Genomic DNA, 57,202 nt, shown 5'->3' on the forward strand with positions numbered 1-57,202 from the left:
GTGAAGAAACCCCTTTCTCTGATGAGGTCCAGAAGCAATACAACCCATCCAATGAACGGATTCAACACGCCAATTACAAGATGGATTTAGAGATCGCTAAATTGAAACGATCTCTATGAATCACACACATAAAAATATTGCCACCACGCTCATATTCCTGATTGTAATCCGGATTTTCTGGCGCTATACCCATCCGGTGCCAAAACTCCCTGACACCATGTCACCACTTATGCAGAAACTGGCTCATCTGGGTCATTTAGCCCTGTACTTTATGCTACTGACCTTGCCAATTACCGGCTGTCTATTCAGCTGGAGCGCCGGCCATCCGGCACCAGTACTTTATCTGTTTGAAATTTCACAGATGGTACAGGCCAATCCGGAGCTGTTAGCCATCGTCAAACCCTTACATATCTATTTATCCTGGGCAGCAGGCCTATTATTGATAGGTCATGTACTGGCGGCATTAAAACATCATTTTATTGACCGCGATCATGTCCTGAAAAGTATGATTTCGAGCGATAAATAAATATCGGTTTTAAATCAAAATAAATCAGGCAGTTTATCCACTTAAACTGTCTGATATAAATAGGACAAAACTGTCATAAATAAAATACCCTTGTATATAAATAAAACCCACACCTCTCTTTATTCTATTTAAAAGCATGTAACCGTTTAATACGACGTGAATATCTGCCGCTGATTTGTATCGCTTTTATTGCTTTTCATCTTTTGCGCGATAGCTTGCATTAGAGTGAAAAAAATCCTGTTCTTGAGGCAGCAGTATGGCCAAGTTTCGTCATCATGAACTGCAACAACATGCGGAGGTCTTTACCGCTAATGGCGTTCATCTGGGCCAAATTGAACAGTTTCTGGATTTAGATCGAATCCAACTAAGTCAGGATGCCGAAGGCAAAGCACATCTGATCCCGCTATCTTGGGTGGGTGATATTTGTGAGCAGCGTATAATCCTGATTAAAAACCTGCAAGAAGTACAAGAAACCTGGATTGAAATACCGCAATAAATTTTGATATCAACCGGACTTTATTCGAGGATCTGCTTATGAATCAGCTGCCGCATCTTTCATCCGTTCAACAATCTTCGCTTTCAATACAGGCCTGTCTGGAATGCATTGTTGCTTGTCAACGCTGCGCAGATGCCTGTTTACACGAAGAACATGTGCAGATGATGCGAACCTGTATCCAGCGCTGTCTGGACTGTGTTGAAACCTGCAAACTCTGTGTCGCCTTTGAAATTCGCAACTCGGAGCTGCATCATTTAGCCATGGATTTATGTGCCAAAGCCTGCGAACTGTGTGCCGAAGAATGTGGCCAGCATGAAGATGAGCATTGTCAAAACTGTGCCCGCGCCTGTCGTGCCTGCGCTGAAGCCTGTCAGATTGAAGGTTAATGGTTTACCCATTTCAATTGGCAAATAAAAACCACCCGAAGGTGGTTTTTATTTTTAAAAGAGCACGACTCTGGTTTGCCCTAATAAGTAAATCATACAGGTGATAATACATGAAGCACTCACCAGAACCGTAATATCTAAAGACCGTCGTGTATTCACTTTCATATCCATACTCCTTTCTTATTATTGTTCTGTTCTTATACCAAGAAATAGTGATATGACCAATTGCATTATATTACAAAAGCTCACCCATTTATAATATACATCCCCCACATGTATATAAATCTAGAATACTTGGTAATTTATATTAAATTTTTATCACCAAAATTAGCAAAAAATAACATTTACTTTTTTATCTATTTAAAAATACAGATTATTATTTTTCCACAAAACTTAATTCATACTCATCTTGGGTCACTTTTAGCTTGATTCCACGATAACGGCGCTTGTCCGGATCGAGTGCAGAATCTCGGACTTCCTTGGAAAAACGCATATCATGCATAAAATGCGCATACAATTTATAGCCCAAACGTAGTTTTTTCGGTTTCTTGCCCTCTTTTAGGCACTTATCAATAGCCTGATTTAAAAACTCCAAGCTGACATCGTTCATCTGCTTTAACCTCACTTTAACCTTTATTCATTAGTTTTAAATATAAGTAGCAAAAGTTTCATTTTTAAGAATATAGAAAAAATAATATATAGATATATAATATAAAAAATATCAGTTATTTAGCTTTGCTCGATTTTTACCATTGTTTAAAATATTTTAATAAATTACATTTCTATTAAAATCCAGGCAAAAAAAGAGTCCATACGAGGGATGTATGGACTCAAACTCATAAAGAGAAAAGTCAAGAGAAAATAAGAATTTACAGCGCATATTTCTTGATTAAAATTGTCCTATTTTCCTGGATTTCCAGCATTGGCAAAAGCTTCCATTTTTTATTTTTTTTAAACAACAAGTCATATTTTTCAAAGTAATTTCAAAACGTTACTTGCCACATTTTCTTGACTAAGGTGCTGGCGTTAGCTGATAACCCAAGCCTTGCGCCGCACCCAGTTGTGTTGCCGAAATGGTAAAGATGGCAGTCTGGCCGGTACTGGCACCACATACGGTAATATGTACCAGACCATCATGCCCGAGTGCTTCATTATAAACTTCTATCCCGGCCTGCTGCAGTTGCTCTTTCAGCTGCTGTAAACGCACTTTGGGATCATCCCCCTCACACTGCTTTAAACCTAAGGACTTGGTCACATCTACCTGTTGTGCTGGTGTAGAAGGTACGCTTTGACATGCCATCAGCGTACAACTGGCAAACATGCCAAATAATAAACCGATCTTCATCTTGCATCTCCTTGATCAAACTGCTGCGAGCTCTGCGCTATACTGATGCTTCCTGCCCTGCAACACGTTTGATTTAACTATGAGAAAAGGAGCTGATGGATAAACATCCCCCAGACTTAGCGCTGTACGGCGGTATCCTGTTTATCTCTTGGATGTTGTGGATGCGGATTCTTTTTATTTGGAATCACTTGTGAATCGGTCTTGGGTTGAGGTTGCTGTTGCTGGGTCTTTTCATTCGAGGTTTTTTCTGGTTTAGCCATCATCGACTCCTGTCTTTATTGTTGTGTTGAACTGTTTTTATTGTTCATGATTTAAGACAGCCGCGCTGTATGGCTTTGGTCAATATTTCAGCTTTCTTGTTAATTCAGGCTTTGTTATTGCAACAGTTTTTAAAAATAAGGCGTATAAAAAAGCCGCCCGCAGGCGACTTTCCGTATTATGCCACAGTCACGACTTTGACAATAATACGTTGCAGGTTTTCTGGCTCTGCTGCGTTCTGGACGCGTTTCAGTTCTTTACTAATCACTTTAAACTGATGGTTCTGATAAGAAATTACTGCAGGAATCTGGTCAAAATATAAAGCATCGGCCTGTAATTCCTCCTGGAAAAGTAAGGTTCCTAACTGATAGTCGAGGTCTTTTAAGACCATATATTTCACAATCGTTTTCATTGTATTAACCTACTTTCACTAAGCACTTTATTTTTAGTTTTACCATTCTTTTGCAGCAGAATAAACCGATAATTTCGAGTTTCGCCTAACTGCTATACAATTGAAATCGGAACGCGCGATCTTTAGCGCTAAATGCCTGAATCCGCAACAAGATTGAGACTGATCTTGCTTAAAATCGTTTGGAAAAGAAGAAGAAATGGAGATTCATCATGCTGAAACGCTGCTGTGATGCGCTAGAACAACGGCAACTGACCATTGCTTTTATTGAAAGTGCCAGCTCAGGCTATTTATGCAGCCAGTTTTCAATTTATAAGAATAGCGGCGCAGATATTTTACTCGGGGCGCTGGTCAGCTATGACCCGAGCATTAAAGCCAACCTGTTACAGATTGATCCGGCACTGATTGCGCATTACACGGCGGAATCTGCGGAAATTACCACGCAGATGGCCTTGCATGGCCAGGCTCTGTTTAAACAGGCCAATATTGTGGTGGCCTGTACCGGTTTGCTAAAACCCGGTGGCAGCGCCTGCGCAGAGAAACCTGAAGGCACTTTTTATATTGCCATTCACTATCAGCAGCAATTGCATAATTTTCATTATCTGCTGGATGGCAGCCCGATTGAACGGCTGGATCAGCTGACCCAATTGGTAGCACAGGAAGTATTGGCGCTTATTTTATCTTCACCCGCCTAGATACACTGTTTCTCATCTTTTCTCCATGATTTTGGCTTAAAGTAAAACCATATCCTGCAATGTGGAGTCGAAGTATGAAACTGGTTCAACCATTATTATTTTCTGCTTTGGCCTGTCTGCCCATCATCAGTTTTGCCACCGTCGGCGGCCAGCAACGGATTGAAGTGCTGGGTTATGACCAGAAAGATCAAAAAGTCTATCTGCTGCGCCATTATGAAGATGGCCGTGGCCGTTTGCCACAGCTGTATTATTACAACTTTAAATCTAAACAGCCGAATCAGCTGGTTCAGGTCAATTCGCTGTATATTAACCCCAAAACCAAAAAGATTGACTATGACCAGCAGCCTACCCGCTTTAATGCCGAGTTGGCCAAAATTAAAAACCGCCTAAACCCCTTAACCAAGCTTAGAACGCAACAGGCACAAATTAAGGTTTTGCACAGTAGCAAACGTCGTGCCGACTGGATTAATGGTACGGAACCAGTGCCGCAGTGGCAGTATTGCTATCGGGTTGATGCGGGGAACTTCCGCAGTACCGTCCAGCAATCCACCAGTTACAAGCAAGGCTTGAACATTCACCAGGCCTATAACATCCCGCAGCAGTCCAAAATGCTGGTGACTGTGAAATATTTAGGCATTCCGTTTGAAATGGGCTATCCGATTGAAGATCCGGTTCTGCTCAGCAATTCTCAATAACAGCAAAAATATAGCGGAAAAAATATAGCAACAAAAAATAAAGCCTCAAATGAGGCTTTATTCAATGACACGGCAGATTAAGCCGCCGAGGTACGCTCTGCAATTGGCACCACTTTACGCAGTTCTGGACCGGTATAATCCGCGCTTGGACGAATAATACGGTTATCTGCACGCTGTTCCATCACATGCGCCGCCCAGCCGGTCACACGCGACATCACAAAGATTGGCGTGAACAGCTTGGTCGGAATACCCATAAAGTGATAAGCCGAAGCATGGAAGAAGTCTGCGTTACAGAACAGTTTTTTCTCGCGCCACATCACTTCTTCACAGCGGACCGATACCGGATAAAGTACGGTATCACCTACATCTTTGGCCAGACGCTCTGACCAGACTTTAATAATGCCATTACGCGGGTCATTGTCCTTGTAAATAGCATGACCAAAGCCCATGATCTTTTCTTTACGCTCTAGCATGCCCAGCATTTCACGCTCAGCTTCTTCTGGAGAGGTCCAGTTTTCAATCATTTCCATGGCCGCTTCATTGGCGCCACCGTGCAGTGGACCACGCAGTGAACCAATCGCGCCGGTAATACATGAGTGCATATCAGACAAGGTTGATGCACACACGCGTGCAGTAAAGGTGGATGCGTTAAACTCATGCTCTGCATACAGAATTAACGACACGTTCATCACCTGTTCATGCAGCTCATTGGGTTTTTCACCACGTAACAGATGCAGGAATTGCGCGCCAATTGAATCATCATCGGTGTTTTCATCAACACGTACGCCGTCATGGCTAAAACGGTACCAGTAACAGATAATGCCCGGTAAAGCGGCCAGAATACGGTCGGCAACATCTTGCTGTACATCAAACGACTGTTCGGTTTCCAGATTGCCAAGCATCGACACGCCAGTACGCATCACATCCATTGGATGTGAATCGGCCGGAATACGCTCCAGTACTTCTTTTAGTGCATCTGGTAACTGACGTAAAGATTTCAGCTTGGCTTTATAGCTGGTTAGCTGTTCGGTGGTAGGTAATTCACCAAAGAAGATCAGATAAGCGACTTCCTCAAACTGGCAGTTTTCTGCCAGATCCTGCACGTCATAACCACGATAGGTCAGACCCGCACCGCTTTTTCCAACTGTCGATAATGCGGTTTTCCCTGCGACTTGTCCGCGCAATCCAGCGCCAGTCAGTACTTTTCCTTCAGCCATTGTTTTAATTCTCCTGCTTGAACAGTTTATCTAATGTGTTTTCAAAGGTGTGGTAATCTAAAAATTCATATAATTCTTTGCGTTGCTGCATTTTATCCAGCACATGGGTTTGTGTGCCATGCTCACGAATCGACTGCATCACTTCCAGTGCTGCTTTTTGCATTGCACGTGTTGCCGACAATGGATATAACACCATACGCACGCCCTGCTCAGCCAGTTCATCAGTGGTGTAATACGGTGTATCACCAAATTCGGTAATATTCGCCAGTACCGGTACACCGACTGCATCACAAACAGTTTTGTACATGGTAATGTCAGTCATGGCTTCTGCAAAAATTGCATCTGCACCCGCCTCGACACAGGCACAGGCCCGGTCAATCACCGCCTGCAAACCTTCTTTTTGCAAGGCATCGGTACGCGCCATCACCACAAAGTTGGAATCGGTCTTGGCATCGACTGCCGCTTTAATACGATCCACCATTTCCTGCTGGGTCACAATTTCCTTGTTCGGGCGATGGCCACAGCGTTTTTGCGCCACCTGATCTTCAATATGCACCGCAGCAGCACCTGCTGCAATCATTTGCTTGATGGTACGGCCAATATTAAATGCACCGCCCCAGCCGGTATCAATATCCACCAGCACAGGTGTATCGACACGTTCTGTAATACGGCGTACATCTTCCAGGACATTATCGAGGCTGGTCATGCCCAAATCCGGCAAACCGTAGGAATAATTGGCGACACCTGCACCCGATACATAAATGGCTTTATAGCCGACCTGTTTTGCCATCATGGCTGCATAGGCATTGACTGTACCGATAATTTGTAAGGGCTTTTCCGTGTCCAGCGCCTGTCTGAATCTTAAGCCCGCAGATGTTTGTTCTGTCATCGTCCTTTCCACAGTAGTTTCTAATTATTGAGGCTTGAGTATACTCAGAATCTTTGCCTAAACCATGACCAATTAGAATAAAGTCCCTAAAACTTTAGTCAAATATTCAAGTAAATCTGTAAGAAAAAAGTCAATACATTTCCGTCTACGCTATTCCATGCCAAGCGGTCATATATTTGCTACAATTATATTTATTCCTTACCAATTGGCGGCCTGCTCCCTGATTATGCATGATTTGGCTCAGTTAGAACCCTTTAGCAAAGATGTCCCTCCGACCAAGCGTGGGCATGAACGCTGTCTGGCTTTATTATTGAGCGCCAATGACCTGTTTCTGGAACATGGCTACGATGCTGTCTCGCTGGATGATATCGTGCATCATGCCGGTGGTTCCAAGGCCTTTATCTATAAATATTTTGGCAATAAAGAAGGCCTGTTTACCGCCATTTGTGATTATCGTGCGGAAAAGTTCTTTAAAGACATTTGCTTACCCTTTGAATCTTTTGAGGGTGATTTACGGGCTTATTTAATTCATACACTAGATAATTTTAAAAGCCATTTAAGTGTGCCGGCCAATTCTGCCTTTTTAAGGTTAATTTTGGAGCGCACCCAGCACAATGTGGAACTGGCGCGTTATATCTATGAACAAGGCCCCAAGCATTTGCAAACTTCCATTGCACATGCGCTGGATCATGCCGCCGCCCAGGGTCTGATTCGCTGTGAGAATTCACTTTATTCAGCGCAGCTGTTCTTTGGCATTCTGCGTAATCTGGAATGGCGGATTTTAATGGGCTTGCCTGTTCAGGATGACCCGCAAACCACAGATGACTATATTCATTACTGTGTCGATCACTTTCTGCAAGGTCACCAAATCGTCTAGTTTTTTGCAATTTCGATTCAATATAGTATATTAGCCGATTCCCTGTTTTATTTAACCAACCAACAACTAATTGTTGTTTTGATTTCAATTTCAGCAATTATTGTGGAGTAACGAATGGCTCTACGTCACTTTCTCACTTTACGCGACCTGTCGACTTTAGAACTTAACCAGATTTTGCAACGCGCAATTGAACTTAAACGCAAGCAGCATCAGCATGAAGTTTTCCAACCTTTTGTTGGTAAAGTTTTGGGCATGATTTTTGAGAAGTCGAGTACCCGTACCCGTGTATCGTTTGAAGCTGGTATGAATCAGTTTGGTGGTAGCGCAATTTTCTTATCTCCACGCGACACCCAGTTAGGTCGTGGTGAGCCTATTGAAGATTCAGCACGCGTGATTTCAAGCATGCTGGATATTGTCATGATTCGCACCTTTGGACATGACATTGTGGAGCGTTTTGCTTCTTATTCCAAAGTGCCGGTGATTAATGCCTTAACTGACGATCATCATCCATGTCAATTACTGGCCGATATGCAAACCTTCCTTGAGCATCGCGGTCCAATCGAAGGCAAAACCGTGGCCTGGATTGGTGATGGCAACAACATGTGTAACTCGTATATTGAAGCGGCACACATGTGGGGCTTCAAGCTGAAAGTGGCCGCACCTAAAGGTTATGAGCCACAAGAAAAATTCCTGTCTGAATTTGCTCACTGTGTTGAACTGGTCGATTCTGCTGAAGATGCCGCAGTCAATGCCGATTTAATCGTGACCGACGTGTGGGCCAGCATGGGTCAAGAAGAAGAACAGAAAATCCGTGAGCAGGCATTTGCCAACTATCAGGTTAATGAACGCCTCATGGATCTAGCGCATCCAGATTGTCTGTTCATGCACTGCCTGCCTGCACACCGCGGTGAAGAAATTTCAGAAAATATGCTGGATCATAAAAATTCTGTGGTTTGGGATGAAGCGGAAAACCGTCTACACGCACAAAAAGCCCTAATGGAATTCCTGATCAACGAGCATTTAAAATAATTGCTAACCGCATCAAGATAAAAAAGCACCGTTCATTCCCGGTGCTTTTTTCGTTTTGATCAAGTCATGAAATCCGGATTAATGATCATCTTTTAAATAGCGCGCTTCACGAGGAATTTGCAGACTATAGAAGAAACAGATCACCAGCATCACAATCACATAGATAAAGAAACTGTTTTCAATACCGGCTGATTTAAACTGTAAAGCCACTGAAGGGGCTGAGCCGCCAAATACTGCATTACCCACCGCATAAGAGAAACCAACACCGAGTGCACGCACATGCGGCGGGAACATTTCCGCTTTTACAATTCCACTGATCGAGGTATACAGACTTAACAGCATCATCAGGAAAATCAACAGCAAGGCCACCATCATGGGTGAATCACTAAAGGCACGCATCTCGATTGCCATAACAGGATAAATGGCAATCGCCATCAGACCACTAAACAGCAGCATCGAATTTCTGCGACCAATCCTGTCTGATAAAATCCCGAAGAATGGCTGCGCCACCATCAGAATAAAAATACAGCCCGTCATGATTAGCCCGACCGTCTGCGAATCAATGCCGATATTGGTCAGATAGGTTTTGGAATAAACCGTAATCACATAGAAACTAAGTGAACCCGCCGAGGTATAGCCCACCACCAGCAAGAAAGTTTTCCAGTGATTTTTAAACAGCTCTTTTAAGCTGCCCGACTCTTCTTTATCGCTGTCTTCATGTGACAACGTTTCTTCCAGACGGCTTCGTGCCAGCAGTGAGGCAATGGCAGCCAGACCACCAATCACAAACGGAATACGCCAGCCGCCATCCTGTAACTGCTGCTCGGTCATAAAACTCAGGAAAATTACACCCAGCAAGCTGGCCAGTAACTGTCCGCCGGTTAAAGTCACATATTAGAACGAGGCAAAAAAGCCGCGCTGACCTTTTAAACCCAGCTCACTCATATAGGTGGCAACCGCACCATATTCCCCGCCAACCGACAAGCCTTGTGACAAACGCACCAGCAACAGCAGGAACGGTGCCGCCATCCCGACTTGCTCATAAGTCGGCAATGCAGCAAACAGAAAGGAACTGAAGGCCATTAGGCAGATGGAAATCACCATGGACTTTTTACGGCCATGTTTATCGGCAATACGTCCAAACAGCCAGCTGCCAATCGGACGCATAAAGAAGCTTGCCGCAAATACCCCCAGACATAAATGGCCTGGGTAGAACTATCCATGTTCGGTGCAGTCAGCGCTTGGGTAAAGTAAACCGCAAATACAGCATAGATATAGAAATCGAACCATTCGACGAGGTTGCCCGAGGCCGCCCCGATAATTCCCTTAATTCGACTGGCTTTTTCCTGTTTGGTTTAAGCTTGGCTCAAGGTTTATCTTCCTCATTTTTAATTTATTGAAATTTCTCATGTAGAGGCGATAAGCTCTTGCCACATAAGGAGATATTTTTGCTTAGATACAGCATAAGCACGTTGCTAATATAACTTTTAATGGAAACTTCACACAAAAAATAAAATGTAATTTTTAATCAATTTTTTAGTTAAAAAGTCTTTAAACACAATAATTTATAGATAAATAGATTATATATTTCTTAAATTTATAGAGATGAAGCCAGATCGGATGGTTGCTTATCCGCCCTATTCATGTTGATATAAATGTCTAAAATACAGCTCATAATGTGTGACTCGAATGAACAATAAAATCTATTTGTCGACAGTTTTAGCCCTCGGACTCAGTGTCTTTTCATTCACCAGCCATGCCAGTGAACTGGACCAGTATCTGCAACAAAAACAGATCATTGATGCCGAGTACAAAATTAAAAACACGACCGGGCTCAATGAAATTCTGAATATTATTAGTGTGGAAGATTCACGCACCCTGCCGTATCAGGTCGATCAGAATACGATTATTGAACAGATGCAGCTATTTGCAGACCGAGTTGAAGTGGAAGGTTTGATTAGCAGCCCGGATTTTGAGCAGTTTGCTCAGGATGTTGGCCATAGCGAAGTGAAAAAAATCATGAAAAAGAATTTACTGCAGAATTGCGAGATGATTTTTGAGCATCAGTTCCAACGCGTCAATCCCTACCGGATTGAGCTGCAGTTAAGTTCGGCGCAGCAGCAATTTCAGTTACAGCTAAAAAATTCGGAATGTAAATTCTAAACCAACCCGATTTATCACTAACTGCGGTAGTAAATCCTGCCGCAGCAAATCCCTATTTTCAGCCTACGATGACAATAGAAAAATTAACGCACCAGTCCTTGTGGCTGCAAAATAATAATCAGCGCACCGCACATCACCACCAGACCGCCCAGCAGATCCCAACGGCTTAAACTGACCTGATCAACAAATTTCAGCCACATTAAAGCAGTGAAAATATAAATCCCACCATAAGCGGCGTAAATTCGCCCTGATGCTGCCGGATGCAAGGTTAACAGCCAGACAAATACCGCCAGAGCCACTACTGTAGGTAACCAGAGCCAATGTGATTTCCCCTGATTCAAAATTAAATAAGGAAAGTAACAGCCCAAAATTTCCGCCACCGCCGTCACCAAAAACAGGCAAACCGTGGTCAGAATTTTAGTGATAGAAAAATCCATAAAAACTCACAATATTAGTGACGCGCAGCTTGCCAATAGAAAGGTAAAAAGGTAAGCCTTAAGCAAACAAAAGCCCGTGCGTACACGGGCTTTCATATTCAAGTACAGGATTAAGCCGGTTCAGCGGTTTGATCTTCAAATACTTCGAGTTTCAAACCGGTAGCTTTGCCGTTTTCTTTCTTCACGGATACGGCTACATTGCCGCCGTGTTCAGCCAGCTCACCAAACAGGATCATCTCTGCCAGCGGTTTCTTCAGGTGTTCCTGAATTAAACGCTGCATTGGACGTGCACCCATTAAACGGTCATAGCCATGTTCGGCCATCCATTCACGTGCATCCTGATCTACTTCAAGAATGACTTTTTTCTCATCTAGCTGGGCTTGCAGTTCGGTCAGGAACTTGTCGACTACACTTTCAATCACGCTGGTCGGCAAGGCTTTAAACTGAATCACGCTGTCCAGACGGTTACGGAACTCAGGCGAGAAGGCCTTTTTCATTGCTTCCTGGTTGTCATTGCTGTTGTCCTGTTCCATAAAGCCAATGCTGACACGAGAAATACTTTCTGCACCAATATTGGTGGTCAGTACCAGCACCACATTACGGAAGTCTGACTTACGTCCGTTATTATCGGTCAATGAGCCATGATCCATAATTTGCAGCAACAGGTTAAACACATCCGGATGGGCTTTTTCAATTTCATCGAGTAGCAGCACACAATGCGGATTTTTATGAATCGCATCGGTAAGCAAACCACCCTGATCAAAACCGACATAGCCCGGCGGCGCACCAATTAAACGGGACACCGCGTGGCGTTCCATGTACTCAGACATATCAAAACGGACCAGCTCGACACCCAGCAATTTGGCCAGCTGCTTGGTGACTTCAGTTTTACCCACCCCGGTCGGGCCGGCAAATACAAAGCTACCAACAGGCTTATCTGGCGATTTCAAACCGGCGCGCGACAGTTTGATGGCAGACGCCAGTGCTTCAATCGCTTCATCCTGACCGAACACCACACGTTTCAGATCACGTTCCAGATGCTCAAGCACAGTCTTGTCATCTTTAGACACCGTTTTCGGTGGAATACGGGCAATTTTCGCCACAATATCTTCGATATTTTCCACGGTAATCAGACGATCTTCCTGTTCATCTTTCAGACGGCGCTGTGCACCGGCTTCATCAATCACGTCAATGGCCTTGTCTGGCAAGAAACGGTCATTAATGTATTTAGATGACAACTCAACCGCAGAAACCAGTGCTTTATCATCATATTGGACATGGTGGAAATCTTCAAATTTTGATTTCAGGCCACGTAAAATATCAATGGTTTCAGGAATTGATGGCTCATTGACATCAATTTTCTGGAAACGACGCGACAAGGCATGATCTTTCTCAAAGACCTGACGATATTCCTGGAACGTGGTCGAACCGATACAACGCAAAGTGCCGTTGGCTAGCGCCGGTTTAATCAGGTTCGAGGCATCCATGGTGCTGCCCATGCTGGAACCGGCACCAATAATCATGTGGATTTCATCAATAAATAAAATCGCTTCCGGCTTTTTCTTTAACGCATTTAACAGCTGTTTCAGGCGTTTTTCAAAATCACCGCGGTATTTGGTTCCGGCCACCAAGGCACCAATATCCAGACTGTAAATTTCTGAATTGAGCAGTGGTTTTGGCGCTTTACCATTTACGATTAACCAGGCCAGACCTTCGGCAATTGAGGTTTTACCCACCCCCGGATCACCGACCAGCAGCGGGTTGTTTTTACGACGGCGACATAAGATTTGCGCAGCGCGTTCAATTTCTTTTTCACGGCCAATCAGTGGGTCAGTTTTACCCTTCACCGCTTCATTGTTGAGGTTGGTGGTATACAGCTCCAGCGGACCGCTATTGGCCGAAGTTGAGCTTTCCCCATCGAGATCTTCAATTTCTTCTTCGGCTTGCGATTCTTCTTTGCGCGTACCGTGAGAAAGATACTGGGTTAAGGTTAAACGGTTAATTTGATGGCGTTTTAATAGATATACGGCAAAAGAATCCCGTTCCGAATACATCGCAACCAGAATATCTGCGCCTTCGACTGTGCGATCACCACCACTGGATTGCACATGGAAAATTGCTCGTTGCAAAATACGGTCAAAGCTTTCCGTTGGATGCGGCGCCTGATCGCTGTTTTCACCGAGTTTAGGGGTATGCTGTTCTACATATTCTTCAAGTTCTTTGCGCAGCACAATAATATCTGCCCCGCATGCTTTTAGCGCATTTACTGCAGAATCATTGTCGAGCAAAGCCAATAATAAATGTTCTACCGTCAGAAACTCATGTCTCTTTTGACGAGCCATGCTAACAGCCAAACGTAATGATACTTCTAATTGACGACTGAGCATGTAACCCCCTTAGTTTTTAGGCTCAATCTGACAAAGTAATGGATGACCTTGAGATCGAGCGTAATTATTGACTTGGTTTGCTTTGGTCTCTGCGATGTCTCGCGGATAAACCCCTGCAATACCTTTTCCTTCGTAATGTACAGTTAGCATTACTTGAGTCGCTTGGTCAAGATTCATTGCAAAGTATTGTTGTAAAATTTCAATTACAAAGTCCATTGGGGTATAGTCATCGTTCAATAAAACGACAGCGTATAACGGTGGACGCTTTAATTCAGGCGGCGCCGTCTGTACAGCAATGTCTCCGTCCTCATGCTCATTCGGCTCATCCGTACTTAAACGCGGATTAAAATGCCAGTCCACCATGCCGGACTGCTGAAAAGACTGTTTGATTTCGTTTAAACAAATTGGTCGTTTGTTACTTCGCATAAGAGATTTATTTCACAGTTATTGCGCAGTGGCTTCTGCTTGCGGTATTTCAGAGATAAAGGCAGAAGGCGCTTCCGTGGCTTTTCCACGTGCCCAGCTGAATCGTTTGGTCACAGGTGTACTACCAGTTAAACGCACTTCAATAAATTGCGGACTAAAGCCTTTTGGCATGGTCCAGCGGCCCGTCAGGCGCTCATAATTATCAAAATTGAAATTATTGTCTTCCATGGGCACCACCAGCACCTCGGTGCCCTGAATCAGACGCAGTTCAACATTGCCTGAAGCACGGCGCTTATTCGGGCTGATCTGCACCAGATCGAGCTGATATTCATAGGCATTATCGGGTAAAGGTTTAATCCCAATATTCTGGATGGTCAGACTTAAACCACCCCGATCACGCAGCACTTCACGGTATAAATTGCCCATACCATCGGCCTGGATTTTATCATTACGTGCCTGATTCAGGGCCGCATACAGGTCATTGGCATTGCTGACCGCCACATCACGCTCCTGAACCGCTGCATTCAGGGTTTTATTCAGGCTTTCCAGACGAACTTTCTGTTCCTGTACGACTTCAACCAGCTGCTCTGCATCGGCATCATAACCGACCACAGTCAAACCCTGACGATGCCCCACCGAATAGCCCAAAAAGCCGCTGCCTAACATTAATACAGCTGCACCGAGTACGAGAGGTAAATTGCTTTGCATAAAAGGTTTTTTCGGTGGCGTCGGTTGTGACGTGGTATTGGTATCCGTATTCTGCATCGTCATCTCTTGTTTTGATTGCATTCAAACCACACATTTAAATCGAAATCTAAATGTGTGTGAAGTCGAAAAGCGTTTCTTATGGTAATAGACCAATCACCTCTAGGCCAGCCTGCTCTGCAAAGCCAAACATCAGGTTCATGTTTTGTACCGCCTGACCGGCTGCACCTTTCACCAAATTGTCCTGCGCCACCAGCACCACCAGTTTCTTCGGTTGCGGCTTGTACAGGGCAATACGCAGCTGGTTCGCGCCGCGTACTGAACGCGTTTCCGGTGAGCTACCTACTGGCATTACATCTACAAACTGCTCTTGCGCATAAAACTGTTCATACAGCGCCTGTACATCTGCCGCATCCCCTGCATCGGTCAGGTCAATATACATGGTGCTGAGCATGCCACGAATCATCGGTACTAAATGCGGCACAAACACAATGTGGTTAAACACATCTTTTTGACCAGAAATGTTTTCCAATGCTTCCACAATTTCCGGATGATGACGGTGACCTGCCACCCCATAAGCCTTGAAGTTATCGGCATTTTCAGAGTAAATCATGCCCAGGCTGGCTTTACGGCCGGCGCCGGATACGCCCGATTTGGCATCAATAATAATACTTTGAGGTTTAATCAAGGTTTCAGCAGATTTTAATAATGGTGCCAAACCTAATTGCACGGTAGTTGGATAACAGCCCGGGTTGCCAATCACCTGTGCAGTTTTGATCTGCTCACGGTTCAGTTCAGATAAACCATAGACTGAATCTTTAAGAATCTCTGGGCAGGCATGTTCCATGCCGTACCATTTTTCGAATTGGGCCAAATCCTGTAAACGGAAATCTGCCGCCAGATCAATGACTTTGGTATTGGCCGCAACCAGATCGGCCGCGTGTTTCATGGCAACACCGTGCGGCGTGGCAAAGAACACCACATCACACTGTTTTAAATCTTCAATATTTAAATCTGAATAGCATAAATCGGTATGACCACGCAGACTTGGGAACATATCATCGACACGGCGACCAGCTTCAGTACGTGAGGTTAATACAGTGACCTGTACCTCTGGATGTCGTAGTAAAAGACGTAAAAGTTCAACGCCTGTATAACCTGTACCGCCGACAATACCTACTGAAATCACGTTCATACCTCAATCAAGTGTGCTATGTTCAATAAAGCAGTAGTATGACAGGAAGTTTGTGCTTTCTAAACCTTTTTACTCGGTATTGATGGTTTTTTGTCTTATGTATCTATTGGATCGATCAGAGTACTGATTTTTCAAGAAAATGAACGAGGAATGGGTGAGTTCAACAAGGATGACCCGGCACCCTCACCCCAACCACCAATACGGCAACTGAAAGCGTTTTAAAAATTGTCGATGCTGCTGAAACTCAGGATCATGCCGCGCCACCTCTGCCCAAAAGCGCGGGCTATGATCAAAATGGCGGGTATGCGCCAACTCATGCACACAGACATAACGACAAATCGCTTCTGGCATTAATACCAGCGCACTATTCAGCATAATATCGTGGCGGGCCGAGCAACTGCCCCAACGGGTTTTCGGCTGGCGGATATTACAGCCGTTAAAGTTCAGCCCGGTATCCAGACTTAACTGTTTTAAATACAGCGGCAAATGCTGCTTAGCATAGGCAATAATAAAAGTTTTTAAATAAGCTTCAGAATGACGATCACTAATCCAAAGCCGTAAAGCAGATTCATCCCAGATAAAATTCTGTTTCTGGCTCTGATAACTAATCTGAATAGGCGTATTGAGATTAAACAGTTGTAATTCAGCAGGCAGGCTCTGATCAACCCGCTGCAACTGGGCCTGCTGTGCTTGCCAGGTTTTTAACAGCCAGCCTTCGGCATCGGCAATAAATTTCTGGATTTGACGATTGCTACAAAAAACAGGCGCCGTGACTTTTATCTGCTGACCATCGACACGTAAGCGTAGTCGCGTCGCACGAACATTACGGGTGATTTGAATTTCAGGAAGGTCGGATAATGTCATTATTGTTCTTTTTAGAGAGTCCTCCCCGAGCCTCCCTTAATAAAAGAGGGGAAAAGCCCCTCTTTTTTAAAGAGGGGTTTGGGGAGATTAACTCTTAAAGGTGTTAAGTTTAAATTGCAGTACGCTCTTCAATACCGTTATTGGTTGCAACAATGGCAATATCAGCTTTGTTTAAAGCAAAAATACCATTACACACCACACCTGGAATATCATTGATGGTTTTTTCCAGTTCCAGTGCATTTAAGATGTTCAGGTTATAAACATCTAAAATCACATTGCCGTTATCGGTTACCACACCTTCACGGTACGCCGGATCACCCCCAAGTGCGACCAGCTTGCGTGCCACAGCAGAACGCGCCATTGGAATTACTTCAACCGGTAGCGGGAATTCACGGCCCAACTGTTCAACCCATTTTGAATCATCGACGATACAAACAAATTTTTTCGCAATCGACGCGACAATTTTTTCACGGGTTAACGCCGCACCGCCACCTTTAATCATGTGCATATGACGGTCAATTTCATCTGCGCCATCGACATAGGCATCTAAACCGCCCACGCTGTTCATATCCACGACTTCAATACCCAGCTTTTTCAGGCGCTCTGCCGTTGCTTCAGAACTGGCTACAGCCGCTTCCAATTGCAATTCAGGCAATAAATCGATGAGGAAATTGACGGTACTGCCTGTGCCTACACCCAGAATCCCGCCTTTAGGCAAATGTTTTAAGGCTGCTTTTGCCGCAGCTTGTTTCTTCTCATCTTGGGTTGCATACAGACTCATGACTTCGCTCAACTATTTTTTGACATTTGATGCTGATTTTACAGCCCAAATGTACAGGGGTTTGTTACAATAAACCCCTATTTTAAACTGTTAGATGGAAGATTAACATGCTGTCTCGTTTGGTTCGACAAATTTTACAAGCAACAGTCTACGATGTTGCAATCGAAACCCCACTCGAAGCAGCGCCACGAATTAGTGAACGACTGAATAACAACATCCGCTTCAAGCGGGAAGATTTACAACCGGTCTTTTCTTTCAAACTACGCGGTGCCTATAACCGTATTAGCCAACTACCTAAAGCGCAGTTAGAACGTGGCGTGATCACAGCTTCAGCCGGCAACCATGCTCAAGGCGTGGCTCTTTCAGGAAAAAAACTGGGGATTCGTGCCATTATCGTGATGCCTAAAACCACGCCAGATATTAAAGTACAGGCGGTAAAACGTTTAGGTGGCGAAGTAGTACTACACGGCGATTCGTTTGATGTAGCCAACAAATATGCCATTCAGCGTGCCCAGGATGATGGCATGACCTTCATTCCACCTTATGATGATGAACTGGTCATGGCCGGCCAAGGCACCATCGCCAATGAAATTTTACGCCAATGGCGCGATGTCGATTATGTCTTTGTTGCCGTAGGTGGCGGTGGCCTGATTGCCGGTGTAGCAGCGTACTTGGGTGATGTCGCTCCGCACGTCAAAGTCATTCCAGTGGAATATGATGAATCGGCCTGTCTGAAAGCAGCCTTAGAAGCTGGTGAACGTATTGTTCTGCCTTCGGTCGGTCTATTTGCCGATGGGACCGCCGTGGCACAGATTGGTGAAAAACCCTTTGATGTGATTCGTCTGCAAAAATCAGATAACTCTGGCCCGATTGTCGAACCGGATGTGGTGCTGGTGAATACCGATGAAATCTGCGCTGCAATTAAAGATACTTTTGATGAAAACCGCAGCATTGTAGAACCATCAGGTGCTATGGCGCTGGCCGGCATCAAAAAATATGTCGAGCAGCATGAGCTGATTGGTAAAAATATCGTGTCGATTGTTTGCGGCGCGAACATGAACTTTGACCGCCTGCGTTATATCGCCGAGCGTACTGAACTGGGCGAACGCAAAGAAGCGATTTTTGCAGTCACCATTCCAGAGCAGAAAGGTTCCTTCCTGAACTTCTGCCGCGCCCTGCAAGGCCGTAATATTACCGAGTTTAACTATCGTGCCAGTGATGCATCGGCCGCACAGGTCTTTGTCGGCATTAGCTTAAAAGGCGGTGAAAAAGAACGTCATGACATCTTTGAGGCCTTGAAAGTGCAATATGATGTTGATGATCTGTCTGATGATGAAGTGGCTAAGCTGCACATCCGCTATTTAATTGGCGGTCATGCCGATATTGAAAATGAACGTCTGTTCCGGGTGGAATTTCCGGAGCGTCCAGGCGCCCTGCTGACCTTCCTGGAGCGTTTAGGCCCGACCCATAACATCACCCTGTTCCATTACCGTAACCACGGCGCCGCCGAAGGCCGTGTGCTGGTTGGTCTGGAAGCCAGCGATGCCAAACAGAACCCGGACGGGCTGATTGAAACCCTGGAAAGCATTAGCTATCCATATGCGGAAATTAGCAATAACTTAGGTTATCAGCGCTTCCTGAAATAAAATCCAGTTTAAAAAACCGCCATTTGCTGGCGGTTTTTTATTGGTTTACACAAACACCCTAAGAAAAATGATGTAAATATCCACCTGATCTTTAAAATAAATTTATATTCACGCTAACCATAAAAATGTAATTAGGAACACACTATGGCGCAATTTGCAGTCATTGGCTTAGGCAGTTTTGGTGCCACCGTTGCCACGCAACTGGTCAGCCTGAAACATGATGTGATTGGCATCGATATTAATAAAAAGTATGTGGAAAATATTGCCGAGGAAATTACCCATGCCGTGATTGCCGATGCCACCGACGAACACGTGCTACAAGAGCTGAATATCCAGAACTGTGATGCGGTGGTGGTGGCCATTGGTGAAGATATTGAAGCCAGTATTTTATGTGTGCTGCATCTGAAAAATATGGGGCTGGAAAAAATTTATGTCAAAGCCAAGTCCAAAGCCCACCACATGATTCTGACCCATCTGCAGGTCAGCAAAATTATTCATCCGGAAGAAGATATGGGTGTCCGCATTGCCCAGTCACTGAGTTATCCGATGGTCAGCCGCTATATGGCGCTGGAAGATGACCACTTTATTGTCAAAGTGGAAGTCACTGAAGCCTTAAACGGTACGCGCTATCATGAGTTTATCGGTCATGCGCCAGAAGTGAAAACCCTGCTGCATAAACGCGGCAGCGAGATTCAGTTCAGCCTCGATCCGCAGTTAATTATGCAGCAAGGCGATATTCTGGTGCTTGAAGGCCAGGTTGAACAGCTGAAACGCTTATCCAAGCATTTTAAATAGCCATGAACCACATGACGAAGAATAAGACTGCCTATAAAAATACGGCGAAGCCCAGCACAGCAACCACGGTCAATTTAAGCCCGCCGAGTCTGCTCGCACTGGGATTTTTAAGCTTTATTGTGATCGGCACTCTATTGCTTAAACTGCCCTTTGCCCATGAGGGGGACCTGAGCTGGTTACAGGCTTTATTTACTGCCACCTCTGCGGTGACCATTACCGGCTTGTCGGTGGTCAATGTCGGCGAGGCCTATACCGTATTTGGCCAGATTGTGATTATGCTGTTGCTGCAATGTGGCGGGCTGGGCTTTATGACTTTCGCAATTCTGGCCGCCATGAGCCTGTCACCGAAAATTGGCTTAAAACAGCAGATGATGGCCCAGGAAACCATCGGTCAGACCAGTCTGGCGACGGTAGGCTTTACCATCAAAGGCGTATTACTCTATTCGCTGTTTTTTGAAGGCATCGGCACCTTTATTCTGACCTTGGCCTGGCTGCAGGATTATGATTTTCTGGAAGCCTTTTTCTATGCCGCCTTTTACAGTGTCTCGGCTTTCAATAATGGCGGATTTTCATTATTTCCCAACAGTTTAATGAGCTTTGCCGACCAGTACCTGATTACCTTTACCATCAGCATGCTTTACATTATTGGCGGTGTGGGCTTTGTGGTGCTAATGGACATTAAAAAAACCCGGCACTGGCATAAACTCAGCGCCAACAGCAAGCTGATCCTCTCCACCATTCTGGGTTTAAACCTGTTTGCTTTTATCACCATCTGGCTGCTCGAAGCCAGCAATCCTGCGACGCTGGCCGCCATGAGCCTGACCGATCAGGCCTGGAATGCCTGGTTCCATGCCACCGTCCCCCGTTCTTCCGGCTTTAACAGTCTGGATATTGCCAGCATGAGTGATGCTTCCAATTTGCTAACCATGTTTCTGATGTTTATTGGCGGAGGCTCTTTAAGTACCGCCGGTGGCATTAAAGTCGGCACCTTTATTATTGTGGTATTAAGCGTGATCAGCTTTTTAAGACGCGCCGATGAAGTGCGGGTGTTTAATTATTCGGTACCGGAAAAAACCACCTTTAAAGCCTTGGCTGTGGTGTCAATTACTGCATTTTTAGTCTTTGCCGGGATTTTCAGCCTGTTGCTGCTGGAACCTGAACATGAGTTTATGGACTTGCTGTTTGAGGCGGTTTCTGCGGCCTGTACCGTGGGTTTATCTCGCGGGATTACCGGGGAATTACAACCCTTAAGTCTGGTGGCCTTAATGCTGCTGATGTTTGCCGGCCGTTTAGGCCCACTGACCCTGGCCTATTTAATTGCTACCCCAAAACGCAGCCGCCTGCAACATCCCACCACCGATATTCAGATTGGTTGATGCGCGAGTTCCGTTATCAACTGAAAATAAAAAAGCCACTGTTCACAGTGGCTTTTTGCTGGTGCATGAATTTAGAACCAGTTCATTAACGATACACCTAGCCCGACATAGGTCGCGCGGTGGTTATAATCAATCAGGCTTTCTCCATAGCCATCAAACAGCTGGAAATGCCCTCTTAATTTGCCGCTAATCGGGAATACCCAGTCAAACTGGGCGGCGCCATGCGCATCATCACCGCCTTTTAGGCTATGCCGTAACATCAGCGAGAAATCATGATCTTTCCAGCGGTAGAATGCCAGCATATCGCCACGGCCAATATAGTTTTTAATGTCCGGGTTGTTGTCATCACTGCGGTCTTCTTCAATGCGATACCACGGACGCAACATCAGCGCGAAATTGTTCTTTTCAAAGCCCAGATTCAAAATGACCCGGTTCCAGCTACGTGACAGCGGATCGGAACGGCCATTGGACTGATGGTTCAAGGTCAGGCCTAACAAGCGCCCATTCAAGCCCAGAATCTCATAATTGGTTCTGAACATTAAACTGGCTTCAGGTTCATAATTGGTTTCACGAAATGGGCGTGATTCTTCACCATTATAAACCTGCCAGCGTGAGGACTGGGTATAACCGAGCCAGAGATCGCCATTATCGCCCAGCAGGTTTTCAACCGCTTTGGTTTTTAGTGACAACTGGAATTTGGCCTCGGTTGATGTCAGGTTCTGCTGCTGCGCTTCAGTAACGGTATTGTTTTCATTGGGACTGGATGGACGTTCGTTTTTATCGGAGGTCCAGAAGCCCGGCATCAGATACACCGGTTGATAGGCCCGAATATTCCAGGTGCCCAGCTTGCTTTCAGGTGCCAGTTCCCAGCGCTTATCCAGCAACGACACGTTCGGATCAATATGTGAGCCTTCCAGTGAAAACAGGTTGTTCACCCCGGCCACAATTTTTTCTTTAACGGTTTCTGGTGGAGGGGCCAATTGCTGCGCTGCCTGACGCTCGGAAACCAGATCTGCCTTTTCCGCTTCCGGCAACTTGAATAAAGCATCATAACAGGCTAAACGCTCGGCATTGGACTCCAGCGCCACACAGGCCTCCGGTGTCGGCGGAATGGTGACCACCGTTGCTTCCAGCGCCTGTACATGTGTCACAAACAAAGCGCTGAGTGCAGTAACACTCAGCGACCAGCTTGTGCGCTCAACAGGATTGAACGCCATAGAACTTCCTCTATTGTTTTTTTAATTGACTTGTTTGATCTGGAAACCCAGCTCCTGCAGCGCTTCACGTTTCGCCACCGGTGCCACCACCGATTTCACCGGGGTTTGCTGACGTAAATAAACGTCGGCCACACGTTTCAGATCATCTAAAGTAACCGCCAGTAAACGCTCACGCAGTTTGGTTCTAAAGGCCGGGGTGCGCGCATGCAATAAGGCATAACATGCGGTAATTGCTTCACCGGCTGGAGAGCCTGGTTTATCCATGCTGGCAATCAAACCTAGAATGGCTTCTTCCAGCTGATGCGGTAACTGCTCGGTATTCAGCAACCAGTCCACACTGGCGTCAAAATCCTTAAAGGTTTCAGCCAGACGCGGGTCACGGTAGCTATAGAAACGGAACGAGCAGGCATTGCCATCATAGCTGGCACCGCCACCATAGGCGCCGCCTTTTTCACGGATGGCACTGTGCAGGAAGCCATTGCGCAAATACGCCGCCAAGACCATCAATGGTGCTGCATCTGGATGCGATACTTCCACCGCAGGATACGCTGCCGCACAGAACTGTACATTGGCCTGAATCAGCCAGGCTTCATCTGCATTGTTATTTTCAACAGGCACTTGAGTTAAAGCTGCCTCGTGCGGTTCAATTGCCAGCTTGTCCCACACGGTCTGGATTTCTTCAATCAAACGGTCTGATTGTGGCTCTTCACAGACCAGCAGGAACTGTTTTGGCGCTTGCAGCAACATACTGTGAATCAGCTTAAGCTCATCCATCAGCGCATCAAAAGCAGCATCATCCTGTTCAATTTTGCTGACCAGCTCGCTTAACCAGTTCAATGCACCCAGACCAGTATTGTGATAGTCACGCAGCGCTAAAGCACTGTGGTTACGTGAAGCGGTCTGCATGGCATAGCTATGTCCTGCACCCGATACCCGGGACTGCCAGCGCGTTTTACGTTGCTGTAATAGCTCGATAATCCGGTCTTTTTCATCAAAACGCAGTTGCTCAAAGGCAATTTTTAGCAGGCGGATGGCATCAAAATTATTCACCAGTGATTTGGTGGTTAAGGTCAGCCAGGCACTAATCCGGTTTTTGTCATCGACCTTAGAGCGTAAGGATGCCCCCATACCCAGACCGCCACTCACTGCAGTTTGCAGCTGTTGCAGTTCCAGATAATCATACTCACCGGCACCGACTTCACCCATTAAAATCGACAGCAGATTAAAATAAGGCGATTTCACGATCTCATCGGGAATACGCACCAAGACCTGCTGGTAATAAATACCGTTGGTACCGGCATGATACAGGTTTAATGGTGTATCAATGCGGTTGCAGATAATCTCACGTAGCTGCCCCTGTACAATTTGCAATTCTGCCGGCACATCTTCGAGGCCGACTTTTGGCAGCAGGTTTAAATCATCCGGGGTATCCTGACGCACTTTTAGCGCTTCGGTCTGGGCGATAATTTCTGCTTTTTGTGCTTCGGTCAGCTGCGCACCAATTTCAGCCAGACGGGCTTTTTCAGCTTCGGCATCTTTGGCTGATTTGCTGGCATCTGGGACCAGGGTCATTTGGACGCGATGCGGATTATCAATCAAGTGCTGCTGAATCAACTGAGACAGCCACATTGGATCTTTCAGTTCTTCTTTAACCTGTTCAATGGCACTGTCAACATCCCAGACATGCACCGGATCACTATGGTGAATCGCGCTGCTCAAGCCGTTTAGAATCAGGCTTAAACCGTATGGCATACCATCGCCGTTAATTTCACGCTGATGCAGCTCGATCTGGTGTAAAATGGCATTGACGGTATCGCTGTCGACCGGTTTAGACGCCACTTCTTGCAACACCTTGAAGACGCCCTCTTTAAAGGTTGCTGCATGCTCAGGATTAGAACCTTGAATGGCACAGAAGAAAGTCATTTCAAAGTTGGAATCATCCACGCCCATAAATGGCCCGGTTGATTGCGCATAACCACAGGTTTCTAAATAATGACGCAGTGGTGAAGCCGAGTTTTCCAGTAACACACCTTCGACCAGACGCATGCCCAAACGCAGTTTAATATCACTGGCTTCTGGCAATAACCAGCTTAGAACATGGTAAGTTTTGTCTTTTAAATCTTCAGCATCGACCGCATAGCTTTCAGTTACGGTCACTGGCGCAGCCAAACGGCGCTCAGGTTTTGAATACAGGGTTTCGCCCTGTTCAAACTTGGCTAAAGCCAAGCTCTGGAACTGTTCTTGCAAGTCATACGCTGACTGATTACCAAAAGTCATAAATACCGCATTACTTGGGTGATAATGGGATTTATAGAAATCCACTAACTCTTGGTAAGTTAAGTCTGGAATATCTTTCGGGTCACCACCGGAATTGTAATGGTAGGTGGTTTCCGGGAACAAATGATGTGCCAACTGGTGATACAGCTGATCTGAAGGCGAACTCATCGCGCCTTTCATTTCATTAAAGACCACGCCTTTATATACAGGCTCACCATTTTCCAGCTCGATACGAATCCCTTCCTGGGCAAAATCCAGTGGATTCAGGTTGGCTGCAAAGGCTGCATCCAGATATACCTCCAGCAGGTTCTGGAAATCTTTCTGGTTTTGGGTGGCAAATGGATAGGCCGTCCAGTCGGCTGCGGTAAAGGCGTTCATAAAGGTGTTTAATGAACGGCGAATCATCAGGAAAAACGGGTCGCGTACCGGGAATTTTTCAGAGCCACACAGTGCAGTATGTTCCAGAATATGCGCTTCGCCCTTGGAATCCATGGGCTGGGTACGAAATGCCACCAGAAATACATTTTCATCATGATTGGTGGCCAAATGATAATGCACCGCACCGGTAACCCGATGCTTATATTCAGACACTAAAATGTCTAAGGCTTCAACATGGTGTTGACGTACCAACTGAAACGCAGGATGAACGGTTTGAGAAATGGTTTCAGTGACATCTACAGTCATGCGATCTCCTAATCATCAAAATAAAAAAACTAAAGCCATTATAGCTTTAGTTCTTGATATAATTCACGCTTAAATCCCGACTAAAATTATAGAAATTTGCAACCCTGGCAATTTTCAAACCCCAGTCCGAAGCTCATGCTGCCGTTTAAACCAAATATTTAAAATAATTATAATTGGGATGGTTTTCGACATAGACATAATTCTGCTTCTGGTAAAAATGCGCCGCAGATTTGGTTTCGGTATCCAGACATAGGGCCGAAAAATGAGGACGTGCCTTTTTCTCTAAGTATTGCAATAACAGCTTGCCCACGCCATGTTTACGATATTCAGGCAATACATAGAAACGGCGCACCCGGCCAATTCCCTGTTCCACTTCCTGATCATTCCACTGCTGGTTCAGGCCGCCACAGGCAATCAGCTTGTCCTGATCATAAGCAAAAAGTAAAAACTCCCCAGGCTGATCGAAACGATTCTTGGCACTCTGATACTCATCAATTAAACGCTGTACAAAAGCAAAACCCTCTTTCGATGCCTGTTTTTCAAGCTCGACAATTTGCTCTGGTAATCCTTGCGCTTCTTTTATCTCGATATTCATTTCACTATCCTGATCTGCTTTACTAACTTTCCTCAATGAATAAAACCGTCTAAAAAATGAATTTTATTCACAAATCTACAGCAATCCTGAGCATTGGTGTAAACTTAGCATTTATTTTTTGATGTGATTGAACGACATGGCAACTGTTGACCTCTTTGCAATTGGTAATGCACTCATTGACCAGGAATTTCAAGTCTCTGATGACTTCCTTACTCAACAAAATTTGCAAAAAGGCACCATGCAGCTGACCGATGGCGAAACCCAAGCAAATTTATACAACAACTTACAGCAAACGCAAAGCTATAAAGGTCAAGCTTCAGGCGGTTCGGCTGCAAATACAACAGTTGCCTTTAGCGCATTGGGCGGTTCTGCCTTTTATGCCTGCCGCGTGGGCAATGATAACTTGGGTGAAATTTACCTGAACGGCCTGAATGATGCGGGCATTCGCACCACCGCAAAATCGGTCAGTGAAGGCGTAACCGGAACCTGTATGGTATTAGTCAGCCCGGATTCTGAGCGCACCATGCATACCTATTTGGGTATTACTGCAGAACTCACCGATGCACAAATTGACTTTGAACCCTTAAAAACCGCGAAATGGCTGTATATCGAAGGTTATTTATCGACTTCGGACAGCGCCCGTCAGGCGGTAAAACAGGCACGTGAAATTGCCAAAGCTCACCAGACCCAAATTGCCTTAACCTTATCTGACCCGGCGATGGTGCAATATGCACGTCAAGGTTTGGATGAATTACTCGATGATGGCGTGGACCTGCTGTTCTGTAACCAGCAGGAAGCCATGATGTATACCGGTACCGACACGGCTGAGGCCGCTTTGGAACAGCTAAAACAAAAAAGCAAATACGTTGTCATTACAATGAGTGCACAAGGCGCAATGATTTTTGATGGTCAACATACCTTTAGCGTTGCAGGCCGTCAGGTACATGCCATTGATGCCAATGGTGCGGGTGATGCTTTTGCCGGTGCGTTCCTGTATGCCTTAAATGCCAACCTTGGCTTTAAAGCCGCTGCCGAGCTGGCCATTTTAATTTCCAGTGAAGTGGTGTCACAATTTGGTCCACGTCTAGAGGTTGAACAGTACGCAACCCTTCTTCAGAGCTATAACAAGGAATGTGCCTAATGCATAAAATCTGCATGACCGAAGATATCCCTGAACGTGAAGCACGCTCGTTCGAGCTTCCAGATGGCGATACCATTTTTATTACCCAACGTGATGGCATGTTCTATGCCTATCAGAACCTGTGCCCGCATTTGCAGGTTGAGCTTGAATTTCTGGAAAACCAGTTTTTAGACCGGGATCAGGAATTTATTGAATGTTCGACCCACGGTGCGCTGTTTGTGGTTGAAACCGGGGAATGTATTTCTGGCCCATGCCAAGGTCAAGCACTTGAAAAAGTAAAGATTACCGTGCATTCTGATGGCGGAATTTACTTAACAGAATAATTTTAAGCCCCATCTGCAGGTTACGCCATGCTTGAGTTTGTATTAGACATCGACTTAATTCCTTTTCATTTAAGTCTGATTGCACTTGTCTTGCTCAGCCTGGCGGAAATTGTGGGGCATTATTTTAATCTCAAGCCCAGCGCGATATTCAAGCAGCTGTTTCCGCAGCGGCTGCTAGACTCGCCCTTACTCAATGTTAAATTCTCCAAACTGCTGATTTTCGTGTTTCTGCTCCTGAATTTTAGTGTTGCAGGCTATTTCCTGCAGTTTGCGCTCTATTCACAGCAGCAAAGTTTTGTTCCATCGTATTATCTGATTTTACCAGCGCTTATCATTGCCCTGTTTTTTACCGTGTTTATGATTCACTGTCTGGATCAGGTGATTAAACCACAAAAAACCATTCAGCATGTCAATTTGCTGGGCCGACTGGCCACCATTTCCAGTGGCAATGCCCGTCCCGGTTTTTCGGCTCAGGCCCGGGTTCGTGATGAATACGGCCAGCTGCATTACGTGCAGGTCGAGCCGGAATTTGGTGAACTAGAATTTCAGGCGCAAGTCATTTTAATCCGGCAAAAAAAATCCTATTACATTGCCAAGAAAATTTCCGCCTCGAACAATCTGTTCTATGGCGAAAGTAGCAGCTGATTTAAGCTCGCTCCTCTTTCAGCAGCAATTCCATCCTTACTTTGTCCAAGATAAAGCTACAACGCCGTGTATCTCGCAGCTTTCCCTTCTTCCTTGCCGTGTACATTCGTTCTTTCCGTTTAAGCTGCTCGATTCACTTTCTCTTGGCCTCAAGATCAGCTGTTCTGTGCATTATGACTATCTCTATGGTTGTTCGTTGTAGTTGTTCACTCTGCCCTCCACGTTGAAGACTAAAAAATTTTCCGTGTTGCTGCTTACTGCACTTTTATCGTACTTCATTGTGCATATTTGCTACAAATTGCTTCATTTTGGTGCTTGACTGTTTTCTGTGCAAATGCTTACACCTCAAGCCTTACAGCCATTTTTTAACACCCGATTATTGAATAAAAGTTAAAAATTAAAAGCTGGAATTTTTAATAAAATCGTCAAAATTTTTAAATATAACTATTTTAGTCAGAATTAAATTTTAATTCACACCATTTTAGTCAGAATAATCATTATTATAAATACAAGCGTTTTAGTCAGGTTTTTAACCGGAATATTTTTGATTAAAAATTAAAAAAACTTTTTATAAGCTACTGTATTTTAATACATAAACAATATATTTTTATTTTAACTGTGCAGACTATTTATTTTTTGTATTATTTTGTTTAATAATATAAGACACAGTTTAAAAAACAGGCTTGTTTCTATGAGCTTAGTCCCGAAAGATTTGAACCGTCGCGTAACCCGAGAAATAGCAGCCATTTTAATAATTAAGGTTGTTATTTTAATGGCGATTAAAAATATCTGGTTCGATGCCCCTACCATTCCTGAAAATTTTGACTCTCAAGTTGCTGAGCGTATTGCCAGCAATCCTTCCCAAATCAAGGAGACACGTTGATGATTTCTGAAAGCGTGGTCGATCTCTCGCGGTTCCAGTTCGCAATGACCGCGATGTATCATTTTATTTTTGTTCCACTGACACTTGGTCTTGCTTTTATTCTGGCCATTATGGAAACCACCTATGTGATTTCCGGCAAAGAAATTTATAAGGACATGACCAAATTCTGGGGAAAACTGTTCGGTATTAACTTTGCTTTAGGGGTAACTACCGGCCTGACCATGGAGTTCCAGTTCGGTACAAACTGGGCGTATTACTCGCACTACGTGGGTGATATTTTTGGTGCTCCGCTGGCCATTGAAGGCTTGATGGCTTTCTTCCTTGAATCGACCTTTATTGGTCTGTTCTTCTTCGGCTGGGATCGTCTGTCCAAGGTACAGCACTTGTGTGTAACCTGGCTGGTGGCCTTGGGCTCAAACATGTCGGCACTGTGGATTCTGGTGGCTAACGGCTGGATGCAAAACCCGGTCGGCTCTGCGTTTAACTATGAAACCATGCGTATGGAAATGATTGATTTCGGTGCGCTAATTTTCAACCCGGTGGCACAGGTTAAATTCGTCCATACCGTTTCTGCCGGTTATGTTACAGGTGCGATTTTCGTTCTGGCGATTTCGAGCTACTACCTGCTGAAAAAACGTGACCTGCCATTTGCGCGTCGTTCTTTCGCGATTGCGGCTATCTTCGGTCTGGCATCTACCCTGTCTGTAATCTTACTAGGTGATGAGTCTGGTTATGAACTGGGCGATGTCCAAAAAACCAAACTGGCTGCAATTGAAGCAGAATGGGAAACTCACCCCGCACCGGCTGCATTTACCCTGTTTGGTATTCCAAATCAGGAAACCCAGACTACCGATTACGCGATTAAAATTCCGTATGTGATGGGTCTGATTGCCACACGTTCAACCACTGAAGAAGTGACCGGGATCAAAGACCTGATTGCCCAGCATGAAGTGCGTATCCGTAACGGTATGGTGGCTTATCAGCAACTTGAACAACTGCGTGCAGGTGACACCTCACCAGAACTCAAAGCGGCATTTGATGAATCTCAAAAAGACCTGGGTTATGGCCTGTTACTGAAAAAATATACACCTAACGTGGTAGATGCGACTGATGAGCAAATCAAACTTGCTGCAGCAGACACTATTCCACACGTTCCAAGCTTGTTCTGGGCCTTCCGTGCCATGGTGGCTTCTGGCTTCTTAATGCTACTCCTGTTCGTTCTGGCAACACTGGCTGTAGCAAAACGTAATGCAGAAAACAAACCTTGGTTATTAAAATTCGCCCTGATTGCCCTACCATTGCCATGGATTGCTGCGCAAACTGGCTGGTATGTGGCTGAAGTAGGTCGTCAACCTTGGACTATTGGTGAAGTTCTACCAACATATCTCTCTGCATCTAGCTTAAGTACTGGCGATGTATGGGGTTCAATCATTGCATTAGCATCGTTCTATACCGTACTGCTGATCATTGAAATGTACCTGATGATTAAATTCTCTCGTCTTGGTCCAAGCTCGTTACATACCGGCAAATACCATTTCGAAAAATTGGAAGCTGCCAAAAAAGCATCTGAGGAGACTCAAGCATGATCGAATATGAATTACTCAAAATCATCTGGTGGGTACTGGTGGGCGTACTGCTCATCGGTTTCGCCCTCACCGATGGTTTCGATATGGGCTCTATGGCGATCATGCCATTCGTTGGAAAAAATGATGAAGAACGTCGTGCGGCAATCAACACGATTGCCCCACACTGGGACGGTAACCAGGTCTGGTTCATTACTGCTGGTGGTGCACTATTTGCTGCATGGCCAATGGTGTATGCAACTGCCTTCTCGGGCATGTACTGGGCGCTGCTTTTAGTCCTGTTTGCGCTATTCCTGCGTCCGGTCGGCTTTGACTACCGCTCCAAGCTGGAAAACACTAAATGGCGTACTGCCTGGGACTGGGGTCTATGTATCGGTGGTGCAGTACCTGCGCTGGTATTTGGCGTAGCGTTCGGTAACATGTTCTTAGGTGTACCTTTTGAACTGGATGAGACTGTACGATCCAACTACACCGGCAGCTTCTTTGCCCTGCTTAACCCGTTTGCTTTGGTCTGCGGTATCGTGAGTCTGGCCATGCTGTGTGCGCATGGTGGTGCATGGTTAATGTTACGTACCGATGGTGCTTTACGCGAGCGTTCTGCCAAAGCCACCAAAATCAGCGGTATCGTGTTCCTGGTCTGCTTCCTGCTGGCAGGTGCATGGTTATACTTTGGTGGCATCCAAGGTTATACCCTGGTTACACCATATGACACCGGTAGCGTTGCAAACCCGTTAGCCAAAGAAGTGATGACCAATGCCAACCCGGGCTGGATGAACAACTACTCGGCTTACCCGATCACCATGATTGCACCAATTATGGGTATTCTTGGCGGTATCATTGTGATTCTGGCAGCCTCTAAAGGTAAAGCAGGTTTAAGCTTCACTGGTTCTGCACTGGCAGTAACAGGTGCGATTCTGACTGCAGGTTTTGCCCTGTTCCCATTCCTGATGCCATCGAGCATAGATCCTGTATCTAGCTTGACCATGTGGGATGCGGTATCTAGTCAAAATACTTTAACGGTAATGACTGTTGCAGCCTGTATTTTTGTGCCAATCATTTTGCTGTACACCACCTGGTGTTACTACAAGATGTGGGGCGTAATTACCAACAAACACATCAAAGAGAATTCGCATAGCCTGTACTAAGGCTATGCGCTAAAGGAGTAAAGATTATGTGGTATTTTGCTTGGATTCTCGGTATTTTGATGGCCTGTTTTGCAGGTGTACTGAGTGCGCTCTATATCGAGCATCATCAAGACCTGGATGAGGAATAAGTCATGACAGAGGTTGTAATGGAAACTCCAGTAATCGAAAAAAAACCAAATAAACTTGCGATGGTCATTTCTTGCTTATTGGCCTTTCCATTGGCAGCCGTGTTATTACTTCATCCAGCTGCCATGTTGGATGCCGATGGCAATTACAGCCACAGTGCCATGATGTATATAATGATTGGCATTTCCGGCGGATTTATCCATGGTGTTGGTTTTGTCCCACGTTTCTGGCTGTGGAAATGGCTGTTTAGTCCATTTGTGGCCTGGCCATTAATGATCTGGGGCTATTACACCTGGTTCTTTTCTTGATGAAACAAGCTCCCTTCGGGGAGCTTTTTAATTTCTGGGAGATCCATTCTGATACAAAATGGGATCAGCACAATTTCATCACAAGATGATTTCCCACATCCTTTAAAAAAGATCAGCCCGATCTCTTTTAAAAATTAAAATCTATTTTTATCCAACCCCGCTTTTTATTTATATCTGAATTGATGTCTATATGGATGCTTAATTTAAGGTGGTGATAAAGCAACCAATATTTAGATTCAAGCTCAATCAACTTCTGTATTTATCTCCTTGATCGTGGTATTTTCTTAGGAAATTTCAAACGGATACAACCTATCGCCATAAAAAAAGCCGGACATTCAGTCCGGCTTCTTTAATCTGGGATAATTAAGGCTCAATCGGTGCAAATGGCGCCACCACATCGGCATTTTGTGCACGGTGACGTAAGAAATGATCCATCAGCACAATCGCCAGCATCGCTTCCGCAATTGGTGCAGCACGCACACCCACACATGGATCGTGACGGCCTTTGGTCAGTACATCGGTATCTTCACGATCAATAGTAATAGTTTTACCCGGTGTGGTAATAGATGCCGTTGGTTTAAGCGCAATCGCCACACGAATGGTTTGACCACTGGAAATACCACCCAAAATACCGCCAGCATGATTGGCCAGGAAGCCTTGTGTGGTCAGTTCATCACGGGTTTCATGACCGAACTGTTCCGCCACGGCAAAACCATCGCCAATTTCTACGCCTTTAACCGCGTTAATCGACATCATGGCATGGGCAATATCGGCATCTAAACGGTCAAATACCGGCTCGCCCCAGCCCACAGGCACTTTTTCGGCCAGAATTTCCAGTTTGGCGCCACAGCTGGTGCCTTGTTCACGCAGTGAAGTGACCAGCGCTTCAAAACGTGGCACAGCATCGGCATCGCCACAGAAAAACGGGTTATTCGGCACTTCATTCCAGTCCAGCTTTTCCGCTTTTTCGGTGCCAATCTGGGTCACATGACCGCGAATCAGAATCCCGAATTTTTCTGCCAGATATTTTTTAGCAATCGCACCGGCAGCAACACGCATCGCGGTTTCACGGGCACTGGAACGACCACCACCACGATAATCACGGAAACCGTATTTTTGGGTATAGGTGTAGTCGGCATGACCCGGACGGAAAGTCTGGGCAATGTTGCCATAATCCTTGGATTTCTGGTCGGTATTGCGAATCAGCAAGCCAATTGGGGTACCTGTGGTTTTACCTTCAAATACCCCAGAAATAATTTCAACCTGATCTGGCTCTTTACGCTGGGTTGCAAATTTGGAAGTCCCCGGCTTACGGCGGTCCAAATCGTGCTGTAAATCGGCTTCAGTCAGTTCCAGGCCCGGCGGTACACCATCAACAATGGCCATCAGGCCTACACCATGCGATTCACCACAAGTCGTGACACGGAAGAGTTGTCCAATACTATTACCTGCCATGTGCAACGACTCCTTTATGAATTAACAGATTGAATGAATAAATCGCGGTATTGACGGCACTGTGCTGCGGTTAGGGCAAAAATGCCTGAACCACCTTTCTGGAATTGTAACCAGTGGAAATCGACGGTATTAAAGTTCTGTTTCATGGCCCATTCAGAGTTACCGACTTCAATCACAATCAGGCCATCTTCGGTTAAATAGTCTGCCGCTTGGGCCAGCATTTTACGCACCAAGTCCAGACCATCCTGACCGGCAGCCAACGCCAGCTCTGGCTCATGACGGAATTCATCTGGCAGATCGGCCATGTCTTCGGCATCGACATATGGTGGATTCGACACAATCAGATCATACTGATTTTCTGCTGGAATTTTAGAGAACAAATCCGACTCAAGCAGCGCCACCTGATACTGCATGTTGTGATGTTCGGTGTTAATGGCCGCAACTTCTAAAGCATCTTTAGAAATATCGGTCGCATCCACTTCTGCATCCGGGAAAGCATAAGCCAATGCAATTGCGATACAGCCTGAACCGGTACACATATCCAGAATACGACGTGGCATTTGCGGATTTGGGTTGGCTGGCAAGTTATTATTGGCTTCACCCATCTGGCCATTTTCATCCAGACAATATGGCGCAAAACGGTTTTCGATAAGTTCAGCAATTGGCGAACGTGGAATCAGTACACGCTCATCGACATAAAACGGCTTGCCATAGAAATAGGCCAGATTGAGCAGATAAGAGGTTGGCGTGCGTTCATTAATACGACGCTCCAGCAGACTTAAAAATTCCTGCTTTTCGCTCGGCAGTAATTTGGCATCCAGAATTTCTGCATCGGCATTCCAGTCCAGCGACAGGGTTTGTAATACCAACGCGGAACTTTCAGCAAAATAATCTTCTGTACCTTGACCTAGATGTGCATCATATTGACGTAATGCTGTTACACCAAAACGGATAAAATCACGAATGGTGACTAATGTTTCAGCGGCTTCCTGCAAATGTTCAGGGCTAATAGTCGGTCGATCCACCTAAGGTCTCTCCAGAGTCAATTTTTTAAAACGCCTTATGATACCTTGTTTTGTGCGCTTTTATAATGTCTCTGTGCGTAAAAGCCGGATTTCAATCTGATAAATTGATCTCAACTTTCACGGCCTTAGCCAGATTTGGAATAAAGCCCTGAAATGGTAAGTACAGGATTAACGGGCAATAAATTTGCTCTGATAATAATTGGCCTGATCAATCACCTGTGCCAGCGTACAACGCGATTGCTGCAATTTGGCAACATCACCGTTCATGCCCCGATAGCATTGCTGCTTTAAACGCTGCTCCCACAGCGCATGTTGCTGGGCAATATTGGCCTGATATGCCCCACTGGCCCGATAGTAAGACTTATAGCTTTTCTTTAAGCGTTTTTGCTGCTGTTTCAGTTCTTTATTGACACATTTTTGCAAGACGGATGTTTGCCCATAAGCATGATTGCTACATTGAATATACTGTTTTGAATAACTTTCCTGCGCATAGGCCGAACCCGCCAGCAGCGCCCAGGCCATTCCCCCGATGAATGCTAAACGCATCATATTCCCCTTGCTGCCAAACACAGCGATCATCTTTGTTTTAATTTATGTAAAGCATATTACTGAACTTCAAGCAAAAAACCTATAGCGATGAACAGGATAGAATTTCCAGATCTTCACAATTTCCTGCCATTTTGCGATTGAATCTGCAAAAATAGACCTTATATTGACTATGAGACTCCCGTGAACCTGTTGATATGAGTTACAAACACAATAACCTGCTGGCCATGCGTCAAAACTACTGGAATGACAACGATTCACCGCGTGTCTTGCAGGAAAAAAAGTTTTTACAGCAGATGCTGGTGGAACGCGGCATTTTTCAGGATGCGACTTTGGATGATGCCAAATATCTGTTCTTTAACCTGCCCAGCATTATTATTGTCAAAGGCTATGCGCATGGTTTTCTGCATGAATCGGTACAAAGCCTGATTTTAAAATACATTGATGAAAACAAGCAGATGCTGCAACAAAAAAGTACCCTCAAGATTAAATTCCGGATGTGAGTGAGCGAAATTGCATCTTTATAGATTTTGCTTAGGCTATTTCATAGAGAATGCAAAACTTAACTCGACATTCAGCAACTTGAACTTTTTTAATACGTTAAGACCCGTTAATATTCGTTAAACTATGACCTTTCTGCGAATTGCTGATTGAAGGATTAAATTTACATGTCAGATCAGAACGATAAGCTTAAACAATTGAAAACTTCCTCTATGGATCGACGCTTATCGATCGCGAAGGCATCGTTGCTGGCCGGGACACGTTGGGCCGCCTCCAGCGCCGGTTCAATCTTTTCCAGTGAAGAAGAAAAAGAAAAGAAACGCAAAAAAGCCATGAAAGAACAGGCCGATTATCTGGTCGCAGAAATTGGCAAACTGAAAGGCTCTATCGTTAAAATTGGCCAGATGATGGCGCTTTACGGCGAACATTTCCTGCCTGAAGAAATCACCCAAGCCCTGAATACCCTGAATAACCAGACTGTTGCCCTGGCCTGGCCTGCGATTAAAACCCAGTTACAGGACCAGTTAGGTTCCAAACTTAATGATCTCACCATTGACCATGAGCCTTTAGGTACCGCCTCTTTGGCTCAGGTACACCGCGCCACCCGTAAATCTGATGGTATGGAACTGGTATTAAAAATCCAGTATCCGGGTGTGGCCGATGCCATTGATTCGGATATGAGTCTGTTTAAAAACATGCTGAAACTGACCCGCATGGTGCCGCAAACCCGCGAATTTGATCAGTGGTTTGATGAAGTCCGCGAAATGATGCACCGCGAGGTCAATTATCGGATTGAGGCAGCCACCACACGCCGTTTTGCCGAGCGTTTAAAGCAGGACCCGCGCTATATCGTTCCAACCATTATTGAAGATTACTGTACCGATCAGGTGCTGTGCATGACCTTTGAACGTGGCGTACCAATCAACAGTCCGGTGATGCTGTCTTTACCACAAGAACGTCGTAACCTGCTTGGTGAAGCCTCTTTAGAAGTGGCAGTGCGGGAAATTTTTGAATGGGGCGAAATGCAGACCGACCCAAACTTCGGTAACTATCTAGTACGTCTGGGCAATGGCGCAGATGTACAGGATAAAATTGTGCTGCTGGATTTCGGTGCCATTCGCCAGTTTGATGACAACCTGCTCTCGGTCGCACGTAACCTGATTCAGGCCGGCTATCAGCATGACGCGGAGATGATGGTGAAAGCCATGACCGGTTATGAGTTTTTTGACTCCATTCCGCAAAGCATTAAGCCGGATATGGCCAAAGTCTTTTTACTGGCCACCGAAGCCTTTAGCAGTCCTGAAAACAACCCGGATTTACCAGCCGGTGTGATGGATGATCAGCATCGTTATGACTGGAAAAAAAGCCAGCTGCATAGCCGGGTGATGCAACAGGCCTCTAAATCCATGGCTTCACGTTATTTCAGTGTTCCGCCGAAAGAGTTTATGTTTATTAGCCGTAAATTTATTGGGGCTTATACCTTTATGACCGTGATTGATGCCAAAACCAATGTGCGTGACATGATCAAAAAATTCCAGTAAAGCCACACCCGACCCGAATGCAGCTAATGTCATTCGGGTCAATTCTCTCCCTTCCCCGCTCTTTCCCAAAATTAAAAATATAAACAGAAGCAAGTATTTAGATTCCTGTTTCATCTTGCAGCAACCGTTTATCTTTGACAATTGAGTATGTCAGTTCTGACATGGTTTTTTAAACAGCCGCATGTCAGCATAAAAATAATCACCCGCATGATGGAACAACAACAATGACCAATATGGTAAACAAGGCCCAAGGATTTGGACTGTCGCTGCTCACTCGGCTTGCCAGCAGCGAGGTTTTAGACCAGCTCAAACTGCGTAAATTTGTAGAAAAATCTTTATATCAGGGGGCCAAAGCCGGCTTTAAAACCTTAAGCGTGAGCCAGAAAGCCTTTCAAAAGCACGATGATGTACCCAGACAGCGTTTACCCCATCAGCAAAAATCCCTGTTTGATTTAAGCCTGAGCGAAGAACAGCAAATGACGGTAGATACCATGCAGCAGTTTGCCACAGAGGTGCTTTATCCACTGGCGCATCAGGCGGATCATCTGGAACAGTTTCCCGAAGTGTTATGGCGACACAGTCAGGATTTGGGCCTGAATGATTATGCACTGCCGGAGGCTTTGGGTGGCGTGGCCAGCGAGCAGAATATTGTCACTAATATTCTGATGGCCGAGCATTTGGCCCGGGGTGATTTCAGCCTGACCGCAGGTTTATTGTCGACCTTTGGGGTAATCAATGCCCTGACCCGCTGGGGTTCTGAAAGCATCCAGTCACGTTATCTGACCAGTTTTGCAGAAGATTCGGAACTGCGCGCCAGCTTTGCCGTGCAGGAAGCTACACCGGCTTTTGATCCGCTGCGTTTAAATACACAAGCCACTTTTAGCCAGGGCCAGTACTGGATTCAGGGTGAAAAAACTCTGGTAATGCTGGGTGAAACGGCGGACTTGTATCTGGTAAGTGCTGAATTCAATGGCCAGCCAGAAGTATTTGTGGTGAAACGCGACAGCAGCATTCGTGCACAAAAAAGCCCGGCAATGGGGCTGAAGGCCACAGAAACAGTCACCCTCAGTTTTCAGCATACCCCAGCCGAACGTCTGGGCGATGATGATTTTGACTATAGTGCTTTTATTGATTTGGGTAATTTAGTCTGGTGTGCCATGGCGGTTGGGTGCTGCGAAGCCGTGAAAGCCTATTGTATTGACTATGCCAACCAGCGCACGGCCTTTGGCGAGCCCATCTCACATCGTCAAAGTGTGGCTTTTATGATTGCCGATATGGCGATTGAAATTGATGCGATGCGCATGCTAGTGCTGAATGCTGCCAGTCTGGCCGAAGCTGGACAGGACTTTCATCGGGAAGCCTATCTGGCACGCTTGTTATGTGCAGAAAAATCCATGCAAATTGGCACAAATGGCGTGCAGATTCTGGGCGGTCACGGCTTTACCAAAGAACATCCGGTCGAGCGCTGGTATCGTGATCTGCGCGCGACCGCGATTGTCCAGTCTGGCCTGCATGCCTAAATAACCATAAAAATAAGGAACAGCCCATGAATTTACAGAACCCGAAAAAATTTAAACTGTTGATTGATCAGGCACATGAGGTTGCCCTGAATGTCCTGCGTCCAATTTCTCGTAAATATGATAAGGCGGAACATGCCTACCCGAAAGAACTGGATATGCTGGCCTCAGTGGTCGATGGCATGAATGCGGGTGGCGATGGCATGAACGCCGGCGCTGCGGTGAATAAACGTGGCGATACCGCCAGTGGCAATAAAAATGGCGTCAATATGTCCACCGCTTTAAGTATTGTCGAAATGTGTTATGGCGATACCGGCCTGCTGCTGAGTATGCCGCGTCAGGGTCTGGGGAACTCCGCCATTGCTGCGGTGGCCAATGACGAGCAGTTACAGCGTTTTCACGGCACCTGGGCCGCCATGGCCATTACCGAACCCGGCTGCGGCTCCGATTCAGCGGCAATTCGCACCACAGCGGTCGCAGATGGCGATGATTATATTCTGAATGGCGAGAAAATCTTTGTGACCTCGGGTGAACGCGCCGATGCCGTGGTGGTCTGGGCCACACTGGATAAAAAGCTTGGCCGTGCGGCCATCAAGTCTTTTGTGGTACCGAAAGGTACACCCGGCATGACCGTAGAACGACTGGAACATAAACTCGGGATTAAAGCCTCGGATACTGCAGCCATCAGCTTTGTCGATTGCCGGGTGCCGGCCAGCAACCTACTTGGCAATGCCGAGATTGATGTCTCCAAAGGCTTTGCCGGGGTGATGGAAACCTTTGACAACACCCGTCCTTTGGTCGCGGCCATGGCCATTGGCTGTGCCAAAGCATCCCTGGAACGGATCAAGCAGATTTTTAAACATGAGCTAGATGAGCATTATCAGACCACCTATTTACACAGCTCCCAGATAGCCGCGCAGATTTATCGCATGGAAGCCGAATGGGAAGCAGCGCGTTTATTAATGCTTAAAGCTGCCTGGATGGCCGATAACAAGCAGCCTAATTCCAAAGAAGCCTCAATTGCCAAAGCCAAAGCTGGCCGTGTCGGGAATGAAATTACCCTGAAGTGTGTAGAACTGGCCGCCGCTGTGGGCTATAACGAAGATGAACTGCTGGAAAAATGGGCGCGCGATTCCAAAATCCTGGATATTTTTGAAGGCACCCAGCAAATTCAGCAACTGATTATTGCCCGACGTGAACTGGGCAAAAGTTCCAGTGAACTTAAATAAGATACCGAGTACAGCATCAAGCGACATTTAAAGTCCAATAGATGTACCTCAAATCTGCTCAAGAGATGAATATTTAGTGATAAAATTCATCTCTTTATCTTTTAGCACTGCGCTTATGTATTTTTTACGCCCGATTCAAGCCCAAGATAATCCTGCACTGGCCCGTATTATTCGTGAGGTTTCCAAAGAATTTGGACTGGCGCCGGAATCCGGTTTTGCCGTGGCCGATGCTGCGGTCGATGATTTATATGCGGTGTATTCACAGCCACACGCACAGTATTGGGTCGTTACCAATAATCAAGGCGACATTTTTGGTGGTGGCGGTGCTGCGCCTTTGCAGGGTGATCCAAGCCGCCTGGAAATCCAGAAAATGTATTTTCTGCCAGCAGTACGTGGCTACGGATTTGCCAAACAGATTCTGGAACACGCTTTTGACTTTGCCCAGCAGGCCGGTTTTCAGTCCTGCTATCTGGAAACCACAGCATCACTGTGGCAGGCAGTGAAACTCTATGAAAAGCTCGGTTTTGTACATTTGTCTGCCCCACAAGGCCAGACCGGTCATAGTCATGCCTGTGAAATCTGGATGGAAAAGAGCGTTAAATGAACATGAATCTGGGTAACATCAACCGCCTGCGTACAAAAAAGCCCTACTCACCATAGGGCTGACTAAAACAGTCGAATGGATTTTTCTATACTTAATCTGCCTTCAGGCCGAACTTTTTAAACAGGCTTAAACGGCGTTTCGGCTGGATATTGGCTTTGTTTAAATCACCTTTATAATGCTTGAACACGCGTTTATCCATCATTTTAAACCATAGCGGTGGAATCAGCGCCGGCAGCAACATACTGGCATAACCGCTTGGCAATTCAGGCGCTTCATCAAAATGTCGCAAGGCCTGAAATGGACGGGTCGGATAGGCATGATGATCGGAATGACGCTGTAACTGATATAAAAACAGATTGGTGACAATATTATTGTTGTTCCAGCTATGTTCCGGCTGGGTACGCTCATATTTGCCCTGCGCATCTTTTTGTCGAAGCAAGCCATAATGCTCAATATAATTGACCAGTTCAAACAGGCTGATGGCATAAAAGGCCTGCGTGCTTAAATACGGCACAATGCCTTTCCCAAAGCTGGCCAGCATTCCGGCATGAAACAGCGCACTCATGCCCCAACCTTGTAGCAATTCATTGTCTTTGGACCAGAAATTCTTGCCTTTGCGTTTTAAACGCTGGGTTTCAATTTCAATTGCCGATTTAAACGAGCCTTTCACCGTACGTGGCCAGAACTCATAAAAGGTTTCGCCCATACGGGAAGACGCCGGATCTTCTGGGGTTGCAGCGCGTTTATGATGCCCATACGGATGTTCAATCCGGAAATGGTTATAACCCGACGGCACCAGCGCCAGATGCGACAGATAATGCTCCAGTTTGGAGGATTTATGGCTCAGTTCATGTGCAGTATTAATCGCCACCCCATTAACCAGTCCCATCGACGCACCCAGAAAAATTTTATCCAGCAGCGAAGTCTCTTTACGTGAGACCAGATAGGCCGCATAAATATTGGCGATATACTGCAAAGGAATAAAACTTTTTACCAGACGGGAATAATACGGGTCCTGCTCCAAGAGCTTGACCTCTTCCGGGCTTGGATTGTGCTCATCTTTACCAACCAGAGTATCAATGCTGGGAATAATCACATGAATTAACAGTGGTCCACCTAGAGCAAATACAGTTTTAAATGGTTTCGGTGCAAACTGGTAACCGGCCAGAATCCCAATACCCAAAACCGGTAAAAATGGGCTAATCAGCCATAAATAACGTTTTTTATCTAAAGCCAGACCGGATTTTCCAAGTAAAAATTGCTGTTGTTGTTCTGTGAGCTGTAGCGGAGCATTCATTGCCTGCACTTCCATCCTGCTTAACTTATCTATATATTTCAGCAAACAAGCCACAGAGAACAGTTGCAAACGTCCAAAAAAGCTATGTAAACGTCTTTGGCCCACATTGCCTGAAATTGGCCTTTCATCACACGATAAATTCAGGCTTAATGACCAAATAGCTAAGCTCGAAATAAGAAGATATCAACCCGGTATGGATGCTTTAAGTAAAATTTTTGATGATATTCATCTCAACAAATCTGAATTTATCTATTTGAATCCACAGGGAAACTGGGCATTTCAATATCAGGATCACAGCGCCATTATTGCCTATGTGGTACTAAGTGGTGAATTATATCTGGAATTATCGACCCAGCGTCAGGTCTATGCGCAGGCCGGTGATATTGTGCTGATTCCTTCCGGCGGTAGCCATGTTGGCAAAAGTAGCACGCAACTGGAGTGGCTAGATGCCCTGGATATTAGTGACCTGTTTCAGCAGAAACGCCAGCAGACCATCGAGTTTGGTGAAGCATCCGGTGAAAAATCATTTATTTTAGCCATGCACGGCACAATGGACAGCATTATGGCCAAGCCGCTGTTAAATGCCTTGCCGGACTATATGCATATTCATCATATTATGAGCAGCACCGCCCCGGAATGGTTGCAAATTGGCTTACAGTTTCTGGCAGTAGAAAGCCATCAGATCCGGCCCGGCCGCGATAAAATTCTTGATCATCTGATCAGTATTTTATTTATTGAATGTGTGCGTGATTATATTGCCCAGCTGAATGATTCTAATAACTGGCTCAGTGCCCTGACCCATCCGGAACTGTCCAATGCTTTAACCGCCATTCATGGACAACCGGAAAAAAGCTGGACCGTCGAAACCCTAGCCGAACAATGCTGCATGTCGCGCTCAAAATTTGCCAATCTGTTTGCCCAGATTGTTGGCGAATCGCCACTGGCCTATTTGCAGCAGCATCGCTTAAGACTGGCGGCTCAATATTTACGTCATGGCCAGCTCTCAATCCAGCAAATTGCCTATAAAGTTGGCTATTCTTCTGAAACCGCCTTTAGCCAGACTTTTAAAAAACAGTTTGCCCTGACCCCAAGCCAGTACCGGCAGCAGTTTCAGCAGGCTCTTATAAAATAGCCAGAATCGCCGCTACCGGGTCTTCACAATTGCCGGATAGCAGCTGTTTATGCATGGTACGATGTTGCATCACCTGAATTTGTGCAGCTTCGATATGCATCAGCTTTTCAATTTCATGCGCCAGACGCTCTGGTGTAGCCTCTTCTTGAATCAGCTCTTCAATGACTTTTTTGCCGGCAATAATATTCGGTAGCGAGTAATACGGAATTTTAACCAGCAGTTTGGCAATCCAGTAGGTAATCCGGTTGAGCTTATAAAAAGTCACCATTGGACGATGCAATAACATCGCTTCCAACGTTGCAGTACCTGAAGCCAGCGCAACAATATCCGCTGCATTCATGACCTGACGGCCAATTTTTGATTCTGTATCGGTATTTTCCAGCAGACTAACCCGTGATCTCAGATCAGCAGCACAATGCTGTAATAAACTTTCAATCTGCTGTTTACGCGCATCGTTAATGGCGGGAATTAAGAAGTGATAGTTTGGATATTTCGCAGCCAGAATTTCAGCGGCTGCCAGAACCAATGGCCCTAAACGCTCAATTTCACCACGACGACTACCGGGCAATAAGGCAATATGCTTTTGCGAAGCTTCCAGCCCCAGTTCCAGTTTGGCATCGGCCAGATTATTATCGACAGGCAACTGACTCGCTAATGGATGCCCGACAAAGGCAGCCGGAACCTGCCATTTTTGATAAAAGGCTTTTTCAAATGGAAATAAACACAGCACCAGATCAATATTGGCTTTAATGCCATGAACACGACCCTGACGCCACGCCCAGACCGAAGGACTAACATACTGCACGGTTTTAATGCTTGGACTTTTCTGCTTCAGGCTTTTCGATAAACGCAGGTTAAAGTCCGGCGCATCAATCCCAATAAAAACATCGACCGGCTCCTTGACCCACTGTTCAACCAATCCATCACGCACGGCAAACAGCTTTTTAATGTCTTTTAAGACTTCAACAATGCCCATGACCGACAAAATATCCATCGGATAATAGCTTTTAAAGCCTTCAGCAATCATTTGCGGGCCGCCAATACCTTCAAATTCAGCCTCAATGCCTTGCTCACGAAAACGGCGGATCAGTCTGGCACCCAAGGTATCCCCAGAAACTTCTCCCACCACAATGCCTATTTTCAGTTTTCGTTTTTGCAAGACCTTGCTCCTTCAATTGCTGCGTGGAATTTTAACATATTCTGCTTGAAGTGACTGTAACGACTGTTTGTTCTGAGCCGAGAAAAAATTCAGGTTTTTCTATATTTTAACTGCTTTGTTTTTATACAGCATGACTATCAGGTTTGATTGATGATGCTGTGCTGGGCTCATTCATTTATTACGCTTTCACCGCTTTATTTCACTCTATTCCACCTGACTTGCAGTTTCATGACCATTAACTGCTTTTTATCATGCTGAAAGATTGATCAAATAAAATCCAAAACCCCAACACATGTCATCCCTATGTAATGATACTGAATACACAAATAATAATTTTAAAGTGAAATTTCCTGCTATTTTTAATCTTTTTATCTTTCCATTTTGCTGCGCTGTCATCACAAAATCCGTCTATTCGGCCCTGCACATCCTGATCTTTTTACTAAAAAATCCCCTTTTTTTCAGCTTTAAATCCAGCAGATTTCAGATAGATCTACTCCACGCTGTTTCACTATAAATGTTGATCTTTTTCTCATCTTTAGCATTTTTTAGAATAAGCAAATCATTAATCATGCCAACGACTTATATCCGAAAGTCATAAGATAAGCACGTTTTTTGATGTATGGCATATCCCCATGTTTGGTGCAGTTGAGTTTATTTTGGCAGGTGTTTTGGTTGGCTTCTGTGTAGGTGTGACCGGTGTAGGCGGTGGTTCGTTAATGACCCCGATTTTAATCAGCCTGTTTAAGATTGAACCGCACATTGCCATTGGTACCGATCTGCTCTATGCCGCAATTTCCAAATTCTGTGGTTCACTGGTCCATGCCAAAAAAATGAATATCGTCTGGCCAATTGTCATCTGGCTGTCTGTCGGCAGTATCCCGGCGTCTTTTGCAACGCATTGGGTACTCGACAACTATTTAAGCCAGTCCACGCATTATAAAGCTGTGCTGACCATGGTCTTGGGCTTTATGCTGACCCTAACCGGCATATCTATTATTTTCCGCAGCCAGATTGAAAAATTTTTCAACAAATATCGCAAACATGAATTGCCAGATATGACTCAAGACCTGGAAAAGGTCGACCTGAAGGCCACCAACAAGCGCGCGATGATTGTGGTGATGGGAATTGTCCTGGGTGTGTTCGTCACCCTATCTTCGGTGGGTGCAGGTGCCTTCGGCATTATGGCGCTGGTGCTAATGTTCCCGAACTTGCCAATGATCCGCATTATCGGCTCCGATGTGGTCCACGCAGTCTTACTGACCTTTGTCGCCGGTATGGGGCACATGACCTCGGGCAATGTCGATTTTGAACTGCTGATGTGGTTACTGGTCGGTTCTATTCCGGCAATTGTGGTCGGTACTTTAGTCAGCTCACGCCTGCCTGAAAAAATTATCCGTAAAGTGCTGGGCATTACCCTGTTCGCGCTTGGGGTGAACTTTATGCTGAACCCGGTCAAATCCAAACCGGCACAACCAGTTGAAGCGGCGATGGTGGTGAGCGCTGAAAAAACATCGCCAGTTTAATTTATCTCTGCGATTCATCACTTTTTTTTCAGTAATCTATTGATCTTTTTTATAACAATAGGCTGCTATATTCGTGTTATATTCAGGCTATTAAACAATCTTGTATACGATTAAACCAGTGACGGCAATGAACACTTTACAGTCTAACCCTATTACACCTTCAGATATCGATGATGTGAATATTAAAAGCATCCAGCCACTTGTGACCCCTGCTGAACTCAAAGCAGAACTTCCACTGACTGACTCTGCTTATCACACCGTACTGAAAGGTCGTGAAACCATCCGCAATATTCTTGATGGTAAAGACAAACGTCTGTTTGTGGTCATTGGGCCTTGCTCGATTCATGATCCTGTGGCAGCACATGATTATGCAGACCGCCTGAAAGTGCTGAGCGAAAAAGTAAAAGATACCTTATACATCGTAATGCGGGTGTACTTTGAAAAACCGCGTACGACCGTGGGCTGGAAAGGTCTGATTAACGACCCGGACATGAATGACTCTTTCAATATTGAAAAAGGTCTGCGTATTGGCCGTAAACTGCTGCTGGAACTGAATGAAAAAGGTCTGCCTTGTGCCACTGAAGCACTGGACCCGAACTCTCCACAGTATTATCAGGATCTGATTTCCTGGTCAGCGATTGGTGCGCGTACCACAGAAAGTCAGACTCACCGTGAAATGTCTTCTGGCCTGTCTTCACCGGTTGGCTTTAAAAATGGTACCGATGGCGGCTTAACTGTTGCGACCAACGCAATGCAGTCTGTAAAACATGGTCACAGCTTCCTGGGGCTGAACGAACATGGTCAGGTGTCGGTAATTCGTACCAGCGGTAACAACTATGCGCACGTGGTATTGCGTGGTGGTAATGGCAAGCCAAACTATGATGCCGGTTCAGTCGCCGATGCAGAAGCAGCGCTAATTAAAGCCAAAGTCAGCACCAAAATCATGATTGACACCAGTCATGCCAACTCCAACAAAGACCCGTACCTGCAACCACTGGTCTTAAAAAACATCACCGAACAGATTTTAGATGGCAATAAATCAATTGTCGGGATTATGGTCGAAAGTCATTTGAAAGGCGGTCGTCAAGATATTCCTGCAAATCTTTGCGATTTGGAGTATGGTAAGTCTGTTACCGATGGATGCATCGACTGGGAAACCACTGAAAAATCCCTGCTTGAGATGCATGAAGCATTGAAAGAGGTTTTAGCCAGCCGCTAAAACTGACTCAAAAACGCCATCGTCAAGATGGCGTTTCCATTTCAATTGCAGGAAATTTTATCTGATGAATGAAATTGAAACCGCTTTAAGCCAAATTGATCACTTTCAGTTTGTGCATGAACACCTGTACACATCCGGCCAGCCGAATGCGGAACAGTTACGTCAGATTAAAGAATATGGCATTACCACTGTGGTTAATGTCGCACTGAGTGATGCCGAGCAGCATCTAGCCAATGAAGATAAAATCTGTCTGGAACTGGGCCTGAACTATGTACAATTACCGATTTCTTGGGAAACTCCATCTGACGCCCAATGTCTGCTGGTTTTAGACCTGATTGATCATCTGGTGCAGGATCAGATGGTGTGGTTGCATTGCGGTACCAATCAGCATGTCAGCAGCCTGATGTATTTATATCGTCAGTATTATATGAATATGGACATGCCTACCGCGCAGGAAATGTTGCACCAGATCTGGGAGCCGAATGAAACCTGGACCGGTCTGATTCACGCTGTTGCCTTACAACTTCAGGGCCGTAAAGCAACCCAGGAACTGCAAATTTCCTTAATGAAAACCGATCACTTTGCGTGACAAATTAACACCGTAGCTGTAGCCAGAATTCCTTCCTGACGGCCGGTAAAGCCTAATTTTTCCGTGGTGGTGGCTTTAATGCTGATTTGAGTCACATCCACATCCAGCACATCGGCAATACTCTGGCGCATTTCCAGATTGTGCTTGGCCAGTTTCGGGCGTTCACAGGCCACGGTAATGTCGGCATTATTCAATAGATAACCGCGGTCTAAAATCAGCTGATAAACATGCTTCAGCAACACCCGGCTGTCAGCGCCCTTAAATTCAGGATCGGTGTCGGGAAAATGCTGCCCAATATCGCCCAGTGCCAATGCACCCAATAAGGCATCGCACAGTGCATGCAAAATCACATCCCCATCTGAGTGGGCTTTCAGAGCATGGGTATGTGGAATTTTAACCCCGGCCAATGTCACAAAATCGCCTTCTTCAAAGGCATGTACGTCTATTCCCTGCCCAATTCGTATTTGTGCAACCATATTCAACTCCTTCAGAAATAAACGATTGAAATCTTGTATTCACAGTTTCTCTTTCGCTATAGTTAGCTTACGCAAGCTAATGAAAGTATAAGCGATCATGCTGTTGAAAACCGAGATGAATCTTATAAAAATCATTGGAACCCTGTTGTTTTTGGGCGCCGCGGGCACCCCGCTGTCGCATGCACAGAAAATCAATTGCGAGCAGGCCAACACGCCTGCTTTCAATAAAATCTGCCATGCCGATTTACAGGAGATTCGTGAGCAGCTCAATGATCAGTTTCTGACGGCTTTTCTGGTGACTGATGCCCCGCTGCGTATTCTGCAAGATACCCATCAGCTCTGGTTTAAACGTGCGCAGCAGTGTAAAACGACCGAGTGTTTTAAACAGCAGTTTGAAGCGCGTCTGGATCAGTTAAATTTCTTTAGCTCGATGAACCAGAGCATGACCCAGCATTATCTGAAATTTGAACAGGGACAACTGGCCAAGCAGCCGGTACATTTGCAGATTCATCAACTGAATAAAGACAGTATTAAAATTGAAGGTGTGGCCTATCGCAGTCCAAACAACAAGCTAGATACCCAAACCATTTCCTTACTGGCTTATACCTCACCGCAGCAAAAGCAGCATATTATTGACAATGAACATGACTGCAATTACCAGCTCGACTTTCAGAAGGCTTATCTGGCGGTGCGTACTGAACAAAAAGGCTGCGAACGTTTTAGTGGTATTTATCGTCTGTATGATTAAAACCTGACAGCGCTTTACATCACCCACCACAAAATCAATGGCAAACTGAACGCCGCACACACAGTCTGCAGGCTAATCACACTGGCCATCAGCTGGCTATCTCCCCCCAAAACTTTGGTCAGAATATAAGCCGATGAGGCCGTCGGTAAGGCAAAAAACATCACCAGAATCTGGGTATGTAGGGCCGGCAGATTCAATGCCAGACAGGTCGCCAACGCAATCATCGGCATCAACAGCAAGCGTCCAAAAGTGTTTAATAACAAGGTCCGCAGATCTTTACGCAGCCCCTGAAACTGTAATGCTGCACCAATACACATCAAGCCCAATGGCAAACTGGAAATGGCAATCTGTTTTAAATAATTTTCAAAGCCAATCCATAAGCGTAAATTCAGCAGATTAAACACCCCGCCTGCAATACAGCCTAAAATTAAGGGATTTTTCAACAATGATAACAGGATGGATTGCAAGCGCATCCCTTCTGAATTGGTCAGAGCCAAAACCGAAAGCACATTGACCAGAGGAATGCAAAACACCAGCAGAATAGCAAACAGCGCCATACCTTGCTGATAAAACAAAGACGCCGACAGTGCTAAGCCGATATAGGTATTAAAACGCACCATCCCTTGCATATACACACCGAAACGCGCCGCTGCAGTGCCATACAGCGCCTTTAAAATATATAACAAACAAACCGCAATCAGCAGGGTCAGACCTGCTCCCAGCATCATGTGGCGAATCTCACTGGCCTGAATTTCAGCATGCGCCAAGCCCAAAAACAGCATCACCGGGAATAGTAGATAGTAGTTGAGCTTTTCTGCACCGTGCCAGAATTTATCTTCCAGAAACCTAAAGCGCTTGAGTACATAGCCCAACGCAATCAGAAAGATTAAAGGAAATAGCGCAACCAGAATTATATTTGCCATCGTTTATCCATACATATCGCGGTCTGCCCAGGAGGGCAGCATCTCAATCCATTTTTTAATGGCAGTTCAAAATCTTAAAACGAAAATATTTTATTTAAAGCCTGAGTATAAGCCAAATAGCTCATTGAATTGACAGCGATTTGCGTTATTTTGATGAATTTATTTTGCCAGAACCCGGCAGATGATCAGCATCTCTCCTAAAGCCCTGTTACTTTAAAACAGAGCTCAACTGAATGTTCTCATTACCCGGTCACCGGATAATGCTGCGCAATTTCCTGACTAATCATCAGTGCTGTCGCCGCAGATAAGGTCCAGCCCAGATGCCCATGGCCGGTATTATAAAATACCCGTGGATGCTGGCCCTGCCGAATCACCGGCATCATATTTGGCATCATCGGGCGTAAACCTGCCCACGGCACCACGCTTTCAGTTGAAATATCAAAATTCCGCTGTACCCAGCGCACCAGTGGCTGAATCCGGTCATGGCGAATATCGCGGTTATAGCCATTAAATTCGGCTGTTCCGGCAATCCGCAGCCGATCTGCGCCTAAACGAGAGGTCACAATTTTGGCACTTTCATCTAGCAGACTGACCCAAGGTGCCTGCTTCTGGCTCTGCTCATCCTGTAAATTGACGGTAATGGAATAGCCTTTGACCGGATAAATATTGACCCGATCACCTACCTGTCGCGCCAATTGATAACTACTCACACCGCCGCAAATCAGCACGGCATCGGCATGTAAGGTTTCTACCATCGGCTGATCTGCCAGAGGATCTTCAATGGCTGGCCGATAACTCAGCTGTACCTGCTGGGCGTTTAGCTCAATATCCTGAACATCCCGGCCAAAAATATAACGTACACCCTGCTGCATGGTGACTTGAGCCAGCCCCACCGTGAATTTATGAATATCGCCGGTGGCATCTCCCGGGCAGTAAAAACCTGCATAATATTGCCCAGTTAGACTTGGTTCAATCTGTCGGATTTCATCCAGACTGACCTGATAACGCTCCAGCCCCCCCTGACAGAGCAAATCATTGACCCGAATTGCAAAGTCAAAATCCGCTTTATTATGATAAAAATGTAAAATTCCACGTTTTTCCAGATTGAAATTAATCTGTTCCTGTTCTGCAATTTCAAATAAACGTTTGCGTGCCAGAAGTGCCAGGCGCACTGTTTCCTGGGTATTGTGTTCATAGTTGCGGATATTGCTTAAGAACTCGATCAGCCAGCCATACTTATGCAGATCAAATGCAGGATTTAATAAGAGCGGCGCCGACTTTTGCGACATCCATTTCAGGCCTTTCAGTACAGTGGCTTTCTGATTCCAGACTTCTGCATTACTGGCCGATAACTGGCCACCATTGGCATACGATGTTTCCATCGCCGGGTATAAATGCCGGTCAATTACCGTGACTTGATAGCCCAAACGCATCAGCTCATAGGCTGAAGTGACCCCGGTAATTCCTGCACCAATGACAACAACATGCGGCATAAAACGCTCCTTGGAACAGCTGTTCCAGACGTGATGCCCCATCTGTCAGGGTACCTGAGAGCTTCGATTGAACTGATGTTCAGCCCAACCATCCCCTTCGGTGAGCACTGCGCGTGCTTCTCTCCAGATTTTTGAATTATTACGGTCCTTTTGCCTGAGAGTTTCCGGGGTCGTTGCTCCTTCGGCGAGCACCAAGTGCCGCTCTCCCGCAATAATTTTTATTGTATAGCTTGAATATGAGCAAAATCCGGGCCAAGCACGAGTAGAAATTTGTATCTGATGTTCAAGAAACCTCAAAATCTGGATATAAAAAAACTGCCCCAATTGGAGCAGTTTTTTGAATCAGCTTCAAACAGCGTGTTAGCGTACAATCCCGCGTTTAGACTGTTCTAGTGAATCAATTAAACGCTGTGCTTCTGGCACTTCTGGCAGAATCTCTGCACGGATTTTCTGAATGGCTTCTTCAGTGGTTAATCCTGATTTGTAAATCAGTTTAAAGGCGTCCCGTAATCCTTGAATCACATTTTTCGACCAGCCTTTACGACGCATACCTTCAATATTCATAGCAAAAGCATGCGCAGGATTACCCGAAACCATCACATAGGCCGGTACATCTTTCAGAATTAAAGATGCGCCGCCAATCATGCTGTAAGAGTCAATTTTACAGAACTGATGAATACCCGAGTTTCCACCCACCACCACATAATCACCGACATGCACGTGCCCTGCGACACCAACATTATTGGCAAAAATATTGTGATCACCCACGATACAATCATGTGCAATATGTGTATTGACCATCAACAGGTTGTGGCTACCAATTTTAGTGATGCCTTTGTCCTGAACCGTCCCGCGATGCAAGCTGGAATGTTCACGAATCAGGTTATAGTCACCAATTTCCAGCCAAGTTTCTTCACCCTGATATTTCAGGTCCTGACAGACTTCGCCGACACTTGCGAACTGGAAAATCTCATTATGCTCACCAATACGGGTATAGCCACCCACCACCACGTGTGAATGCAGCTTTGTACCCGCACCAATGCTGACATTCGGACCAATAATACTATAAGGTCCAATTTGCACATCAGGCGCAATGACTGCAGAGGAGTCAATTATAGCGGTGGGGTGAATGAGGGGGTTATTGCTCATGCTTGCTCTGTTTTCTGATGCGAAATCATAATTTCCGCGGTTGCTGCAACAATGCCATCGACCGTGGCGATACAATTATATTTGTAAATACCACGTTTCTGCATTACTAATTCAGATTTTAATACAAGTTGGTCGCCTGCAACCACTTGTTTTTTAAATCTAACTTTTTCGGCACCGGCAAATAGGAATAATGCACCCGCAGTCGGTTTCTGATTATTCATAATAAAGCCAAGCACGCCTGAAACCTGTGCCAGCGCTTCTACAATCAACACCCCTGGCATAATTGGATATTCAGGGAAATGTCCTTGTAAAAACTCTTCATTAATCGAAACGTTCTTATAACCCACAATCCCATTGTCAGTTACATCAACGATTCGATCTACCAATAAGAATGGATAACGATGTGGCAAATATTCACGGATGGTTTGAATATGCATTGGCAATTCAGGTTTCGTAAATGTTGGGGTATTCGACTCAGTCATCATAATTATTTACGCAATTTTAAAGTTGATTCAAGGGACTCAATTTGAGTCTGCATATGATCGAGTCTTTTCTGCAATTGGGTCAATGGCACATCTGCTAATTGTCTAAAGCGAATCACCGCGCGTTTCCATTGCGCATTTGGTAATGCACCGGTGCCCGAAGAATAGGTTCCTGGTTCAGAAATACTCTTTGTGACCATTGACATTCCGGTTAAAGTCACGTTGTCAGCAATAGAAAGATGACCAGAGACTCCACATGCGCCTGCCAGAATACAGTTTTTGCCAATGATAGTACTGCCGGCAATACCGCATTTTGCAGCGATCGCAGTATTGGCCCCTACTTTCACGTTATGGGCGATTTGCACAAGGTTATCAATTATGACACCATGTTCCAAAATGGTGTCATCCAGCGCACCACGGTCAATACTACAATTCGAACCAATTCGTACATCATTACCAATCTGTACTGAACCTAACTGTGCAATACGGTGCCATTTGCCCTGATACGGAGCAAAACCAAAGCCTTCACTCCCGATCACGGTATTGGCATGTATGCGGACCCGATCAGCAATTTTGGCTTCGCCGGTAATGGTGACATGCGAATCAATAAAACATTCTTTACCAATTTCAACAAAATCATCAATTTTGCTGTGTGACTGGATAATGGTTTTATCACCCACCACACAATTCTCACCCACCACCACATAATGGCCAATATAAGCACTTTCAGAAATGATCGCTGAGGGATGAATTTGTGCGGTACTTTCAATACCCGTTTGGGTGTGCTTACGCTCAAAGACATGGGTTAAAATTGCAAACGCCAAATACGGATTTGCCACCACAATAAAGTTCTGATGCGTATCAAGCTGCTGCTGTAACTCGGGCGTGACAATTAAAGCACCCGCTTTAGATACTTTTGCCTGCTCCACATACTTGTCGGCGTTGACAAAAGCAATATGCTGCGGTTCAGCAAGCTCCAGGCTCGCTAAACCCTGGAGACCTAAATCGGCCTGACCGACCAGCTCGCCCTGGACCAGACGAGCAAGTTCTTCTAAGCGATAATGTTGATAACTCATTGATTACTTGATTGCATTAACCTTTTGAATCATTTTATCAGTTAAATCATACTTAGGGTCATAGGCAAGTGCTGAGTTTTTGTTCAAAACCACATCTAAATTATTTTCTTTACGCAATTGTTCTGCTGCCTGCTTGATACGCTGCTCAAAATTGTCATTCATTTTTTGCAGATCAGCCTGCACTTTGGTCTGCAAACCTTGCTGTAAAGTATTAAATTCTTTTAACTTGGCCTGATACTGCGCCGATAATTTCTGTTTATCGGCTTCAGATAAATTTGCTGACTGCTGAGCACGTTGCTGTAACGTTTCCAGCTCTTTACCCAGCTGTTCAAGTTTAGTGGTTTGAGGTTTAAGCGATTGTTGCAATGCACTATTTTGCTGTTTTAAATAGCTGCTGCTTTCAACCACACGCTCTAAGCTGACCACACCATAACCTGCCGCCTGTGCCGCTGCGGCACAGGACAGTGTGAAACCTAAAACCGCCAGTTGTATCTTCTTCATCTTGATCTATCCCTATTTCAAGCATCCATGAACAGACCGTACTTAGAACGTACGGCCAATTTCAAACTGGATATTCTTGGTTTCATCACCTGGTTTTTCATTCAGCGGATATGCATAACTTAAGGACAATGGGCCAATCATGGTAATCCAGGTAAAGCCTACACCGACGCTATAACGCATATTGCCAAAGTCAAAGCCAAAGTTATCTTCACAGTACTGTTTACTACTTACTGAATCCCCATTTACGAAAATATCGTTATTAGAAACATTACATTGAGTATCGAATACTTGTGCACCTTCAGCAAAAATCACCGGACGAACCTGACGTGCCCAGTCCCCTTTAAATGGTACCGGCAAAGCCAGTTCAGTACCAAACTGTACTAAAGCATTACCACCCACTTCTTCTGGAGATGGATCAGTCTTTCCAATATCAGAGAAATAAACACCTGGATATTTTGGTCCTAAGGTACTGTTGTCATAACCACGTACCGAACCATAACCACCGGCATAGAAGTTCTTATAGAATGGTAAGTCATTACCATAACCCACCTTACCATAACCACGCAGCACAAAATCTTTACCCAGCGGATAATAGGCCTGCGCATCATAGGTAACTTTTTGATATTCCACATCACTGCCTGGTAAGGCAATTTCTGCATTCACCCGATGCGACATCCCCGTTGTTGGGAAAATCGGACGGTTAAGGGTATTATATGACCAACCTAAATTTAGGTTATAAGTCAGGAAGTCACCCTTAAACTCTCGACCATATGGGATGGTTTTAACTAGAGTTCCTTTTTCATCCACACACTCCCCATCTGCATTGATATTTGCTGGACAATGATCGCCTCTTTGTGTTTCTCGACCACCATGGCTTTCTAAATAATCTGCCACATAAGTCGATACATAAGGACCAGTTGTCACTTCAGTATTATCAATATTTAAGCCCGCACTAATGCTCTGGTTTTCATCAATTGGATAACCAAAGTTAATTCCGCCACCAAAACTGTCGGTCACATAGTTGTTAACGTTATAGTCATCATCCAGTTTGGTTTTACGGTAGTACATATTATAACCGCGACGTACACCATCAATGGTAAAGTACGGATCGGTTACGCTTAGGTTATAGTAGTCTTGTGTTTCAGAACGCGACAGGTCAATCGACACGGCATTACCGGTGCCCAAGAAGTTGGTCTGGCTTAAACCGGCCTGGAAAGTTACACCGCCACTTTGCGAGAAACCCACCGCCAAGGTACTGGTACCAGAATGCTGTTCTTCCACCGCAACGTTAAGATCAACCTGATCCGGTACATTCGGAACACGCACCGGTTTAATATCCACGGTTTTAAAGAAACCAGTACGTTCTAAACGGACTTTAGACAGATCAATTTTTTCGTTACTGGCCAATGCACCTTCCATCTGGCGCATTTCACGACGTAGCACTTCATCGGCAGTTTTGGTGTTACCACTGAAGTTAATGCGGCGTACTGTGACTTGCTGACCCGGGTTGATGTAATAGTTCAGATCAACCTGTTTGGTTTCTTCATTAATTTGTGGCACCACATTCACTTCTGCATAGTAATAACCGGCATTACCATACTTGCGAAGCAGCAGCTGCTTAACCGCATTGACCTTTTCTTGCGAATAGGTTTCACCATCTTTATAGATTTGCAGCGCTTTTAATTCTTCTGGTGCATATAAAGCATCGCCCAGGAATTTGGTTTGACCAAATTTGAACTGCTCACCTTCATCAATCGACACTTCAATGAAGATGTGCTGCTTGTCTTCACTTAAGTTCAGGCTGGAGTTATTGATATTAAAGTTGATATAACCACGGTTTAAATACAGCGCACGTAAAGCTTCCAAGCTTGCTGCCATTTTTTCACGCGCATAACGGTCATTACGTGAAATCACAGAAGCCCAGCCACTTTCTTTGACTGCAAAGGCCTGTTTAATTTCGCTGTCTTTAAAGACGGTATTGCCAATGATATTAATATCAAAAACTTTGGCCGCTTTACCTTCAATAAACTCGATGGTCAGATCGACGCGGTTATTCGGACGTTCTGTGGTAATGACTTTGACATCGGCATCATAACGGCCTTGCTGCATGTATTGCTGTTCAAGTTCCGATTCTAGTGTTTGCAAAGCAGACTTTTTCAGCACTTCACCTTCAGCCACACCCATTTTCTTTAAGCCTTCTTCAAGGGCTTCTTTTGGAATTAATTTATTGCCTTTAAATTCGACTTTCGAAATGATCGGACGTTCCACCACCTGAAATACCAAGGTATCGCCTTGCTGGGCAGCTTTAATATCATCGAATAAACCTGTGGCATACAGGCTGCGAATTGCATTTGCAATGGTGGCATCGTTGACACGATCACCACTATTTACAGGAATCATTCCATAAACATTGGCTGGCGTTAAACGAACAAGTCCGTCAATTTGTATATCTCTTACGATAAATTCATCTGCTGCATATACTTGTTGTACTGC

At 45.3% G+C, this 57,202-nt stretch carries 57 protein-coding genes, 2 pseudogenes and 1 riboswitch (1 of these 60 cut by a window edge); of the genes and pseudogenes, 29 read left to right on the top strand and 30 right to left on the bottom strand.

Annotated elements, in window-relative coordinates; all coding sequences use genetic code 11:
- Positions 1-127: 127 nt before the first annotated feature.
- The 3 genes and pseudogenes from FTU50_RS06115 to FTU50_RS06125 form a co-directional block, all read left to right on the top strand.
- Positions 128-526, top strand: a pseudogene (locus tag FTU50_RS06115) (cytochrome b); the annotation flags it as partial.
- 256 nt (positions 527-782) lie between these two features.
- On the top strand, positions 783-1,022 hold the full coding sequence (locus tag FTU50_RS06120; RefSeq protein ID WP_005177756.1) for a DUF2171 domain-containing protein: 240 nt from the start codon (positions 783-785) through the stop codon (positions 1,020-1,022).
- Positions 1,023-1,060: 38 nt separating this feature from the next.
- A complete protein-coding gene (locus FTU50_RS06125) occupies positions 1,061-1,408 on the top strand; it encodes a four-helix bundle copper-binding protein (protein WP_005177753.1) in 348 nt (115 codons plus the stop codon).
- Positions 1,409-1,784: 376 nt separating this feature from the next.
- Here the strand turns inward: FTU50_RS06125 and FTU50_RS06130 are convergent, their stop codons facing one another.
- From FTU50_RS06130 to FTU50_RS06145, 4 genes are all read right to left on the bottom strand, one after another.
- Positions 1,785-2,018, bottom strand: coding sequence for a hypothetical protein (locus FTU50_RS06130; protein ID WP_180045861.1), 234 nt, complete (start codon positions 2,016-2,018; stop codon positions 1,785-1,787).
- Between the two features lie 402 nt (positions 2,019-2,420).
- The gene (locus FTU50_RS06135; RefSeq protein ID WP_160241333.1) at positions 2,421-2,753 is read right to left on the bottom strand and encodes a hypothetical protein; all 333 of its coding nucleotides are present in this window, start codon (positions 2,751-2,753) and stop codon (positions 2,421-2,423) included.
- A gap of 116 nt (positions 2,754-2,869) precedes the next feature.
- Entirely contained in the window at positions 2,870-3,013 is a 144-nt protein-coding gene (locus FTU50_RS06140) for a hypothetical protein (protein ID WP_005177747.1), read from the bottom strand.
- A gap of 176 nt (positions 3,014-3,189) precedes the next feature.
- Complete coding sequence (locus FTU50_RS06145; protein ID WP_127799541.1) at positions 3,190-3,423, bottom strand: hypothetical protein; 234 nt, start codon at positions 3,421-3,423, stop codon at positions 3,190-3,192.
- 209 nt (positions 3,424-3,632) lie between these two features.
- Between FTU50_RS06145 and FTU50_RS06150 the strand changes: the two genes are divergently transcribed.
- Positions 3,633-4,115, top strand: a complete 483-nt coding sequence (locus FTU50_RS06150) for a CinA family protein (RefSeq protein WP_163145831.1) — start codon at positions 3,633-3,635, stop codon at positions 4,113-4,115.
- A 74-nt stretch (positions 4,116-4,189) separates the two neighbouring features.
- Positions 4,190-4,810 carry an aminotransferase gene (locus FTU50_RS06155; RefSeq protein WP_180062652.1) on the top strand — a complete coding sequence of 207 codons (621 nt, stop codon included), beginning with the start codon at positions 4,190-4,192 and terminating at the stop codon, positions 4,808-4,810.
- 77 nt (positions 4,811-4,887) lie between these two features.
- Here FTU50_RS06155 and prpC read toward each other — a convergent pair whose 3' ends face one another.
- Entirely contained in the window at positions 4,888-6,027 is a 1,140-nt protein-coding gene (gene prpC, locus FTU50_RS06160) for a 2-methylcitrate synthase (RefSeq protein WP_045795691.1), read from the bottom strand.
- A gap of 4 nt (positions 6,028-6,031) precedes the next feature.
- A complete protein-coding gene (gene prpB / locus FTU50_RS06165) occupies positions 6,032-6,916 on the bottom strand; it encodes a methylisocitrate lyase (RefSeq protein ID WP_005177735.1) in 885 nt (294 codons plus the stop codon).
- Between the two features lie 226 nt (positions 6,917-7,142).
- Between prpB and FTU50_RS06170 the strand changes: the two genes are divergently transcribed.
- Both FTU50_RS06170 and argF read left to right on the top strand, forming a co-directional pair.
- Complete coding sequence (locus tag FTU50_RS06170; RefSeq protein WP_075167741.1) at positions 7,143-7,793, top strand: TetR/AcrR family transcriptional regulator; 651 nt, start codon at positions 7,143-7,145, stop codon at positions 7,791-7,793.
- A 114-nt stretch (positions 7,794-7,907) separates the two neighbouring features.
- Positions 7,908-8,822, top strand: coding sequence for an ornithine carbamoyltransferase (gene argF / locus FTU50_RS06175; protein WP_045795694.1), 915 nt, complete (start codon positions 7,908-7,910; stop codon positions 8,820-8,822).
- Between the two features lie 78 nt (positions 8,823-8,900).
- On the opposite strand, the pseudogene FTU50_RS06180 reads toward argF, so the two are convergent.
- Positions 8,901-10,153: pseudogene (locus tag FTU50_RS06180) on the bottom strand (MFS transporter).
- 358 nt (positions 10,154-10,511) lie between these two features.
- Between FTU50_RS06180 and FTU50_RS06185 the strand changes: the two are divergent.
- The gene (locus tag FTU50_RS06185; RefSeq protein WP_163141920.1) at positions 10,512-10,985 is read left to right on the top strand and encodes a hypothetical protein; all 474 of its coding nucleotides are present in this window, start codon (positions 10,512-10,514) and stop codon (positions 10,983-10,985) included.
- Positions 10,986-11,068: 83 nt separating this feature from the next.
- Here FTU50_RS06185 and FTU50_RS06190 read toward each other — a convergent pair whose 3' ends face one another.
- From FTU50_RS06190 to rpiA, 7 genes are all read right to left on the bottom strand, one after another.
- The gene (locus tag FTU50_RS06190) at positions 11,069-11,422 is read right to left on the bottom strand and encodes a YnfA family protein (protein WP_045795696.1); all 354 of its coding nucleotides are present in this window, start codon (positions 11,420-11,422) and stop codon (positions 11,069-11,071) included.
- A gap of 110 nt (positions 11,423-11,532) precedes the next feature.
- Positions 11,533-13,809, bottom strand: a complete 2,277-nt coding sequence (gene clpA, locus FTU50_RS06195; RefSeq protein ID WP_127799531.1) for an ATP-dependent Clp protease ATP-binding subunit ClpA — start codon at positions 13,807-13,809, stop codon at positions 11,533-11,535.
- 9 nt (positions 13,810-13,818) lie between these two features.
- Positions 13,819-14,235: an ATP-dependent Clp protease adapter ClpS gene (gene clpS, locus FTU50_RS06200; protein ID WP_035363010.1), complete on the bottom strand. Its 417-nt coding sequence runs from the start codon at positions 14,233-14,235 to the stop codon at positions 13,819-13,821.
- 18 nt (positions 14,236-14,253) lie between these two features.
- The gene (locus FTU50_RS06205; RefSeq protein ID WP_075167738.1) at positions 14,254-15,000 is read right to left on the bottom strand and encodes a DUF6776 family protein; all 747 of its coding nucleotides are present in this window, start codon (positions 14,998-15,000) and stop codon (positions 14,254-14,256) included.
- A 79-nt stretch (positions 15,001-15,079) separates the two neighbouring features.
- Positions 15,080-16,135: an N-acetyl-gamma-glutamyl-phosphate reductase gene (argC, locus tag FTU50_RS06210; protein ID WP_180062653.1), complete on the bottom strand. Its 1,056-nt coding sequence runs from the start codon at positions 16,133-16,135 to the stop codon at positions 15,080-15,082.
- A gap of 183 nt (positions 16,136-16,318) precedes the next feature.
- A complete protein-coding gene (locus FTU50_RS06215; protein ID WP_180062654.1) occupies positions 16,319-16,999 on the bottom strand; it encodes a M48 family metallopeptidase in 681 nt (226 codons plus the stop codon).
- A gap of 109 nt (positions 17,000-17,108) precedes the next feature.
- Positions 17,109-17,780, bottom strand: coding sequence for a ribose-5-phosphate isomerase RpiA (gene rpiA / locus FTU50_RS06220; protein ID WP_005177689.1), 672 nt, complete (start codon positions 17,778-17,780; stop codon positions 17,109-17,111).
- A gap of 107 nt (positions 17,781-17,887) precedes the next feature.
- On the opposite strand from rpiA, the gene ilvA reads away from it, so the two are divergent.
- From ilvA to FTU50_RS06235, 3 genes are all read left to right on the top strand, one after another.
- Complete coding sequence (gene ilvA, locus FTU50_RS06225; protein WP_005177685.1) at positions 17,888-19,426, top strand: threonine ammonia-lyase, biosynthetic; 1,539 nt, start codon at positions 17,888-17,890, stop codon at positions 19,424-19,426.
- A gap of 144 nt (positions 19,427-19,570) precedes the next feature.
- Entirely contained in the window at positions 19,571-20,221 is a 651-nt protein-coding gene (locus FTU50_RS06230) for a TrkA family potassium uptake protein (RefSeq protein WP_005177682.1), read from the top strand.
- An 11-nt stretch (positions 20,222-20,232) separates the two neighbouring features.
- Positions 20,233-21,597: a TrkH family potassium uptake protein gene (locus FTU50_RS06235; RefSeq protein ID WP_168406313.1), complete on the top strand. Its 1,365-nt coding sequence runs from the start codon at positions 20,233-20,235 to the stop codon at positions 21,595-21,597.
- Between the two features lie 71 nt (positions 21,598-21,668).
- Here FTU50_RS06235 and FTU50_RS06240 read toward each other — a convergent pair whose 3' ends face one another.
- The 3 genes from FTU50_RS06240 to FTU50_RS06250 all read right to left on the bottom strand — a co-directional run bounded on the left by FTU50_RS06240 (position 21,669) and on the right by FTU50_RS06250 (position 26,370).
- Positions 21,669-22,814 carry a phospholipase A gene (locus FTU50_RS06240; protein WP_005177679.1) on the bottom strand — a complete coding sequence of 382 codons (1,146 nt, stop codon included), beginning with the start codon at positions 22,812-22,814 and terminating at the stop codon, positions 21,669-21,671.
- A gap of 21 nt (positions 22,815-22,835) precedes the next feature.
- On the bottom strand, positions 22,836-25,775 hold the full coding sequence (locus FTU50_RS06245; protein ID WP_180062655.1) for an insulinase family protein: 2,940 nt from the start codon (positions 25,773-25,775) through the stop codon (positions 22,836-22,838).
- Between the two features lie 145 nt (positions 25,776-25,920).
- Complete coding sequence (locus FTU50_RS06250) at positions 25,921-26,370, bottom strand: GNAT family N-acetyltransferase (RefSeq protein WP_005177673.1); 450 nt, start codon at positions 26,368-26,370, stop codon at positions 25,921-25,923.
- Between the two features lie 136 nt (positions 26,371-26,506).
- On the opposite strand from FTU50_RS06250, the gene FTU50_RS06255 reads away from it, so the two are divergent.
- The 8 genes from FTU50_RS06255 (at position 26,507) to FTU50_RS06290 (ending at position 32,524) form a co-directional block, all read left to right on the top strand.
- A complete protein-coding gene (locus tag FTU50_RS06255) occupies positions 26,507-27,511 on the top strand; it encodes an adenosine kinase (RefSeq protein WP_160243235.1) in 1,005 nt (334 codons plus the stop codon).
- Between the two features lie 14 nt (positions 27,512-27,525).
- Positions 27,526-27,834, top strand: a complete 309-nt coding sequence (locus FTU50_RS06260) for a Rieske (2Fe-2S) protein (RefSeq protein ID WP_180045899.1) — start codon at positions 27,526-27,528, stop codon at positions 27,832-27,834.
- A 27-nt stretch (positions 27,835-27,861) separates the two neighbouring features.
- Positions 27,862-28,479: an OB-fold-containig protein gene (locus FTU50_RS06265; protein WP_104489428.1), complete on the top strand. Its 618-nt coding sequence runs from the start codon at positions 27,862-27,864 to the stop codon at positions 28,477-28,479.
- Positions 28,480-29,170: 691 nt separating this feature from the next.
- On the top strand, positions 29,171-29,362 hold the full coding sequence (cydP, locus tag FTU50_RS06270) for a cytochrome oxidase putative small subunit CydP (RefSeq protein ID WP_005177663.1): 192 nt from the start codon (positions 29,171-29,173) through the stop codon (positions 29,360-29,362).
- A complete protein-coding gene (locus FTU50_RS06275; RefSeq protein WP_005177660.1) occupies positions 29,362-30,948 on the top strand; it encodes a cytochrome ubiquinol oxidase subunit I in 1,587 nt (528 codons plus the stop codon). The genes cydP and FTU50_RS06275 overlap by 1 nt, the downstream gene beginning before the upstream one ends.
- Positions 30,945-32,090, top strand: a complete 1,146-nt coding sequence (cydB, locus tag FTU50_RS06280) for a cytochrome d ubiquinol oxidase subunit II (RefSeq protein ID WP_160241340.1) — start codon at positions 30,945-30,947, stop codon at positions 32,088-32,090. Before FTU50_RS06275 ends, cydB begins: the two co-directional genes overlap by 4 nt.
- Positions 32,091-32,116: 26 nt before the next feature.
- Positions 32,117-32,218, top strand: coding sequence for a cytochrome bd-I oxidase subunit CydX (gene cydX, locus FTU50_RS06285; protein WP_002120988.1), 102 nt, complete (start codon positions 32,117-32,119; stop codon positions 32,216-32,218).
- A 3-nt stretch (positions 32,219-32,221) separates the two neighbouring features.
- Positions 32,222-32,524: a cyd operon YbgE family protein gene (locus tag FTU50_RS06290; RefSeq protein ID WP_005177656.1), complete on the top strand. Its 303-nt coding sequence runs from the start codon at positions 32,222-32,224 to the stop codon at positions 32,522-32,524.
- Between the two features lie 363 nt (positions 32,525-32,887).
- Here FTU50_RS06290 and aroC read toward each other — a convergent pair whose 3' ends face one another.
- The 3 genes from aroC to FTU50_RS06305 all read right to left on the bottom strand — a co-directional run bounded on the left by aroC (position 32,888) and on the right by FTU50_RS06305 (position 35,550).
- Positions 32,888-33,979 (bottom strand): chorismate synthase, encoded by a 1,092-nt coding sequence (gene aroC / locus FTU50_RS06295; protein ID WP_016658184.1) that lies wholly within the window; start codon positions 33,977-33,979, stop codon positions 32,888-32,890.
- 14 nt (positions 33,980-33,993) lie between these two features.
- Entirely contained in the window at positions 33,994-35,004 is a 1,011-nt protein-coding gene (gene prmB, locus FTU50_RS06300) for a 50S ribosomal protein L3 N(5)-glutamine methyltransferase (RefSeq protein WP_045795711.1), read from the bottom strand.
- Between the two features lie 168 nt (positions 35,005-35,172).
- Positions 35,173-35,550 carry a lysozyme inhibitor LprI family protein gene (locus FTU50_RS06305; protein ID WP_227554581.1) on the bottom strand — a complete coding sequence of 126 codons (378 nt, stop codon included), beginning with the start codon at positions 35,548-35,550 and terminating at the stop codon, positions 35,173-35,175.
- A gap of 197 nt (positions 35,551-35,747) precedes the next feature.
- Here FTU50_RS06305 and FTU50_RS06310 point away from each other — a divergent pair, with 197 nt between their 5' ends.
- The 5 genes from FTU50_RS06310 (at position 35,748) to FTU50_RS06330 (ending at position 40,942) form a co-directional block, all read left to right on the top strand.
- A complete protein-coding gene (locus tag FTU50_RS06310; RefSeq protein WP_180054394.1) occupies positions 35,748-36,053 on the top strand; it encodes a hypothetical protein in 306 nt (101 codons plus the stop codon).
- Between the two features lie 165 nt (positions 36,054-36,218).
- Positions 36,219-37,592 carry an AarF/ABC1/UbiB kinase family protein gene (locus FTU50_RS06315; RefSeq protein WP_005177645.1) on the top strand — a complete coding sequence of 458 codons (1,374 nt, stop codon included), beginning with the start codon at positions 36,219-36,221 and terminating at the stop codon, positions 37,590-37,592.
- 224 nt (positions 37,593-37,816) lie between these two features.
- A complete protein-coding gene (locus tag FTU50_RS06320) occupies positions 37,817-39,112 on the top strand; it encodes an acyl-CoA dehydrogenase family protein (RefSeq protein WP_180054396.1) in 1,296 nt (431 codons plus the stop codon).
- A gap of 26 nt (positions 39,113-39,138) precedes the next feature.
- Positions 39,139-40,338 (top strand): acyl-CoA dehydrogenase family protein, encoded by a 1,200-nt coding sequence (locus FTU50_RS06325; protein WP_005177641.1) that lies wholly within the window; start codon positions 39,139-39,141, stop codon positions 40,336-40,338.
- A gap of 115 nt (positions 40,339-40,453) precedes the next feature.
- Positions 40,454-40,942 (top strand): GNAT family N-acetyltransferase, encoded by a 489-nt coding sequence (locus tag FTU50_RS06330; RefSeq protein ID WP_104513276.1) that lies wholly within the window; start codon positions 40,454-40,456, stop codon positions 40,940-40,942.
- 91 nt (positions 40,943-41,033) lie between these two features.
- On the opposite strand, the gene FTU50_RS06335 is transcribed toward FTU50_RS06330, so the two are convergent.
- Positions 41,034-42,239 carry an alkane 1-monooxygenase gene (locus FTU50_RS06335; protein ID WP_168381374.1) on the bottom strand — a complete coding sequence of 402 codons (1,206 nt, stop codon included), beginning with the start codon at positions 42,237-42,239 and terminating at the stop codon, positions 41,034-41,036.
- Between the two features lie 193 nt (positions 42,240-42,432).
- On the opposite strand from FTU50_RS06335, the gene FTU50_RS06340 reads away from it, so the two are divergent.
- On the top strand, positions 42,433-43,371 hold the full coding sequence (locus FTU50_RS06340) for an AraC family transcriptional regulator (protein WP_016658191.1): 939 nt from the start codon (positions 42,433-42,435) through the stop codon (positions 43,369-43,371).
- On the opposite strand, the gene lpxB is transcribed toward FTU50_RS06340, so the two are convergent.
- Positions 43,361-44,530, bottom strand: a complete 1,170-nt coding sequence (gene lpxB, locus FTU50_RS06345; protein ID WP_168370481.1) for a lipid-A-disaccharide synthase — start codon at positions 44,528-44,530, stop codon at positions 43,361-43,363. The genes FTU50_RS06340 and lpxB overlap by 11 nt on opposite strands.
- A 632-nt stretch (positions 44,531-45,162) precedes the next feature.
- On the opposite strand from lpxB, the gene FTU50_RS06350 reads away from it, so the two are divergent.
- The 3 genes from FTU50_RS06350 to FTU50_RS06360 all read left to right on the top strand — a co-directional run bounded on the left by FTU50_RS06350 (position 45,163) and on the right by FTU50_RS06360 (position 47,861).
- The gene (locus FTU50_RS06350; protein ID WP_016658193.1) at positions 45,163-46,053 is read left to right on the top strand and encodes a sulfite exporter TauE/SafE family protein; all 891 of its coding nucleotides are present in this window, start codon (positions 45,163-45,165) and stop codon (positions 46,051-46,053) included.
- A 127-nt stretch (positions 46,054-46,180) separates the two neighbouring features.
- Positions 46,181-47,272, top strand: a complete 1,092-nt coding sequence (locus FTU50_RS06355; protein WP_005177632.1) for a 3-deoxy-7-phosphoheptulonate synthase — start codon at positions 46,181-46,183, stop codon at positions 47,270-47,272.
- A 64-nt stretch (positions 47,273-47,336) separates the two neighbouring features.
- Positions 47,337-47,861 (top strand): protein tyrosine phosphatase family protein, encoded by a 525-nt coding sequence (locus FTU50_RS06360; protein WP_016658194.1) that lies wholly within the window; start codon positions 47,337-47,339, stop codon positions 47,859-47,861.
- Here the strand turns inward: FTU50_RS06360 and ispF are convergent.
- A complete protein-coding gene (gene ispF, locus FTU50_RS06365) occupies positions 47,849-48,337 on the bottom strand; it encodes a 2-C-methyl-D-erythritol 2,4-cyclodiphosphate synthase (protein WP_005177629.1) in 489 nt (162 codons plus the stop codon). The genes FTU50_RS06360 and ispF overlap by 13 nt on opposite strands.
- 97 nt (positions 48,338-48,434) lie before the next feature.
- Here ispF and FTU50_RS06370 point away from each other — a divergent pair, with 97 nt between their 5' ends.
- On the top strand, positions 48,435-49,085 hold the full coding sequence (locus FTU50_RS06370) for a hypothetical protein (protein ID WP_005177627.1): 651 nt from the start codon (positions 48,435-48,437) through the stop codon (positions 49,083-49,085).
- 14 nt (positions 49,086-49,099) lie between these two features.
- Here the strand turns inward: FTU50_RS06370 and FTU50_RS06375 are convergent, their stop codons facing one another.
- From FTU50_RS06375 to bamA, 7 genes are all read right to left on the bottom strand, one after another.
- Positions 49,100-50,008 (bottom strand): AEC family transporter, encoded by a 909-nt coding sequence (locus FTU50_RS06375; RefSeq protein WP_104488970.1) that lies wholly within the window; start codon positions 50,006-50,008, stop codon positions 49,100-49,102.
- A 242-nt stretch (positions 50,009-50,250) separates the two neighbouring features.
- Positions 50,251-51,501: a D-amino acid dehydrogenase gene (locus tag FTU50_RS06380; protein ID WP_180054398.1), complete on the bottom strand. Its 1,251-nt coding sequence runs from the start codon at positions 51,499-51,501 to the stop codon at positions 50,251-50,253.
- Between the two features lie 132 nt (positions 51,502-51,633).
- Positions 51,634-51,720: riboswitch (glycine riboswitch) on the bottom strand.
- A gap of 141 nt (positions 51,721-51,861) precedes the next feature.
- Positions 51,862-52,650, bottom strand: a complete 789-nt coding sequence (lpxA, locus tag FTU50_RS06385; RefSeq protein WP_016658197.1) for an acyl-ACP--UDP-N-acetylglucosamine O-acyltransferase — start codon at positions 52,648-52,650, stop codon at positions 51,862-51,864.
- Positions 52,647-53,132 carry a 3-hydroxyacyl-ACP dehydratase FabZ gene (fabZ, locus tag FTU50_RS06390; protein WP_087662207.1) on the bottom strand — a complete coding sequence of 162 codons (486 nt, stop codon included), beginning with the start codon at positions 53,130-53,132 and terminating at the stop codon, positions 52,647-52,649. The genes lpxA and fabZ overlap by 4 nt, the downstream gene beginning before the upstream one ends.
- Before the next feature lie 5 nt (positions 53,133-53,137).
- A complete protein-coding gene (gene lpxD, locus FTU50_RS06395) occupies positions 53,138-54,208 on the bottom strand; it encodes a UDP-3-O-(3-hydroxymyristoyl)glucosamine N-acyltransferase (protein ID WP_104509726.1) in 1,071 nt (356 codons plus the stop codon).
- 3 nt (positions 54,209-54,211) lie between these two features.
- Positions 54,212-54,709, bottom strand: coding sequence for an OmpH family outer membrane protein (locus FTU50_RS06400; RefSeq protein ID WP_180045882.1), 498 nt, complete (start codon positions 54,707-54,709; stop codon positions 54,212-54,214).
- A 42-nt stretch (positions 54,710-54,751) separates the two neighbouring features.
- A protein-coding gene (bamA, locus tag FTU50_RS06405; protein WP_180054400.1) for an outer membrane protein assembly factor BamA crosses the window boundary here: on the bottom strand, positions 54,752-57,202 show its 3' portion. Its footprint extends 51 nt past the window's final position; only the last 2,451 of its 2,502 coding nucleotides appear in the window; its start codon lies off the right edge, out of view — the gene reads right to left on this strand; it ends in the stop codon at positions 54,752-54,754.

Source organism: Acinetobacter sp. YH12112 (genome assembly GCF_013418945.1).
GTDB lineage: Bacteria > Pseudomonadota > Gammaproteobacteria > Pseudomonadales > Moraxellaceae > Acinetobacter > Acinetobacter indicus.

What these genes read in the sequence shown, in the direction of transcription:
- FTU50_RS06120 (WP_005177756.1), top strand. Translation starts at nt 783, where the DNA reads ATGGCCAAGTTTCGTCATCATGAACTGCAACAACATGCGGAGGTCTTT.
- FTU50_RS06125 (WP_005177753.1), top strand. Translation starts at nt 1,061, where the DNA reads ATGAATCAGCTGCCGCATCTTTCATCCGTTCAACAATCTTCGCTTTCA.
- FTU50_RS06130 (WP_180045861.1), bottom strand. Translation starts at nt 2,018, where the DNA reads ATGAACGATGTCAGCTTGGAGTTTTTAAATCAGGCTATTGATAAGTGC.
- FTU50_RS06135 (WP_160241333.1), bottom strand. Translation starts at nt 2,753, where the DNA reads ATGAAGATCGGTTTATTATTTGGCATGTTTGCCAGTTGTACGCTGATG.
- FTU50_RS06140 (WP_005177747.1), bottom strand. Translation starts at nt 3,013, where the DNA reads ATGGCTAAACCAGAAAAAACCTCGAATGAAAAGACCCAGCAACAGCAA.
- FTU50_RS06145 (WP_127799541.1), bottom strand. Translation starts at nt 3,423, where the DNA reads ATGAAAACGATTGTGAAATATATGGTCTTAAAAGACCTCGACTATCAG.
- FTU50_RS06150 (WP_163145831.1), top strand. Translation starts at nt 3,633, where the DNA reads ATGCTGAAACGCTGCTGTGATGCGCTAGAACAACGGCAACTGACCATT.
- FTU50_RS06155 (WP_180062652.1), top strand. Translation starts at nt 4,190, where the DNA reads ATGAAACTGGTTCAACCATTATTATTTTCTGCTTTGGCCTGTCTGCCC.
- prpC (WP_045795691.1), bottom strand. Translation starts at nt 6,027, where the DNA reads ATGGCTGAAGGAAAAGTACTGACTGGCGCTGGATTGCGCGGACAAGTC.
- prpB (WP_005177735.1), bottom strand. Translation starts at nt 6,916, where the DNA reads ATGACAGAACAAACATCTGCGGGCTTAAGATTCAGACAGGCGCTGGAC.
- FTU50_RS06170 (WP_075167741.1), top strand. Translation starts at nt 7,143, where the DNA reads ATGCATGATTTGGCTCAGTTAGAACCCTTTAGCAAAGATGTCCCTCCG.
- argF (WP_045795694.1), top strand. Translation starts at nt 7,908, where the DNA reads ATGGCTCTACGTCACTTTCTCACTTTACGCGACCTGTCGACTTTAGAA.
- FTU50_RS06185 (WP_163141920.1), top strand. Translation starts at nt 10,512, where the DNA reads ATGAACAATAAAATCTATTTGTCGACAGTTTTAGCCCTCGGACTCAGT.
- FTU50_RS06190 (WP_045795696.1), bottom strand. Translation starts at nt 11,422, where the DNA reads ATGGATTTTTCTATCACTAAAATTCTGACCACGGTTTGCCTGTTTTTG.
- clpA (WP_127799531.1), bottom strand. Translation starts at nt 13,809, where the DNA reads ATGCTCAGTCGTCAATTAGAAGTATCATTACGTTTGGCTGTTAGCATG.
- clpS (WP_035363010.1), bottom strand. Translation starts at nt 14,235, where the DNA reads ATGCGAAGTAACAAACGACCAATTTGTTTAAACGAAATCAAACAGTCT.
- FTU50_RS06205 (WP_075167738.1), bottom strand. Translation starts at nt 15,000, where the DNA reads ATGCAGAATACGGATACCAATACCACGTCACAACCGACGCCACCGAAA.
- argC (WP_180062653.1), bottom strand. Translation starts at nt 16,135, where the DNA reads ATGAACGTGATTTCAGTAGGTATTGTCGGCGGTACAGGTTATACAGGC.
- FTU50_RS06215 (WP_180062654.1), bottom strand. Translation starts at nt 16,999, where the DNA reads ATGACATTATCCGACCTTCCTGAAATTCAAATCACCCGTAATGTTCGT.
- rpiA (WP_005177689.1), bottom strand. Translation starts at nt 17,780, where the DNA reads ATGAGTCTGTATGCAACCCAAGATGAGAAGAAACAAGCTGCGGCAAAA.
- ilvA (WP_005177685.1), top strand. Translation starts at nt 17,888, where the DNA reads ATGCTGTCTCGTTTGGTTCGACAAATTTTACAAGCAACAGTCTACGAT.
- FTU50_RS06230 (WP_005177682.1), top strand. Translation starts at nt 19,571, where the DNA reads ATGGCGCAATTTGCAGTCATTGGCTTAGGCAGTTTTGGTGCCACCGTT.
- FTU50_RS06235 (WP_168406313.1), top strand. Translation starts at nt 20,233, where the DNA reads ATGACGAAGAATAAGACTGCCTATAAAAATACGGCGAAGCCCAGCACA.
- FTU50_RS06240 (WP_005177679.1), bottom strand. Translation starts at nt 22,814, where the DNA reads ATGGCGTTCAATCCTGTTGAGCGCACAAGCTGGTCGCTGAGTGTTACT.
- FTU50_RS06245 (WP_180062655.1), bottom strand. Translation starts at nt 25,775, where the DNA reads ATGACTGTAGATGTCACTGAAACCATTTCTCAAACCGTTCATCCTGCG.
- FTU50_RS06250 (WP_005177673.1), bottom strand. Translation starts at nt 26,370, where the DNA reads ATGAATATCGAGATAAAAGAAGCGCAAGGATTACCAGAGCAAATTGTC.
- FTU50_RS06255 (WP_160243235.1), top strand. Translation starts at nt 26,507, where the DNA reads ATGGCAACTGTTGACCTCTTTGCAATTGGTAATGCACTCATTGACCAG.
- FTU50_RS06260 (WP_180045899.1), top strand. Translation starts at nt 27,526, where the DNA reads ATGACCGAAGATATCCCTGAACGTGAAGCACGCTCGTTCGAGCTTCCA.
- FTU50_RS06265 (WP_104489428.1), top strand. Translation starts at nt 27,862, where the DNA reads ATGCTTGAGTTTGTATTAGACATCGACTTAATTCCTTTTCATTTAAGT.
- cydP (WP_005177663.1), top strand. Translation starts at nt 29,171, where the DNA reads ATGAGCTTAGTCCCGAAAGATTTGAACCGTCGCGTAACCCGAGAAATA.
- FTU50_RS06275 (WP_005177660.1), top strand. Translation starts at nt 29,362, where the DNA reads ATGATTTCTGAAAGCGTGGTCGATCTCTCGCGGTTCCAGTTCGCAATG.
- cydB (WP_160241340.1), top strand. Translation starts at nt 30,945, where the DNA reads ATGATCGAATATGAATTACTCAAAATCATCTGGTGGGTACTGGTGGGC.
- cydX (WP_002120988.1), top strand. Translation starts at nt 32,117, where the DNA reads ATGTGGTATTTTGCTTGGATTCTCGGTATTTTGATGGCCTGTTTTGCA.
- FTU50_RS06290 (WP_005177656.1), top strand. Translation starts at nt 32,222, where the DNA reads ATGACAGAGGTTGTAATGGAAACTCCAGTAATCGAAAAAAAACCAAAT.
- aroC (WP_016658184.1), bottom strand. Translation starts at nt 33,979, where the DNA reads ATGGCAGGTAATAGTATTGGACAACTCTTCCGTGTCACGACTTGTGGT.
- FTU50_RS06305 (WP_227554581.1), bottom strand. Translation starts at nt 35,550, where the DNA reads ATGCGTTTAGCATTCATCGGGGGAATGGCCTGGGCGCTGCTGGCGGGT.
- FTU50_RS06310 (WP_180054394.1), top strand. Translation starts at nt 35,748, where the DNA reads ATGAGTTACAAACACAATAACCTGCTGGCCATGCGTCAAAACTACTGG.
- FTU50_RS06315 (WP_005177645.1), top strand. Translation starts at nt 36,219, where the DNA reads ATGTCAGATCAGAACGATAAGCTTAAACAATTGAAAACTTCCTCTATG.
- FTU50_RS06320 (WP_180054396.1), top strand. Translation starts at nt 37,817, where the DNA reads ATGACCAATATGGTAAACAAGGCCCAAGGATTTGGACTGTCGCTGCTC.
- FTU50_RS06325 (WP_005177641.1), top strand. Translation starts at nt 39,139, where the DNA reads ATGAATTTACAGAACCCGAAAAAATTTAAACTGTTGATTGATCAGGCA.
- FTU50_RS06330 (WP_104513276.1), top strand. Translation starts at nt 40,454, where the DNA reads ATGTATTTTTTACGCCCGATTCAAGCCCAAGATAATCCTGCACTGGCC.
- FTU50_RS06335 (WP_168381374.1), bottom strand. Translation starts at nt 42,239, where the DNA reads ATGAATGCTCCGCTACAGCTCACAGAACAACAACAGCAATTTTTACTT.
- FTU50_RS06340 (WP_016658191.1), top strand. Translation starts at nt 42,433, where the DNA reads ATGGATGCTTTAAGTAAAATTTTTGATGATATTCATCTCAACAAATCT.
- FTU50_RS06350 (WP_016658193.1), top strand. Translation starts at nt 45,163, where the DNA reads ATGTTTGGTGCAGTTGAGTTTATTTTGGCAGGTGTTTTGGTTGGCTTC.
- FTU50_RS06355 (WP_005177632.1), top strand. Translation starts at nt 46,181, where the DNA reads ATGAACACTTTACAGTCTAACCCTATTACACCTTCAGATATCGATGAT.
- FTU50_RS06360 (WP_016658194.1), top strand. Translation starts at nt 47,337, where the DNA reads ATGAATGAAATTGAAACCGCTTTAAGCCAAATTGATCACTTTCAGTTT.
- ispF (WP_005177629.1), bottom strand. Translation starts at nt 48,337, where the DNA reads ATGGTTGCACAAATACGAATTGGGCAGGGAATAGACGTACATGCCTTT.
- FTU50_RS06370 (WP_005177627.1), top strand. Translation starts at nt 48,435, where the DNA reads ATGCTGTTGAAAACCGAGATGAATCTTATAAAAATCATTGGAACCCTG.
- FTU50_RS06375 (WP_104488970.1), bottom strand. Translation starts at nt 50,008, where the DNA reads ATGGCAAATATAATTCTGGTTGCGCTATTTCCTTTAATCTTTCTGATT.
- FTU50_RS06380 (WP_180054398.1), bottom strand. Translation starts at nt 51,501, where the DNA reads ATGCCGCATGTTGTTGTCATTGGTGCAGGAATTACCGGGGTCACTTCA.
- lpxA (WP_016658197.1), bottom strand. Translation starts at nt 52,650, where the DNA reads ATGAGCAATAACCCCCTCATTCACCCCACCGCTATAATTGACTCCTCT.
- fabZ (WP_087662207.1), bottom strand. Translation starts at nt 53,132, where the DNA reads ATGACTGAGTCGAATACCCCAACATTTACGAAACCTGAATTGCCAATG.
- lpxD (WP_104509726.1), bottom strand. Translation starts at nt 54,208, where the DNA reads ATGAGTTATCAACATTATCGCTTAGAAGAACTTGCTCGTCTGGTCCAG.
- FTU50_RS06400 (WP_180045882.1), bottom strand. Translation starts at nt 54,709, where the DNA reads ATGAAGAAGATACAACTGGCGGTTTTAGGTTTCACACTGTCCTGTGCC.